Raw genomic sequence first — 57,671 nt, 5'->3', positions numbered from 1 at the left:
CGACGAGCCGGTCGAAGTGCTCGAGCGACTCAATCTCGATGACGCGCGGTTCCTTGTGCAGTGCCGCTGACGCTCCCATGCAGCCAGCATAACTGCGGGGTAAGGCCAGCCCGCCACCGCTGCCGGGCCGGCTTCGCACCCTGGGTTGCCTGCCGCCGCCCAAGTGGCCTCATGAGCGGTGCGGGCTCCCCCGGGTGCTACCTGTTGCTGGCTTCGGCCTGGCGCAGGTCCGTGTTCGGCGGCTGGTTGCCCTCGGTCGCGGAGGTGATCGCGATATTCCCCTCCGAGGCTGCCTCGGCCAGCACGTCCGGCTCCAGCGCGGTGGCCAACGGCTTTTCCACCACGAACATGCACAGCACGGTGGCGACAACGGCCATCGGCACCATGAACAGGAAGAGCGGCATCAGGGCTTCGTTGTAGGACTCGACGATGACATCGTGCACCTCTGCGGGCAGGCCTGCGACCATGTCCGGCGTCAGCGAGTTGCCGCCTCCGGTGGCCGCTACGGCGGCGGCCGGCAGGCGGTCGTTGAGGAGGTCGACCAGGCGGTGGGCGAACAGGCTTCCCACGACGGCCGAGCCGAGCGTGGCGCCGATCTGGCGGAAGAAGTTGTTGGCCGCCGTCGCCGTGCCCACCTGCCGCAGCGGGAAGGAGTTCTGCACGATCAGCACCAGGATCTGCATGTTCAGGCCCAGGCCAAGGCCCAGCAGGCCCAGGTAAACGCAGAGCACCCAGACGGCCGTGTCCGCGCGCACAAAGTACATCAGCAGCAGGGCTACCGCCATGACCGCCGAACCGGCCACCGGCATCCACTTGTAACGGCCGGTCTTGGAGACCAGGATTCCGGAGATCATGGACGACGCGAGCAGCGCGGCCATCATGGGAATCATCAGCATCCCGGCGGCCGTGGCCGATACTCCGGTAGCCATCTGGAAGTAGGTGGGCATGTAGCCGAGGGCGCCGAACATGGCCACCGAGATCAGCAGGCCCGCAATGGTGGTCATGATGAAGTTGCGGTCGCGGAACATGGACATGGGGATGATGGGTTCGGCGGTCTTTCGCTCCACCAGCACGAACCCGACGGCGGCCAGCACGGTGCCCGCTATGAGGGCGATAAGCACCGGATCGGACCAGGCGAAGGTGCTGCCGCCCCAACTGCTCACCAGGACAAGGCCGGTGGTCGCGGCCGCCATCAGCAGCATGCCCCAGAGATCGAGCTTCGGCCGCACCTTGACCGGCCGGGACTTCAGGAAGAACAGCGCGCCAATCAAGGCCAAGACGCCCACCGGAATGTTGAACCAGAAGGCCCAGCGCCAGCCCGGTCCCTCGGTAAACCAGCCGCCCAGCAGCGGTCCGACCACGGAGGAGAACGCAAAGACTCCGCCCATGGCGCCCATGTACTTGCCGCGTTCCCGGGCGGGAACCACATCGGCAATGATGGCCTGCGACAGGATCATCAGTCCGCCGCCGCCCAGCCCCTGCACCACACGGGACGCAATGAGCCAGCCCATGTCCGGCGCCAGGGCGCCGATGACCGAGCCGATCAAGAACATGATGATCGCGGCGACCAGCAGGTATTTACGGCCGATCTGGTCGCCCAGCTTGCCGTAGATGGGCATCATGACCGTGGCGGCCAGGATGTAGGCGGTGATCACCCAGAGCATCAGGTTGGCGCCGTTGAGCTCGCCCACGATGGTGGGCAGTGCGGTCGCCAGGATGGTCTGGTTCAGGGCGGCCAGCAACATGGCCATCATCAGCGCAACGAACACCAGCAGCAGGTTGCCATGGCTGTGGCCATGCTGCCCCGGCCGGGACGTCGCGGATACCGGTGGGCGCTGTAGCGCCTGTCGGCTTTCGTTCTTCATTCGGATTCCTTCAGGACTGCACGCAGCAAGGCCAGGCTGTGTTCGAGGGCCTCGGTCTGCGATTCCAGGGTGGGTTGGGACATGGTTTTTTGCATGGCAAAGCGGAGTGCTGCGCCTGCCGTCATGACCAGCATGCGGGCGGCGTCTTCGGCGGTGTACTGCCCGACGACAGGATGTGCGGCCAGGATTTGTTCAGCGTCCGCGAGCCGGTCGGAGCCGGCGAGCAGTTCGGAGACCGCTGCGGTGACCAGTTGCTCCACCTTGACGACGTACTGGACGCGGCGGTGCAGCAGGTGCGGGTATTTGCGCAGGATCCGGTGGCGGGTGGCGTCGTCTCCGCCTTGGATGGAACGGGTGACCGCCAGCATCAACTTGCCGACTTCATCCAGCAGATTGGCGTGGACGTCGAATCCCGCCAGCATGGCATCGTCAAGCACCGGCTCGCGCAGGCCCAGCACCGCGTCTTCCTTGCACGTGAAGTAGTTGAAGAAGGTGCGCGGGGAAACTCCGGCGGCGAGCGCCACCGCATCAACCGTGACGGCCTCGATTCCGTCTTCCAGCGCCGCTTCCGCCGCGGCGTCATGCAGGGCGGCCCAGCACTCGGCTCGCTTGCGCTCACGCAGGGAATTTAGTTGACTCACCGAACCAGTGTGCCAGCGCCGCCACTCTTTGCACAAGTGCAAACATTCATTCCTGCAAGAATTTGAGGAACGTCACACAGGCAGGCTGAACCAGAGGGAGGACTGGTGTCGAACGACGAGCAGCGCCGAGCCATGACCGAGCGAGAAAGGTCGGGGCGTCCGGGTCCGTGTGGCGACGGCGCCGGCACGATAGGTCCATCGGCCGCCAAGCGGGTGGGCAACCATCCACCCCGCGCGCTCTTAGCGCAGCACCACGGTGCGGTTTCCGTGCAGGATGACCCGGCCTTCGCAATGCCACTTGACCGCGTTGGTCAGGGCCTTGCACTCGGTGTCGCGGCCGGCGGCGACCAGGTCCTCCGGCCCGAAGGTGTGGTCGACTTCCACCGTCTGCTGGGCGATGATCGGGCCTTCATCGAGCTCGGCGTTGACGTAGTGAGCGGTGGCCCCTACGGTTTTCACTCCCTTTTCGTAGGCCTGGTGATAGGGCTTGGCCCCCTTGAAGCTGGGCAGGAAGGAGTGATGGATGTTGATGGTGCGGCCGGTCAGCTCCCGGCTCAGATGGTCACTGAGCACCTGCATGTAGCGGGCCAGCACTACCAGCTCCACGTTGTGGGCATCGATCAGTTGCAGCAGCTCGGCTTCGGCGGCCGGTTTCGTCTCCGGCGTGACCGGCACGTGGTAGTACGGAACCTCATGCCATTCCACCAACCCCTTGTGGTCCAGATGGTTGGACACGACCGCGACGATCTCCACCGGCAGCTCCCCCATCCGGGAGCGGAAGAGCAGGTCGTTCAGGCAGTGCCCGAACTTGGACACCATCACCAGCACCCGCCGCCTGCGGCCCTTGGGTTCCAGCTGCCACGCCATCCCGTACTGCTCCGCCAACGGCGCAAACGCCTCGCGCAGCCGCTCCGTGGAGTTGGTTCCGCCGTTCTCCCCGGCGAAGTCGGTGCGCATGAAAAAATGCCCGTCCCGCCGGTCGTCGAACTGCTTGAGCTCCTGGATGCTCTGGCGGTGCTCCACCAGGAAACCGGAGACCGCGTGGACAATCCCCAACCGCTCCGGGCAGTCGAGGGTCAGGATGTGCTCGTGGTGGATCGGCATGTTGCTACCCCGTTTTCGGTCTGGCTTTTCGTGTGGCAGTCTTGCCGGGACTGCCGTCCGGCTGGAGGTTCAGCGCTGGCAAGTCAGCGCTGGCGGTTCAGCGCTGGCAAGTCAGCGTTGGCTGTTCAGCATTCGACGACGTTGACGGCCAGTCCGCCGCGCGACGTCTCCTTGTACTTGGACATCATGTCCGCACCGGTATCCCGCATGGTCTTGATGGCCATATCCAGGGACACCCGGTGGTCGCCGTCGCCGGCCAGCGCCAGCCGGGCGGCGTTGATCGCCTTGACGCTGGCAATGGCGTTGCGTTCGATGCACGGAATCTGCACCAGGCCGCCCACCGGATCACAGGTCAGCCCCAAATTGTGCTCGATTCCGACCTCGGCGGCGTTTTCCACCTGCTCCGGTGTCCCGCCGAGCACCGCGCACAAGGCACCGGCCGCCATCGAACAGGCTGATCCGACCTCGCCCTGGCAACCGACCTCCGCCCCGGAGATCGAGGCGTTGGTCTTGAACAGGATGCCGATGGCTGCCGCGGTGAGCAGAAAATCCACCACCGCATCGTCGTCCGCGCCGGGCACGAACCTCGTGTAGTAGTGCAGCACGGCGGGCAGGATTCCGGCCGCGCCGTTGGTGGGCGCTGTGACAATCCGCCCGCCGGAGGCGTTTTCCTCGTTAACGGCCAACGCGTACAGGTTTACCCACTCCATCGCCCACAGCGGATCGGCGTTGGGCGTGCCTTCCGCTGCCAGCGCCGCCTCGGCGGCGCGCAGCCTGCGCCGCAGTCCCGGGGCACGACGGCGGACCAACAGTGAACCGGGCAGGGTCTCCTCTGTGCGGGTACAGCCGTTTTCCACACACTCCTGCATCACCTCCCAGATCCGCAACAGGTTGGCCCGCAGTTCGGCTTCGCTGCGCCACGTGAGCTCGTTGGCCAGCATTACGCCGGCTATCGATGTCCCGGCCTCCCGGCAGCGGGAGAGCAGTTCGGCGGCGGTGGAAAACGGGTACGGGAGCCGCCCCCCGTCCGCGGGAGAGCTCGCCGCACCGTCGCCGCGCTCCCCCGCGACGGCGTCGCGTGCGGCGGCATCGCTCCCGTGCGCAGCCTCTTCCGCCGCGCCCTCGGCCTCTTCGGCAGTGACCACGAACCCGCCGCCCACCGAGTAATAGGAGGATGCACGCAACGGTGAGCCACCGGCGTCGTACGCGGTGAAGGTCATCCCGTTGGGGTGCGCCGGCAGCGAGCGGCGGCGGTGCAGCACCACGTCGGCCGCCCGGTTGAACCCCACCAAATGCGTGCCCGCCAGGCGCAGCTTCCGCCCGGCCACTGCCTCCTCCACCTGCGCGTCCGCGGCATCCGGATCAACGGTCTCCGGGTCCTCGCCCTGCAGGCCCAGGATCACGGCCTTGTCCGATCCGTGGCCGGCCCCGGTGGCACCGAGCGAGCCGAACAGCTCCGACTTCACCCGGGCCACCGCCTCCAGCAGCCCGTCGGCCGCCAGCGACTCGGCAAACTGCCGGGCGGCCCGCATGGGCCCCACCGTGTGCGACGACGACGGTCCGATGCCGATCGAGAACAGGTCCAGCGCGCTCAGTGCCATCTCAATCGGCCTCGGGCGAGGCGAACTCCGTCATGGCATCCAGCAGCCAGCGGGCGGTGTAGTCGGCGAACGAGGCCCGCGGCATGATCCGGTAGACCTGGCCGCCGTCCTGCTCCGCGGTCTGCCACAGCAGCACCGGCACCGGGCCCAGCTGCGTGGTGATCGCCGTGCCGGGACGGAACACCCGCGGGTGCAGGTCCGCGTGGCAGCCCTTCTCCAGCACCAGCCGGGCCGAGGGTCCGGAGAGTTCCAGCGTGGTGCGGTTGGCGGACAGATCGACGACGGCGCCCGGTTCACCCCCGAGGGCGGCGGTCAGGTCCGCCGTGACATCCGTACCCTCGGGCCCGACCAGCAGGAACTCGTCCGGCCCCAGCCACAGGACGGCGGTCGAGTCCGCGCCGCCGGAAACCTGGCCGTGGGCGGTCGGCAGCGGCAGCCCAGCGGCGGCCTCCAGCGCCTTGGCGCCGGCCGATCCCGGCTCGGCCCGCAGGCCGACCATGTTCAGGAACGGGATTTCGCGCAGGCTGACGCCGCGTTCGCCGGCCACGGCGCCCTGGCCGATTGCCTCGGTCAAGTGCGCCAGCGGGCTGCGGCGCAGTGCTGCAATGTTGGTCATGACCTGTTCAGCCATCACGACGGCTCCCTTCGGGGTCGTAGAGTACGGGTTCTGCGATGACGACGTCCACCAGCTGCCCGTTGACGGGTGCCTGCAGCGTTTCGCCGATGCGGTTGCGGCCGTTCCTGATCAGGGCCAGGCCGAAACTGCGGCCCAGCGCGGCGCTGTGGTAGCTGGAGGTCACGTGCCCCTCCATCGGCACCGGTGCCTCGGCCGGCGCGATCCGGGTTCCGTGGTTGACCAGCTGCGCGCCCTCGGGCAGGCGGAACGACTTGTCCACCGGCAGGACCCCGACCAACTGCTTGCGGTCCTCGCGCAGGTTATCGGCGCGGGTGTAGGAACGCTTGCCCACGAAGTCCTTGGCCTTGGACACCACCCATTCCATCCCGGCGTCCTGCGGGGTGACCGTGCCGTCCGTGTCCTGGCCGACGATGATGAAACCCTTCTCGGCGCGCAGCACGTGCATGGTCTCGGTGCCGTACGGGGTGATGTTGAACTCCGCACCGGCCTCGGCCACGTCCTCCCATACCTTCAGTCCGTACCAGGAGGACACGTTGATCTCGAACGCCAGTTCGCCGGAGAACGAAATCCGGCAGACACGGGCCGGGATGCCGGAGGCCAACGTAGTTTCCTTGAACGCCATGAAGGGGAACGCGTCGTTGTCCAGGTCCAGCTCGGGCGCCAGCTTGGCGATGACCGCGCGGGACTTCGGGCCCACGACGGCGACGGTGGTGTACTGCTCCGTGACCGAGTTGCAGACGACGTCCAGCTCCGGCCATTCGGTCTGCAGCCACTCCTCCAGCCAGTCCAGAACCTTGGCCGCACCGCCGGTCGTGGTCGTCATGAAGTAGCGGTCTTCGTCCAGGCGCAGCGTCACGCCGTCGTCGAAGATCATGCCGTCCGGGGTGCACATCAGCCCGTAGCGGGCCAGGCCGGGCTTCAGTTTCTTGAACGCGTTGGTGTACATCCGGTTCAGGAATTCACCGGCGTCCTTGCCGCGGATCTCGATCTTGCCGAGCGTGGTGGCGTCCATGAAGCCGACGGATTCGCGGACGGCGGCGCATTCGCGCAGCACTGCGGCGTCCATGTCCTCGCCCGGCTGCGGGAAGTACCAGGGCCGCTTCCACTGTCCGACGTCCTCGAACAGCGCACCGTGGGCTACGTGCCATGAGTGGATCGAGGTGAGCCGCGCCGGGTCGAAGAGCTCCCCGCGCTGCCGGCCGGCCAGTGCGGCGAACGCCACCGGAGTGTAGGGCGCGCGGTAGGCGGTGGTGCCGATGCTTCCGACGTCGGGATTGTTCAGCGCCGCGGCGATGACGCCGATGGCGTTGACCCCGGAGGTCTTGCCCTGGTCGTTGGCGGTGCTGATTGAGGTGTAGCGCTTCACATGCTCCACGCTGCGCATGCCGGCCCCGGTCGAACGCAGCACGTCGGCGACCGTCTGGTCGCGCTGGAAGTCCACGAAGTGGTTCTTCCACCCGGCGGCCGCGCCGTCGGGGGCGGGAACCAGCCACAGCGGCCGGATCGGGGAGACGGTCTCGGCGACGGCCGCGGGAATCTCCGGGTCCACGCTGAAGCCGGCGCGGGTGGCCGCAGCGGCGCCGGCGGCGGCACCCTCCTGCAGGCTGCCGGCCAGATCCAGGGTCCCGTTGCAGGCTCCGGCGGTCTGCTGGTCCTTGACCAAGGGGCCGGGCACGAAGGCCGCCAGCTCGTCGTTCCAGGCCAGGCGGCGCTCGCGCTGGCTGTGCAGGTGCACCACCGGGTTCCAGCCGCCGGAGACCGCCAGCAGGTCCGCCTCGATGGTTTCCGGTTCCCCGGTCAGCTGACCTTCGGCATCCAGACCGCTGACGACGACGGCGCTGATCCTTCCGCCGTCGCCCTGGCCTGCGGTGTCCACCACGGCACTGCCGGTGATCAGGCGGGTGCCGGCGGCGCGGACCGTCTCGGCGGCGGCGCCGCCGATTTCGGTACGCGCCTCCACCACGGCCGCGACCTCGATGCCCGCCGCGGACAGGTCTGCGACCAGTTTGTAGGCCGAGTCGTTGTTGGTGGCGACGACCACCTGATTGCCGGCGGCCACCGCGTACCGGTTGAGGTAGCTGCGGACTGCGGAGGCCAGCATGATGCCGGGGCGGTCGTTGTTCGCGAAGACGATCGGACGTTCGTGCGCGCCGGTGGCGAGCACCACCTGCTTGGCCCGGACGTGCCAGATGCGTTCGCGGGAGACACCGGCTCCCAGCTCGCCGGCCAAGTGGTCGGTGCGGCGCTGGACGGCCACGATGAAGTTGCTGTCGTAACTGCCGAACGCCGTGGTGCGGGGCAGGTAGGTCAGCTCGTCGGCGGCGGACAACTCGGCGACGGTCCGGTCGACCCACTCCTGCGCGGGGCGCCCGTCGATCATCTCGCCACGGCCCGACAGCAGGGAGCCGCCGGCCTCCGGCTGCTCGTCCATCAGGATCACGCGCGCACCGCTCTTGGCTGCTTCGCGGGCTGCGGCGAGACCGGCCGGGCCGGCGCCGACCACCAGCACGTCGGTATGCACGTATTTGCGGTCGTAGACGGCCTCGTCGGTCCGGGGGTCCAACTGGCCCAGGCCGCTCAGCAGCCTGGCGTCCATGCCGTCCGTCAATTCCAAGGCGGTCGCCGGCAGCATCGACTCGTCGACGTGCCCGGCGTAACGGGCACTGACCTTGACCAGGGCGTTGGGCTCTTCCACGCCGGCTGACATGATGCCGCGCGGACGGCCGAGGTAGAGCGAGTCGCCCGCCGTGACCTTCCCGGCCGCAAGCAGCGCGGAGGCCAGGGTGTCCCCGGCGTAGCCGGTGTAGGTGTGGCCGTCGAGCATGAAGTTCAGCGGCTTGGTCCGGTCGATCCGGGCAGCGGCGCCGGCGGGTGCGGCAAGCCGCTGCGACTGGTCGGCGAGGTTGCTGGGGGCGGTCATTTCGCTCCTCCTTCGGCTGGCTGGGCCTTGGCACCCGCGAGGCTGCCGAGGTCGATCGGTGGTTTTTCGCCGGGCTTGTACACGGCCTTGAATTCATAGCTGACGGTGTCGCGCACCGCGTTGAACCAGCGCCTGCAGCCGGTGCTGTGCACCCAGCGTTCGGCGAAGAGGCCTTTGGGGTTGGCGCGGTAGAAGAGGAACTTGGCCCATTCCGCGTCGCTCAGCTGGTTCGGATCCGCCGGGTAGGCCACGTGGGCCTGGCCGCCGTAGTGGTATTCGGTCTCGTCGCGCGGCCCGCACCAGGGGCATTCGATCAGAAGCATCTCGGTCGTCCTTCCTAGTGGGCCACGGCGGCGGCGCCGTGTTCGTCGATGAGGTGTCCGGTTTCGAACCGGTCCAGGGCAAACGGGGCGTTCAGCGGGTGCGGCTCGTCCGTGGCGATGGTGTGGGCGAAGGTGTAGCCGGCGCCGGGCGTTCCCTTGAAACCGCCGGTTCCCCAGCCGCAGTTCACGTAGAGCTGGTCGATCGGTGTCTTGGACACGATCGGCGAGGCGTCCATGGTGGTGTCAACGATGCCGCCCCAGGTCCGCAGCACGTGGGCGCGGGCGAAGATCGGGAAGAGCTCGACGGCGGCGGCCATCTGTTCCTCGATGACGTGGAAGGCGCCGCGCTGGCCGTAGCCGTTGTAGGTGTCGATGCCCGCGCCCATGACCAGTTCGCCCTTGTGTGCCTGGGAGACGTAGACGTGGACATGGTTGGACATGACCACCGTGGGGTGGACCGGCTCGTGCAGCTCGGAGACCAGCGCCTGCAGCGGGTGCGACTGGATGGGCAGCTCGAAGCCGGCCAGTTCGGCCAGCACCGAGCTGTGTCCTGCACCGGCCAGGCCGACCTTGCCCGCGTTGATCCGGCCGCGGCTGGTTTCGACGCCGACAACCCGGTCGCCGTCCTTGATGAATCCGGTGACCTCGCAGTTCTGGATGATGTCCACGCCCATCTCGTCGCACTTGCGGGCGAAGGCCCAGGCCACGTGGTCGTGCTTGGCGATGCCGGCGCGGGGCTGGTAGGTCGCCCCCATCACCGGGTAGCGGATGTCGTCCCCGGTGTTGATGATGGGGCACAGTTCCTTGATCTGGTCAGGGGTGATCCACTCGGCGTCGACGCCGTTGAGCTGGTTGGCGTTTACCCGGCGGATGCTCTCGCGCACGTCCTGCAGGGTGTGCGCCAGGTTCATCACGCCGCGCTGGGAGAAGAGGAAATCGTATTCGAGTTCCTCCGGCAGCTGCTCCCAGAGTTTGAGCGAGTGCTCGTAGATTCCCGCGCTCTCGTCCCAGAGGTAGTTCGAGCGGATGATCGTGGTGTTGCGGGCCATGTTTCCTCCGGCCAGCCAGCCGCGCTCCAGCACCGCGATGTTGGTCATGCCGTGGTTCTTGACCAGATAGTAGGCGGTGGCCAGGCCGTGGCCGCCGCCGCCGACGATCACGGCGTCGTAAGAGGATTTCGGCTCCAGATTCCGCCAGAGGAAGTCCGGGTGCTCGGGCAGCAGATCGGCCATTTATTCGGCTCCGTTCGGCTCGGCGTTCAGATTGGGGTAGAGCGGGAACTTCTCCGCCAGCAGGGCCACGCGGCCGCGCAGCTCGGTGAGCAGCTCCGCGTCTGGTGCACGGGTCAGTGCGGCGGCAATGATGTCTGCCACCTCGGTGAATTCGGCGGCGCCAAAGCCGCGGGTGGCCAAGGCAGGGGTTCCGATCCGCAGGCCGGAGGAGACCATCGGCGGGCGCGGATCGAACGGCACGGCGTTTCGGTTGACGGTGATGCCGATGGAGTGCAGCCGGTCCTCGGCCTGCTGGCCGTCCAGTTCCGAGTTGCGCAGGTCCACCAAGACCAGGTGCACGTCGGTACCGCCGCTGACCAGGCTGATGCCGGCGGCCGCAACGTCGTCGGCCAGCAGCCGCTGGGCCAGCGTTTGCGAGCCCTCGAGGGTGCGTTGCTGGCGGTCCGCGAACTCCTCGGAGGCGGCAAACTTGAAGGCCACCGCCTTGGCAGCCACCACGTGTTCCAGCGGGCCGCCCTGCTGGCCGGGGAACACCGCGGAATTGATCTTCTTGGCCAGCTCCTGCTTGGACAGGATCACGCCACCGCGCGGACCGCCCAGCGTCTTGTGCGTGGTGGTGGTGACGACGTCGGCGTACGGCACCGGGTTCGGGTGCAGCCCGGCGGCCACCAGGCCGGCGAAGTGCGCCATGTCCACCATCAGGTCGGCGCCGACCTTGTCCGCGATGCGGCGGAACTCCGCAAAGTCCAGCTGGCGGGTGTAGGCGGACCAGCCGGCCACGATCAGCTTGGGCTTGTGCTCGACGGCGAGGCGTTCCACCTCTGCCATGTCGATCCTGTGGTCGGACTCGGAGACCCCGTAGGGCACGACGTTGTAGAGCTTGCCGGAGAAGTTGATCTTCATGCCGTGGGTCAGGTGCCCGCCGTGCGCCAGGTTCAGGCCCAGGATGGTGTCGCCCGGGGACAGCAGTGCGAACATGGCCGCGGCATTGGCCTGCGCACCCGAGTGCGGCTGGACGTTGGCGGCTTCCGCGCCGAACAGTGCCTTGACCCGGTCGATGGCCAGCTGCTCGATCACGTCCACGTGTTCGCAGCCGCCGTAGTAGCGCCGGCCGGGGTAGCCCTCGGCGTACTTGTTCGTCAGCACCGAGCCCTGGGCCTCCATCACCGCGGTGGGGGCGAAATTCTCCGACGCGATCATTTCCAGCGTGGACTGCTGGCGCTCCAGCTCCCGGGCAATGGCGCCGGCGACCTCGGGATCCGCTGCGGACAATCCGGTTGTCAGGGTGTTCACCATCCGACTTCTCCTTTTAATAACCTGCTCAATCAAACTAATATTTGACTGATATATCAGAACTGATTGCAATAGTATGATGGGGATCACAAGACGTCAAGAGGGCCCTTCCAACAGCGCATTTCGAGCGGGCGGGATCCCGAAACAGGCCACGGACGAGTCAGGAGCATCATGAGCATCACCGCGGAACCCGATGCCGGAACCGAGCCGCTGTCGCTGGCCGAGCAGGCCTACCGTGCGGTGCGGGACAAGCTGATCATGTTGGATATCCGCCCCGGCGCCCCGATCAATGACGGACAGCTGGCGGCAGAACTGGGCTTCGGGCGCACCCCGGTGCGCGAGGCCCTGAAGAAGCTGGAGATCGACCACCTGGTCATCTCCTATCCGCGCCGCGGCACCTTCGCGACCATCGTGGACATCACCGAACTGGCCGCCGTCTCGGAGCTGCGCCGGGTGCTGGAACCGCTGGCCGCCCGGAAGGCCGCGGAGTCTGCCGGCGAGGCCATGCGAGGCGAGCTTTCGCAGCTGGCCCGGGACATCGGGAAGCTCGAAGACCGCCTCCCGGACAAGCACGACCTGATGCGTTACGACCTCAGCGTGCACCGGGCCATCTACCGCGCCGCCGGCAATCCCTACCTTGAGGACACGCTGATCCGGCTGGACAACCTGGCCACCCGGATCTGGTGCCTGGTGCTGGATAAGGTGCCGTCCGTTGCCGGCCACATCACCGAGCACGTGGAACTACTGGACTCAATTGTCGACGGCGATGCCGACCACGCTGCCCGCCTCGCCCTCGAGCACATCGCAGGCTTCGAACAGGCAATCCGCGCGGTACTGTAGCCCGCTCCGCCGGCCAGGCGCTATTGCCCGCCGGGAGACGGATTCTTGGCGAGGTGGACCGCCAGGTTGAGTCCCGGCATCTTGGCACTGCCACGAGGGTCCCCGCCGATGAGATCGAAAATCTTGCGCAGCCGCTTATGCAGCGTTTGGCGTTCCACAAAGAGGACCCGCGCCGTTTCGGCGGAATTGCATCCGCTCATGAGCCAGGCTTCGAGGGTGTCCAGCAGCCGCGTACCCCGCCTGCGGTCATAGTCCAGCAGCTCACCGAGCAGTTCCTGGGTGATGCGCCCGACAACCGGCCCGGAGAGCTCCCGGGCCGCCAGCCGCTCCAGGACAAAATCCTCGCAGTCACGGATGTTGCTTTCCAGGTCATCAGGGGGCCCCACCGCCTGGGTCAGCCTGGCCTCGACCAAGGACGAGTGGGCATCCAACGGCGTGGCCACCGTCGGCCCGACCGCGCCCGCCACCGCCAGGCCACGGAAGTCCGCGCGCAACCCCTCCAGGATCTCCCGTCGCTCCCGGCGCGTGCCGCTGATACTGAGCTGGACCAAGGCGCACAGGCTCTCGCCGTCCAGATAGGTCCGGGCGTCGGGACACCGCTTTGTGAGGATCCTTCCCGCCACTCCGCGTACGCTGCTCAGACCGATTTGACGGAACACCATGACAAAGGCCGGCTGCACGGTCGACAGGCCTGCCGCGGCGCACAATTCCTGGATCTGGGAGGCGCCTGCGCCGCCGACGACGGCCCGCATCAGGGCCGTGTGGGCAATTTGCTGCGCAGTCGGCCGGTGCTGCTGGGACACGGCGAGGGCCAGAATGCCGCCGATCCGCTCCCCCACCGTCTTCAGCAACTCCGGGGGGACATCCCGCCGGCTTTGAAGCCGCAGCCGGGCAGATAGCAGGCTGCCAACGAAGATGTCCGACTCCACGTCCACAGATGTGGAATCGGGAGGGAAGCCGCCGGCGAACTCCAGGACGGTGCCATTGGGGTCCAGCAGTGCCGCCTCGATCCGCAGCGCCTGCGAGACAATCCCGACCAACGGGCCCAGCGCCGGACCGGAAGAAGCCAGGTGCTCCGCCAGGCGCTGCGAGATGGAATCGGCGGTTTGCAGGGCCGTAACATGCTCAGAAACGACTTGCCGGTTGACCTCCTCCGCAATTTCCACGAACGGAACTACGCGCCGCAGTTCGATCAGCGGCAACCCGGCCTCCTCCGCCGCCTGCACGAGCTCGTCGGACAGCGAGCGGCCGGAGCCCGCGGTCTGGATGGCCAAGGCCGTCACATGCCGGGCCGCCAGGCTGCGGACATATTCGTGCTGCGCGGCCGGCCTGAGGTTCAACAGGGCGTCCCCACCACTGAGAAGCAACTCCTGGCCCCGCAGCAGCGGCGCTATCTCCAGCACTTCGCTCGAATGCACCCACCTGACTTTGCCGGCCGGGATCTGGCTTCTGCCGGCCCGAACCACCGGACTGGCCCGCTGCATCAGTTCAAGCTCCAGCACATCCGACAACATCACGACCATGGATTTTTTCCTTCAAACGCCCGAAAACGATGCCGAAGCGACAGTGTGTCACCTCTTGGGAACCTAAGTGGTTACGGTCTGAATATACGCTGTGAGCTGCATCACCCATAGTCTGGGTGGAGTCCTGCTCCCGCCTCGCGTTGCAATCGTCAGGAGACCCGCATGAGCCAGAGATCCGCCACTAAATCCGAACAGGCCACCCAGCACGTAGAAGACATTCTCCAGCCGGTTCCCGAATCGGCCCGCACCACCAAGCTTTCCGGCCAGTTCTGGATCTGGGCAGGCGCCAACGTCGCCCCGATTAACTGGATCCTGGGCGCCCTTGGCATTCACCTCGGATTGAGCCTTGCCGATACCCTAACCGTACTCATCGCCGGCAATGTCATCGGCATGCTTGGCTTTGGGTTCTTTGTAATCCTCGGGCAGCGCACAGGAGCCACCGGCATGTTGCTGGCCCGCGGAGCGTTCGGCCGCAGGGGCGCCTACCTGCCCGCAGCCATCCAGGCTGTGATCGCCATCGGCTGGTCCGCCGTCAACACGTGGGTCATTCTGGACCTGATCATGGCGCTGTTCGGAATGATCGGCTGGGTCGATCCCGCGGCCTCCAACTTGGGCTGGCGCATTGGCACGGCCGCCGTCATCATGTCGATCCAGGTGGCCATTTGCTACCGCGGCTACCGTGCCATTTCCCGCTTCGAGCGGATCACCATGCCGCCCACCGTCCTGGTCCTCATTGCCATGTCAATCGTGGCATGGACGCAGCTGGATATCGACTGGAGCTACCAGGGACCCGTGGGCGAGGTTCTCACCGGCATGCCGCGAATCGCTGCCATGTCCTCGATCATGACCGCCATCGGCATCGGCTGGGGCATCGGCTGGTTCACCTACGCTCCCGACTACTCCCGCTTCGTGAGCAAAAAGATCCGGCCCGCAAAGCTCTATGTGGTCAGCGTCCTCGGACAGTTCCTCCCGGTGGTCTGGCTCGGCGTCCTTGGCGCCAGCCTGGCGACAAAGAACGGCACGGCCGATCCTGGCCAGCTGATCGTGGAAAGCTACGGAGCATTCGCCATTCCGGTGATCCTGCTGGTCATCCACGGACCCATCGCAACCAACATCATCAACATGTACACGTTCGGCGTCGCCACGCAGGCCCTGGACATCCAAATCTCCCGCAAGAAGCTGTCCATCGTCGTCGGCGGCTTGGCAATGGCGGCGGTAATCGGTTTCATGTTCGCGACTGACTTTGCCCACATGCTGCACAACTGGATCATCGCGATCGCAGCGTGGGTCGCCACCTGGGGCGGGATCATGGCTGTTCATTACTTCGTCTTTGAACGCCACCATAAGAACTTCAGCTACCTCTTCCGCTCGCCGTCCGACACCCAGCTCAAAGCCTTCAACCCGGCGGCCTTCATCGCCTTTTTCGCCGGTATCTTCATGACCTGGATGTGCATGTACGGCTCGGTTCCGGTCCTGCAGGGACCCCTCGGAAGCGCCGTCGGGGGCATTGACTTCTCGTGGCTGGGCGGAAGCGTTACGTCTGCGACCGTGTACTTCCTGCTCGGGTATCCCCGGTTCCGTTCGCGGATCGCCGCCGGAATCCCACTCGGATTGAAGCAGGATAGCTCCGACCAGGAGTACCTGGATAACCACGGCGACTGCGAAACAGCATTAGTCGAAACAGATAACTCCGACGACACCGGCGCGCAGCTTGTACCGGATAACAGAATTCCCGCGCCCACGGCCTAGCCCTGCCGGGCCACACATCATCACGGCGCGGCGGCACGCATCCCAAGACCACCTGTCCCGTACCAGAAACACCACGAAGGAGATTCAATGACCATCACCCCCAGCACCACCAGCACCGTCGCAGACCTGGAGCGTCTGAAGGTTCTGCACATCGGCGAAAAGCAGCAGCTGACCTTCTCCGACGCCGAGTTCGAACGCCGGCTGACCGGCCTGCGCCAGATCATGGCCGCCAAGGAACTGGACGCCGTGATCCTGACCAGCTACCACGGCATCAAGTACTACTCGGACTTCCTCTACACCACCTTCGGCCGCAATTACGCCCTGGTCGTCACCGCCGACGACTCGGTCACCGTCACCGCGAACATCGACGCCGGCATGCCGTGGCGCACCAGCTACGGCGAGAACATCGTCTACACGGACTGGAAGCGCGACAACTTCTACTTCGCCCTGCAGGAAGCACTGCGCCAGCGCGGCGTCACCGCACGCCGCCTCGGCGTCGAAGACGACGCCCTGCCGCTGATGACCCGCCAGCGCATCCAGGCCGCGTTCGAGGGCGCCGAACTGCTCGACGTCTCGCAGGACGCAATGCGCCAGCGGATGATCAAGTCGGCCGAAGAGATCGAGGTCATCAAGCACGGCGCCCGCATCGGTGACCTCGGCGGCGAGGCTATCAAGGCCGCGATCCGCGAAGGCATCAGCGAATACGAAGTCGCGCTGATCGGCACCGAGGCCATGGTGCATGAAATCGCCCGCACCTTCCCGCACCGCGAGGTACGCGACACCTGGGTCTGGTTCCAGTCCGGCATCAACACCGACGGCGCCCACAACTGGGCCACCACCCGCAAACTGCAGCGCGGAGACATCCTGTCCCTGAACTGCTTCCCCATGACCTCCGGTTACTACACTGCACTGGAACGGACCATGTTCCTGGGCGAGCCGGACGAACGCTCGCTCGAACTGTGGAACATCAACGTCGAAGTCCACCGCCGCGGCCTGGAACTGATCAAACCCGGCGCCGTCTGCAAGGACATCGCCGCCGAGCTGAACGAAATCTACATCGGCCACGGACTGCTCCCGAACCGCACCTTCGGATACGGCCACTCCTTCGGTGTCCTCTCCCACTACTACGGACGCGAAGCAGGCCTGGAACTGCGCGAAGACATCGAGACCGTGCTGGAACCGGGCATGGTCGTCTCCATGGAACCCATGATCACCGTCGCCGACGGCGAACCCGGCGCCGGCGGCTACCGCGAACACGACATCCTCGTGATCGGCGAAAACGGCGCCGAGAACATCACCAAATTCGGCTTCGGCCCCGAACACAACATCATCGACGCCTGATGCCTCGAGGCTGCGTGCGGCAGGACCGTTGGGTCCCGCCGCACGCAGCCACGAGCACTTGCTGAACCAAACGCTTCCTCCTGATTCCAGCGCCGGCACACTCGATCATTCTTTAATGGACACCGACCGGCGGTTGAACCCAATAAACGCCCTCCCTAAACAGTCCGGTTGCGCCAAGGCGATCTGCGCCCCGATGCAGGGGCCACCCCAAGCACCAGTTGGCGCCAAGAATCTCCCCTTGACTGTGACTTCGTTCACTGTATGCTTTGCTGCAACTGTGTTGCCGCTACTGCAACATCATGTTGCGTCACCCTGCTCCTCACCCGATAGACACCATCGCAGCCGACCACGTATTGGTCGCCCACCGAAAGGGACGCTGGCATGTCCGTTCACGAGCAAGAACAACAACCCATTGGCACCACTCCTGCCGGGGCCGGGGATGACACCGCAGTCACTCCCGACCAAGCCGAGGAAAAGACCACGGCCGGGCACAAAGCAGTGCCGTCCACAGTAGAACTCCCGCGATTCCGTGGCCGACTAATCCCGCCGCTTGATCGGGCGATCATCAAAATCCTGCCGCCCGTCCTGATCATCGCCCTCATTGTCGCCGTCACCACGAATCCCAGCGGCGCCGCGGATGTGATCGGCCAACTGCGCACGTTCGTTACCTCGGGCTTCACCTGGCTCTTTGTCCTCTATTCGATCATTGCTGTGGTCGTTTGTGTTTGGCTGACGGTCAGCAGGGTGGGCAGGATCCGCCTGGGCGGCCCCAAGGCCAAGCCTGAACACAGCAAATTCGCGTGGTACTCCATGCTGTTCGCCTGCGGGCAGGGCATCGGTTTGATCTTCTGGTCCGTCGCCGAACCGATCATGCTCCGCGATGAAACCCCTGTTATTCCTGCCGCCGCCGGCGAGGGCGGGATGGTGTGGACGTACTTCCACTGGGGGCTGACCGCCTGGGCCATGTACTGCGTCGTAGCGGTTTGCCTGGCATACTCGCACCATAATCTGGGCAAGACCCTCACCTTCCGGGAAGCCACGGTGGATATTCTGCCCAAGCGCGCCCAGCGTGGCGCGGGGGTCGTCGTAGAGCTCCTGGCCATCATGGCCACGGTCCTCGGGCTGGCCACCTCCTTCGGATTCGCCGCCCTGCAGTTCACCTCCGGCCTCTCCTCGTTTACCGGCCTGCCGTCCGGGCCCGCACTCTGGATAGGCGTCATCATTGCCCTGGGCGGTCTGACGGCGGTGTCCGCCTTCCTGGGCGTCAACAAGGGCATGAAGCGCATCAGCGAAGCGAACTCAATCCTGAGCATCGTCCTCATGGCAGCCGTCTTTATCTTCGGGCCGGCGGCCTTCATTATCTCCAACATGTCGCAGACCTTCGGCTCGTTCTTCTACAACTTCATCCCGATGAGCTTCTGGACGGATGCGCCAACCTCAGCCGCCCCCCTGGAATCCTGGCAGGACAGCTGGAACGGGTGGTGGACCGTCTTCATCTGGTGCTGGGTCATCGCCTTCTCACCGTTCGTCGCCGGATTCATCGCACGGATTTCCCGCGGCCGGACCATCCGCGAGTTTGTCATCGGAGTAACCGTCGTCCCCTCCCTGATCGTCATGGTCTGGGTGGGAATCCTCGGCTCGACCGCCATCCACTACGACAACATCTCGGACCGCTCCATTTCATCTGATGTCGCCGCGGACACGTCCAGCGGCCTGTTCTCCATGCTCACCATGATTCCGGTTGTCGGCGGGCTGCTCCTCGTCGTCGCCACGATCCTCGTCGCCACTTACTACGTCACCAGCCTCGATTCCGGCGCCTACGCCCTGGCGGAGTTCGTGTCGGCGCCGAAAAAGTCCGGCCCCTGGTTCCGTGTGGTCCTCGTAGCGAGCATCGCCGCCGTCGCGCTGATCCTGCTGTCCATCGGCGGCACCTCGGTCGTGGACACAGTGCAAACCGGCACCATCATCGGCGGCTTCCCCTTCGCGTTCGTCATACTCCTCATGATCGCCAACCTCATCCGGCGGCTGAGGATACGGAACAAGGAAGTGAAACGCCTCGAGAAGGAAATCAACGACCCCAACCACCGCGTCGAAGACGACTTCGTTGACGCGGACGGACTGCCCACCCGGCAGATCGACTAGCCCCACCACCAATGGCTCGGCGGGGCCGCCGCCCCGCCGAGCCCGCACCCTTCAGGAGAAGCAGAATGGATCCAGACCTGCCCACGCCGGCACGCCCATCCAGTATCCACATGTCCGAAACCGACGCCCACACCTTTAATGAATGGCTGAACGCCGGCTCCGGCGGAGTCGTACTGGTCCCGGTCGGAGCCCTGGAGCAGCACGGGCCGCATCTGCCCTTGGGGACAGACGCCTTGTTATCGACCAGCATCGCCGCGGCTGTTGCGGAGGCTGCCGGAGCGCTGGTCGCACAGCCCATCACCTACGGCTACAAGTCCCAGCAAAAATCTGGCGGAGGCAATCATCTTGCCGGCACCACGAGCCTCGATGCTGCAACGATGATCGGCCTCACGAGAAGCCTGACGGTTTCGCTCTTCCGGCAGGGCGTGAGGAACATCGTCTTCGTCAACGGCCACTTCGAGAACTACCAGTTCCTCTACGAAGGCATAGACCTCGCGCTCGGCGATTTGGGCATCGGCCAGGGCGACGACCGCAGCGTGCTGCTGCTGTCCTATTGGGACTACGTTTCCCAGGAGACGTTGCAGACCGTCTATCCCAACGGCTTCCCCGGATGGGAGATCGAACACGGCGGAGTGTTGGAGACATCGCTCATGCTGCACTTGGAGCCCAGCTTGGTGAACCTGGAACGAAGCGTCGACCACCCACCCGCAGACCTGCCCAGGTTCGACCGCCTGCCCGTCGTTGCCTCGCGGACGCCTGCCACCGGATGCCTCTCCTCCCCCACTGGCTCTGACGCCGTCAAAGGCAAGATCCTGTTCGACCAAGTCGTAGACGCCCTTGCCATGGACATCGTTCAGGAACTTCAGCTCAAACGATGACCCGGTCACGACACGGCAACTCTTGACGTGGCGCACATCGCAAGACATACTCAACGCAACCGAGTTGCAGCGAATGCAACAGTTCCGCACCTTCTTTAGCTGGCATTTATCCCCTCCGGCATCGCCGAGGACGGGCCGGTACCTCCAGGCCACTTGGCCCACACACCCAGAAGGAGTCATCATGTCCCTCGAAGCATCGACCACGAATTCGGTTTCCGAGCTCGAACGCCTGAAGGTTCTGCACATCGGCGAAAAGCAGCAGCTGACCTTCTCCGACGCCGAGTTCGAACGCCGGCTGACCGGCCTGCGCCAGATCATGGCCGCCAAGGAACTGGACGCCGTGATCCTGACCAGCTACCACGGCATCAAGTACTACTCGGACTTCCTCTACACCACCTTCGGCCGCAATTACGCCCTGGTCGTCACCGCCGACGACTCGGTCACCGTCACCGCGAACATCGACGCCGGCATGCCGTGGCGCACCAGCTACGGCGAGAACATCGTCTACACGGACTGGAAGCGCGACAACTTCTACTTCGCCCTGCAGGAAGCACTGCGCCAGCGCGGCGTCACCGCACGCCGCCTCGGCGTCGAAGACGACGCCCTGCCGCTGATGACCCGCCAGCGCATCCAGGCCGCGTTCGAGGGCGCCGAACTGCTCGACGTCTCGCAGGACGCAATGCGCCAGCGGATGATCAAGTCGGCCGAAGAGATCGAGGTCATCAAGCACGGCGCCCGCATCGGTGACCTCGGCGGCGAGGCTATCAAGGCCGCGATCCGCGAAGGCATCAGCGAATACGAAGTCGCGCTGATCGGCACCGAGGCCATGGTGCATGAAATCGCCCGCACCTTCCCGCACCGCGAGGTACGCGACACCTGGGTCTGGTTCCAGTCCGGCATCAACACCGACGGCGCCCACAACTGGGCCACCACCCGCAAACTGCAGCGCGGAGACATCCTGTCCCTGAACTGCTTCCCCATGACCTCCGGTTACTACACTGCACTGGAACGGACCATGTTCCTGGGCGAGCCGGACGAACGCTCGCTCGAACTGTGGAACATCAACGTCGAAGTCCACCGCCGCGGCCTGGAACTGATCAAACCCGGCGCCGTCTGCAAGGACATCGCCGCCGAGCTGAACGAAATCTACATCGGCCACGGACTGCTCCCGAACCGCACCTTCGGATACGGCCACTCCTTCGGTGTCCTCTCCCACTACTACGGACGCGAAGCAGGCCTGGAACTGCGCGAAGACATCGAGACCGTGCTGGAACCGGGCATGGTCGTCTCCATGGAACCCATGATCACCGTCGCCGACGGCGAACCCGGCGCCGGCGGCTACCGCGAACACGACATCCTCGTGATCGGCGAAAACGGCGCCGAGAACATCACCAAATTCGGCTTCGGCCCCGAACACAACATCATCGACGCCTGACCCGTCTCGGGCTGGTGAAATGCTGTGCGGCGCAACTGGAACCGGTTGCGCCGTACTGCCTTTTAACTGGCAAGAATGGAACGCACTATGAATAAAACTGCAGATGCCACCAACAAGAAGGGCACTGCCGGTTCCTCCGATGCACGCGGGACCTCCGTCATCCTGAATGCGATCGAGGTGATGCGCTGCTTTAGTGTCGAAACGCCGCTGCTGGGCGTCACCGAAATTGCCTCTCGCGTGGGACTGCACAAGAGCACGGTTTCCCGCATCCTGGCCACACTGGAGCAGGAGGATCTTGTCGAGCGGGATCCGTCGACGCGCCGGTTCAAACTCGGCCTCGGCCTGATCGCCGTGACCGGCCCCCTGCTCGCCGATCTCGATGTGCGCCGGGCAGCGTATCCGGTGCTGCAGGAACTCACGGACCGCATCGGCGAGACCAGCGCGCTGATGGTCTGGAACGGCAGCGAGTCGGTCTGCGTCGAACAAATTGCGAGCCCACAGCAGGTCAAACACACGACCCCTCTGGGTACCAGGTACAACACAGCTCTCAGCTCGTCCGTCCAGGTCTTCCTGGCGCAAGTCAGCTCGGACACGGTCCGTAGCCTGATCGCCCAAGGGGACGTGATCCTCCCCGACAGCGGGGTCGGCGCCCTGGATGCCTACACCGTCCGGCTCCAAGAGGTCGCAGCCAATGGCCTGGCCACCAACTACGGCGAGACGTCACCGGAGGAAGTCGGCGTTGCTGCTCCTGTCTTCGATCACCGCGGAAACGTTGCCGGCTGCGTCATGCTTGCGGCTCCCCGATTCCGGATTTCCGAAGACGTGTTGGGCACAATATCCGAAGCCTGCCGCCAAGCTGCTCGCCAGGTTTCGGTCCGGATGGGGAGCCACCCCGCAGCAGCACTGCCTGCCGACGAGGAGACCTAACTTGCTGGAACGACGCGGCGAGTTCGCCTTCGCCTACAACCTCCACGAAGGCAGCGCCCCGGTGAAGATGCAGTGGCTGTTTCAGGATCAGTCCCGCCTGCCCGTGGCGGTTCAGACGTGGGAGTTGCCGCCGGGCGGGACCGAAGGCATGCATTCCCATCCCAGTGGCGTCCGCGCGCTCGAAGAACTCTACGTGGTGATGGAAGGAACGGCCCGGATGACCGTGGACGGCCGGGTCCACCATCTGCACCCGGGCGACGCCGTGCTCGCCCCGGTGGGGTCTGAGCACGATCTGGCGAACACCGGCGGCGGACCCCTGCGGGTGTTCGTGGTCTGGGGAGAGCCCGGCTCGGCCGACTACTCATCCTTCGGCTCACACCGTGCCGCCCGGGCCGCCCGCTCCCCCGAGGCAACGTCGGACTGACGGCGCTCCGGGTCATTCCCTCCGCGGCGGCCCCACGTCCGCGCAGGCAATGAGATTATGGTCCTATGGCCGATCCTGAAGAGTTCGACGACGAGGCGTCGCCGGAGAACCTGAACCGCGGCGTGCAGTCTGTGGACCGCGCCATCACCGTGCTCGAGATCCTGGCGCGCCGTGGCGCTGCCGGTGTCAGCGACATCGCCGAGGAAATGGGCGTCCACAAGTCCACCGCCTCGCGGCTGCTGGCATCGCTGGACCAGCGCGGCATGGTGCAGCAGAACAGCGAGCGCGGCAAATATCAGCTGGGCTTTGGGATCCTGCGGCTCGCGAACTCGATCCCGGGGAACCTGAGCCTGGTGCGCGAGGCCCGGCCGGTGCTGGAACGACTGGCAGAACAGTACAAGGAAACCGTGAACCTGGCAGTCCTGCGTTCCAATTTCGCCGTCAACGTGGACCAGGCCAGAGGTCCGTCCACCTTGGCGACCTACGACTGGATCGGCAGCCTGACGCCCCTGCACGCCACATCCAGCGGGAAAGTATTGTTGGCGGGGCTCACGTCCGAAGACCGGCTAAAGATCGTCAAGGAAACCCGGTTGCCGGCGCAGACCGCGAACACCATCACCTCCCGGCAGAAACTGGAAAAGGAGCTGCTCCAGGTCTCCGCCCAGGGCTACGCCGTCGTCGAGGAAGAATTCGAGATCGGCCTGAATTCCATTGCTGTTCCGGTCTGGGACCACCTGGGAACCGTTATCGGGTCGGTCAGCATCTCCGGCCCGGCCTTCCGGTTCAAGCCCGAGCAGATCGACGGGCTGGTCGAGGACATCAAGCAGGCCGGGCAGGACATCAGCGCCCGGATGGGCCACTCACGGGAAATCTGACCGCCCCGCCGTCGCCGGCCGCTGTCAGCTGACGACGGCTTCCGCGGGTTCCACCGACAAGCGGTCCGTGACCCACGCGTGGAAGGCGCTGATGTGGTGCTCGCTGGGCACCAGCACGCCGCCGTTTGCGTAGATCTTTGACCCCATCGCCGGCTGGCAGCGTTCGCACGCATCGAAGTCCTGCTGGTTCACCCGGTGAAAGAGTTCCACAGAGGCCGTGAGGTCCTTTCCGGCTTCCACCACGCTGGGCATGTACAGCCAGTCGCATTCCACCACGGTCCGGTCCACGGCCAGCGGGAACATCCGGTGGATGATCACATGGTCCGGCACTAGGTTGACGAAGACCGTGGGTTTGATCGTGACGGCGTAATACCGCCGGTCCTGGTCGTCGGCGATGCCCGGAATCCGTTCCAGGCCTTCCGACCCGTCCACCGTGAAGCCCTTGACGTCCTCGCCGAATTCGGCGCCGTGGCCCACGAAGTACTGTGCGGCCAGTCCGTCGGCGAACTCCGGCAGCACCTCCGTCAACTCCGGATGGATGGTTGCGCAGTGATAGCACTCCATGAAGTTCTCAATGATGAGCTTCCAGTTGGCCTTCACGTCGTAGGTGATCCGCCGGCCCAGGCTGAGGTTGGCGATGTCGTAGCCGTCGATTGCGCCGGCGTCGCCCAACCGCTCTTCGATCGCCCCGACCACATCCTGGTCGAACGACGGCGGTTCATCCGCGAGGCACAACCACACGTAGCCCAGGTATTCGCGAACCGGGACGTCCACCAACCCGTACTTCTGCCGGTCGATGTCCGGCATCTTGGTCAAGTTGGGCGCAGCGATGAGCTTGCCGTCGAAGTCGTACGTCCAGGCATGGTACGGGCACTGGAAAGAACGTCCCGCCTCCCCCTTTTCGTCCACGCAGAGTTTGACGCCGCGGTGTCGGCAGATGTTGTAATACGCCCGAACCGCACCCTTGCGGTTGCGGGTGACAATGACCGATTCGCGGCCGATCTGCACGGTTTGGTAGGCGCCGGGCTTGCCCAGATCGGCCGACCGGACCGCGCAGAACCACATCTCTTCGAAGATGTGTTCCTGCTCAGCACGGAAGACGTCGTCGTCGACGTAAGTCCGGCCGGGCAAGGTGGCGATCAAGCTATCCGAAACCATCTCGGCGGTCATGCGAACTCCTTTGGGCAGAACTGGCAGGGAGGGAATTGGTGATGCGGATCAGGAGGCGGTGGCGAACTCGCCCGACCGTGCGTCCACGGAGCGCTCGGCTTCCCGGTTGAGGAACTTGCGCCACCTGGTGAACTGGCGGATCTGGTTGACGCCCAGCACGGCGACGGGGTCGGTTCCGGCGTAGTAGACGGCCAGGAAACTGTTGTCTTCGACGCAGCCGTGCTCAATCTCCACCCGGTCGTGTCCGTGCACATGGCCGGCAAACTGAATTCGCGAGCCGTATTGGTCGGACCAGAAATAGGGCGGATTCACCGGCGCCGCTGCCGCTGCGTCATTCAACAGCGCTGCCACCGCCACGGCAGGTTGCTCAAGGGCTCCGGTCCAGTGCTCAACACGTTCGTGCGCCCCTGCCCGCGGGTTCCACCAGGCCGCGCAGTCGCCGACGGCCACCACCGAGGGGAGATTGGTACGGCCCATCGAGTCGCAGAGCACGCCGTTGCCCAAGCGGATTCCGGAGCCGAGCAGCCAGTCGGTGTTCGGCTGCCCACCAACGCCCACCAACACGATGTCCGAGGGAAGCTCCCGTCCGTCGTCGAGCACCACGTGGCTGACGTTTCCGCCGCTGGTCCGGAAGGACCGGATGGATTTGCCGCACAGCATCTCCACCCCGCCGGCCGAATGCAGTCCGGCGACGGCCGCCCCCATCCCTGCGCCCAGGGCTCCGGACAACGGTGCAGCGGACCGCTCCACGACGGTTACGTCGAGGCCCGCGGCACGGGCCGTCGAAGCTGTTTCGGCGCCGATGAAACCCGCCCCGATCACCACCATTTTCCGACCGGGCAGCAGGTGCCCGCGCAGCGCCCGGGCGTCGTCCAGCGTGCGGAGGGTGAACACGTTCGCACAGCCATCGACTTCGGGCAGCACCCTGGCGGAGGATCCGGTGGCCACGACAAATCCGTCCGCGGAGAGAGTCCGTCCGTCGCTGAGGGATACGGTCATCGACTCAGGGTCGAGGCCTACGGCCTTCACACCGAGGATCCATTCGGCGTCCAACTCGTCGTCCCCGGCGACCAGCGCCAAGTCCGCCTCCGAAATCCGGCCGGCCAGGAAGTCCTTGGACAGCGGCGGGCGGTCATAGGGCGGATGGATTTCCTCCCCAACGACGATCAGGCGGCCGGCAAAACCTTGGGCGCGTGCTGCCCGGGCGGCAGAGAGCCCTGACAGCGAAGCTCCAATGATGACGAGGGTCTGCATGGGTAGGGCCTCTCACGGCAGGAGGATCGACGGCGGTTTCAACAAGCAGCACAGTGCGCAACTCGGTGCGCTATGTGAAACAGAGTGAAGAAAGATTCCCCGCGTGTCAAGGGTTCACGACGTCAAGTGGATGAAGATTTTCCCACGACCCTTGACAACAGATCGTGACCCGGCACACTGTTGCCTATCGTGGACAACGTTGTTCATGACGGAACTTGCCACGCTGTGGCGTTGCGAAAGAAGCCGCTCCATGCACAAAGCCTGCCCGTTGAGCCAACTAGCACCCGGCGACGCCATCCGGCTGGATACCTCGCCTCCCATCGCGGTCTTCCACACGGAAGAGGGCGAACTCTTTGCCATCGACGACACCTGCACCCACCAGGACGCCTCGCTTGCGGACGGCTGGGTGGAGGGCTGCGAAGTCGAGTGCCCGCTGCACGCGTCGAAGTTTGATCTGCGCACCGGCGTAGTGGACGCGCCGCCGGCCAAACTCCCGGTCCGCGTCCACGGCGTCTCCGTCGTGGACGGCATCATCATGGTCCAGGAATCAGAAGAGGTCCCGAATCTCCCGCCCGGCCTGCGGGTCGACGGGCACGTGTAGCCGGGCCTTCGTCATCCAACAAAGGAACTTACATGTCAGTGAACAAAGATCTTGCAGTTGATGATGGGCCACCCGACAACGAGGTCCGGCAGGTGCTTGGCCCGGAGCCCTCGGGCGGACCGCTTGCCGCGCCGCCGGGGCGAGAGGACACCGAGGACGACGCCCGGATCCTGGCCGAGCTTCGTGCGAGCGAGAACGAGCAGGCGGTCGCGGGCAGGCACCGGACGAGCGGTGGCTTGGACAAGACGGTTTTCGCCGTGGCAGGCGTCCTCGCCGTCGCGTTCGTAGCCTGGGGCTTCCTGGCCACCGAGCACCTCGGCACCACCTCGGTCACCGTCCTGAACTGGGTGATGGAGAATACCGGTTGGCTGTTCATTCTGCTGGCCTCGCTCTTCGTGGTTTTTGTGCTGTGGCTGGCGATCGGCCGGTTCGGCAACATCCCGCTGTCCAAGGACGGCGAAAAGCCGGAGTTCCGCACCATCTCCTGGATCTCCATGATGTTCGCCGCCGGCATGGGCATCGGCCTGATGTTCTACGGCGTGGCGGAGCCGATGTACCACTACATCGCCCCGCCTCCCGGAACCGTCGACGGGCAGACGCCAGAGGCCATCCAGACGGCGATGGCCACCTCGCTGTTCCACTGGACACTGCATCCGTGGGCGATGTACGCCGTCGTCGGCATTGCCATGGCCTACGGCACCTACCGGCTGGGCCGCAAACAGCTGATCTCGGCAATCTTCACCTCCTTGTTCGGCAGCAAGACGGTGGAGGGACCGGCCGGAAAGTTCATCAACATCCTGGCCATCTTCGCCACCCTCTTCGGCACCGCCGCGTCGCTCGGCCTCGGCGCCCTGCAAATCGGCAGCGGCCTGGCCTTCAACGGCTGGGTTGGCGAGCTGGCAACGGGCGTGCTCGTGGTCATCATCGCCGTGCTCACGGCATGCTTCATCGCCTCGGCCGTCTCCGGAATCCGCCGCGGCATCCAGTGGCTGGCCAACATCAACATGGTGCTGGCCGTAATCCTGGCGCTGATCGTGTTCATTGCCGGGCCCACGCTGTTCATCCTGAACCTGGTGCCGGCCGCCGTCGGGGATTACGCCCGCGACCTGGCCGAGATGGCCTCCCGCACCGAAGCGGTGGGCGACGAGGCGCTGCGCAGCTGGATGTCCGGCTGGACGGTGTTCTACTGGGCCTGGTGGGTGTCCTGGACACCGTTCGTCGGCATGTTCATTGCCCGGATCAGCCGCGGCCGCACCATCCGCCAGTTCGTCACCGGCGTGCTGCTGGTGCCAAGCATTGTGAGCGTCGCCTGGTTCGCGATCTTCGGCGGCGCCAGCTTCGGCGTGCAGGCCGCAGCGGATGCCACACCGGATACCGGCGACGGGCTGGTGGACATGGTGGACGGCGAACCGACCATCTCCTTCGACGGCGCCCTCTTCGATCTGCTGCAAAACCTGCCGTTGCCGAACATCCTGGCCGGCGCGGTGGCGATCCTGGCGATGGTGCTGGTGGGAATTTTCTTCGTCACGGGCGCCGATTCGGCCTCGCTGGTGATGGCTTCCCTCAGTTCCAACGGGGCCGAAGAGCCCTCCCGCGGCGTCGTGATCTTCTGGGGTGCGCTGACCGGCGGGGTGGCTGCGGTGATGTTGCTCGCCGGCGGAGACCAGCCGGCCGAAGCCTTGAACGGACTCAAGAACATCACCATCGTGGTGGCGTTGCCGTTCGTCCTGGTGATGCTGTTGATGTGCATTGCGCTGGCCAAGGACTTGCGCCGTGATCCCTTGGCGCTGCGCCGACGGCTGGCCGACTCTGTGGTGGAGCGCGCCATCCGTTCCGGGGTGGGCCAGCACGGCGGCAGCAGGTTCGATCTGGTCACCAAGCATGAATGCGACGACACGTGTCCCGAAGGGAAGTGCCCGGCAGCTTCTCCGCCCGCCTAGGCCGCCCTGCGGCGGGCGGACCGGTGCAACCGGGGCGCCCGCCGCACCGCACAAACGCCTGACCCTTCATCCCTTGCCCCGCCCTGCTACCTCAAGGAGCATTACCGCATGAGCACTACCCCGCGCATCGTCATCATCGGAGCAGGGATCGTCGGCGCCAATCTGGCGGATGAACTGGCCACCCACGGCTGGACGAACGTGACCGTCCTGGAGCAGGGCCCGCTGCATCTGGCCGGCGGGTCGAGTTCGCACGCCCCCGGCCTGGTGTTCCAGACCAATCCGTCCAAGACCATGACCGAATTCGCCGGCTACACCGTGGGCAAAATGCGCTCGCTCACGGCCGACGGCGTCTCCTGCTTCAACCAGGTGGGCGGGCTGGAGGTGGCCACCACGCCCGCGCGGTTCGATGACCTTAAGCGCAAGGCCGGCTTCGCCGCGTCCTGGGGCGTCGAGGCCCGGCTGATCGATCCGGATGAGTGCGAGAAGCACCATCCGCTGCTGCCGGCCGGGAGCGTGCTGGGCGGCCTGCACATCCCCTCCGACGGGTTGGCCCTCGCGGCCCGCGCCGTCCGGCTGTTGATCGCCCGCGCCTCCGCCGCCGGCGTCGAGTTCCGCGGTTCCACCACCGTGACAGGCATTGAGCACGACGGCGGACGGGTCACCGCGGTGGCGACCGACGCCGGGAGGGTGCCCGCCGACATCGTGGTCTGCTGTGCCGGGTTCTGGGGGCCGACGATCGGCGCCATGGCCGGCATGACGGTGCCGCTGCTCCCGCTGGCTCACCAGTATGTCAAGACCTCGGCGTTGCCCGCGCTGGCCGGTCGGAACGAGCTGCCCAACGGCGCCCGGCTGCCGATCCTGCGCCATCAGGACGCGGACCTGTACTTCCGCGAGCACGGCGACCGGCTGGGCATCGGTTCCTACGCGCACCGGCCCATGCCGGTGAACCTGGACGAACTCTCCGCCGTCCCGCCGGCGGACGTGTCCGAAGACCGCATGCCGTCGCGGCTGGATTTCACGCCGGAGGACTTCGAACCGTCCTGGCGGGAGAGCCAGCGGCTGCTGCCGGCACTCCACGGCGCGCAGATCGCCGACGGCTTCAACGGCGTCTTTTCCTTCACCCCCGACGGCGGTCCGCTGATCGGCGAGTCCCCGGACGTCGCCGGCTTCTACCTGGCCGAAGCCGTCTGGGTCACCCATTCGGCGGGCGTGGCCAAGGCAGTGGCAGAGCTGCTGGTGGACGGACGGTCGCGGACGGACCTGCATGAATGCGATGTGCGCCGGTTCGAAGATGTGCAGCTGGCGCCGGAGTACATCAGCCAGACGTCGCAGCAGAACTTCGTGGAGATCTATGACGTGCTGCATCCGCTGCAGCCGCGCGAATCCCCGCGGAACCTGCGCACCAGCCCGTTCTTCGGCCGCCAGCAGGAGCTCGGCGCGGTCTTCCTGGAATCCGGCGGCTGGGAGCGGCCGCACTGGTACGAGGCCAACGCGGCGCTGCTGGCGGCGCTGCCGCAGGACTGGCGGGAACCGGAGCGCGACGCCTGGGCGGCCCGCTACCACTCCCCCATCGCCGCGGCCGAAGCCTGGAAGACGCGCACCGCCGTCGCCATGTATGACATGACCCCGCTCAAGCGGGTGGAGGTGTCCGGGCCGGGCGCCCTGACCTTGCTGCAGCGGCTGGGCACCGGGCAGCTCAACAAGAAACCCGGGGCGGTGACCTACTGCCTGTTGCTGGATTCCGGCGGCGGCATCCGCAGCGACATCACGGTGGCCCGGCTGGCGCCGGAGCGGTTCCAGGCAGGCATCAACAACAACGCCGACTACGAGTACCTGCGCGGCGAGGCAGCGGCACAGTCGCACACCGACCCGGCCCAGTGGGTGCGGGTCGAGGACATCACCGCCGGCACCTGCTGCATCGGGCTCTGGGGGCCGTTGGCCCGCGACGTGATGGCCAAGGTCAGCAGCGACGACTTCAGCAACGACTCGCTCAAGTACTTCCGCACGGCCCAGGTGCGCATTGCCGGCCTGACCGTCACCGCGATGCGGCTCTCCTATGTAGGCGAGCTGGGCTGGGAACTGTACACCACGGCCGACCAAGGGCTCAGGCTCTGGGACGCGCTGTTCGAGGCCGGGCAGGAGCACGGGATCATCGCCGCCGGCCGGGCCGCGTTCAACAGCCTGCGGCTGGAAAAGGGGTACCGGCTCTGGGGCACCGACATGACCACCGAGCACACGCCGGAGGAGGCGGGCCTCGGGTTCGCGGTCAAGTCGGACAAGGGCGGATTCGTCGGCGATGCCGCGCTGGCCGCCGCGGGCGCTCCGGCCCGCCGGCTGCGCTGCCTGACCATCGACGACGGCCGGTCGGTAGTGCTGGGCAAGGAGCCGGTGTACGTGGACGACGTCCCGTCCGGTTACGTCACCAGCGCGGCCTTCGGCTACACGGTGGGCCGGCCGATCGCGTACGCCTGGCTTCCCGCCCAAACCGCGGAGGGAGACGGCGTCGAGATCGAGTACTTCGGCCGCCGCATTCCGGCCACCGTCGCCGCCGAACCGCTGGTCGATCCCGGCATGGAACGCCTGCGCGGCTGACTGTCTGCGCTGACGGGGAGCCTGGCCGCGGCTAGGGCCGCAGCAGCACCTTGATGGCGCGCCGTTCGTCCATGGCCCGGTAAGCTTCAGCGGCGTCGGCGAGGGGCATGACCGCGTCGAAGACCCTGCCGGGATTGATCTTCCCGGCCAGGACGTCCTCGAGGAGTTCCGGAAGGTATTCGCGGGTGGGCGCGGCGCCGCCGGCGACGGCAATGTTCTTGGAGAACAGCACCCCGATGGGCAGTTCGGCGCCGCCGGCGGGGACGCCCACGAAGCCGACGGATCCGCCGGGCCTGGTGCAGCGCAGCGCCTGGTCCATCGACTCCGCCGTGCCCACGCATTCGAGCACCGAATCGGCCAGCACGCCGCCGAGCAGCTCTTTGACCCTTTCGGCGGCGGCCTTGCCGCGTTCCGCCACGACGTCGGTCGCGCCGAATTCGCGCGCCAGTGCCGCCCGGTCGTCGTGGCGGGACATCGCGATGATCCGCTCGGCGCCCAGCCGCTTGGCTGCCAGCACCCCGCACAGTCCGACGGCGCCGTCACCCACGACGACGACGGTGCGCCCCGGACCCACCTTGGCGCTGATGGCCGCGTGGTGTCCCGTGCCCATCACGTCGGAGAGCGTGAGCAGGCTCTTGGCCAGTTCCTCCCCGGGATCGGTCACGCCCGGCACCGCCACCAAGGTAGCGTCGGCGTGGGGCACGCGCACGGCTTCGCCCTGGCCGCCGTCGACCGGCAGGCCGTGCTCGTCGCGGCCTCCCCAACTGGCCCGGTGTTCGCAGGAGGTTTGCACGCCGTTGCGGCAGGGCGGGCACTCGCCGCAGCTGATCGCCCACGGGGCCACCACGAAGTCGCCGGCCGACAGCGTCCGCACCGCGTCGCCCGTTGCCTCGACGACGCCGATGAGTTCGTGGCCGATGGGATGCGGTTTGCCCGGCTCGCGGATGCCGCGGTAGGGCCACAGGTCGGAACCGCAGACGCAGGTGGCCCTCACGCGCACGATCGCGTCGGTGGGGGCAAGGATTTCCGGGTCGGGGCGTTCCTCGACCCGGATGTCGCCCGGTCCGTGGATAATGGCAGCGCGCATGTAACCTCCTGTGCAGTGGGTGTCTTTCCAGCCTAGCCGGGTCCCGGTGGCCTCCGGGACCAGGCGAAGCCAGCCGCTTCTGCCTGCGACCGGCCGGAAACGGCGAAGCCCGCCACCTTGCGCAGGTGGCGGGCTTCGGTGCTGTTGGCGAGGGGCCTAGAGGTTGGAGGCTTCCTCGCGGTCCGGGTAGACCTCGCGCAGCAGGTGCGCGGTCTCGGAAGGCGTCTTGCCGACCTTCACGCCCGCGGCCTCAAGGGCTTCCTTCTTGGCCTGGGCCGTGCCCGAGGAGCCGGAGACGATGGCGCCGGCGTGGCCCATGGTCTTGCCCTCCGGCGCGGTGAAGCCGGCCACGTAGCCGACAACCGGCTTGGTGACGTTGGCCTTGATGTACTCGGCGGCACGCTCCTCGGCGTCGCCACCGATTTCGCCGATCATCACGATCGCCTTGGTATCCGGATCGGCCTCGAACGCAGCCAGGGCGTCGATGTGGGTGGTGCCGATGACCGGGTCGCCGCCGATGCCGATGGCGGTGGAGAAGCCAAGGTCGCGCAGCTCGTACATCATCTGGTAGGTCAGCGTGCCGGACTTGGAGACCAGGCCCACCCCGCCCTTGCCGGTGATGTTCGCCGGGGTGATGCCCACCAGCGACTCGCCCGGCGTGATGATGCCCGGGCAGTTCGGGCCGATGATGCGGGTGATCTGGTTGCCGTCGGCGTCCTTCTTGGACTGCGCCAGCGCCCAGAACTCGGCCGAGTCCTGAACCGGCACGCCCTCGGTGATCACCACGACCAAACCGATTTCGGCCTCGATCGCCTCGACCACGGCGTCCTTGGTGAAGGCCGGCGGGACGAAGACGATGGAGACGTCGGCACCGGTCTCGGCGACGGCTTCCTTGACGGTGCCGAACACCGGAAGGGTCTTCTCGCCGTGGGTGACCGTGGTGCCGGCCTTGCGCGCGTTCACGCCGCCAACAATGTTGGTGCCGGCGTGCAGCATGCGTGCCGTGTGCTTGGAGCCTTCGCCGCCGGTGATGCCCTGGACGATGACCTTCGAGTCCTTGTTGATGAAGATAGACATGTTTTAGTTCCTCGGTCCTTAGGCGTTGGCCAGTTCGGCGGCCTTGTCGGCGCCCTGGTCCATGGTCAGGGCCAGGGTGACCAGCGGGTGGTTGGCGTTGAGCAGGATCTGCCGGCCTTCGTCCACGTTGTTGCCGTCCAGGCGGACAACCAGCGGCTTGGTGGCCTTCTCGCCCAGGATTTCCAGGGCCTTGACGATGCCGTTTGCCACGGCGTCGCACGCGGTGATGCCGCCGAAGACGTTCACGAACACGCTCTTGACCTGCTGGTCATTGAGGATGACGTCCAGGCCGGCGGCCATGACCTCGGCCGAGGCACCGCCGCCGATGTCCAGGAAGTTGGCGGGCTTGACGTTGCCGTGCTTCTCGCCGGCGTAGGCGACGACGTCCAGGGTGGACATGACCAGGCCTGCGCCGTTGCCGATGATGCCGACCTGGCCGTCGAGCTTGACGTAGTTCAGGTCCAGTTCCTTGGCCTTGGACTCGAGTGGATCTGCGGCTTCCTTGTCCTCGAGCTCCTCGTGGCCGGGCTGCCGGAAGGAGGCGTTCTCGTCCAGCGAGACCTTGCCGTCCAGGGCGACGATGTCGCCGGCGCCGGTCTTGACCAGCGGGTTGACCTCAACCAGGGTGGCGTCTTCCTTGATGAATACGTCCCAGAGCTTGATGATGACCTCGGCCACCTTCGTGCGAAGGTCCTCGGCGAAGCCGGCCTCTGCGACGATCTCGTCGGCCTTGGCCTGGTCGATGCCTACGGCCGGGTCGATGGCAACCTTGGCCAAGGCGTCCGGGCGCTCCACGGCCAGCTGCTCGATCTCCATGCCGCCCTCCACCGAGCACATGGCCAGGTAGTTGCGGTTCGAGCGGTCCAGCAGCACGGAGAAGTAGTACTCCTCGGCGATGTCGGCGCCCTGGGCGATCATGACCTTCTTGACGGTGTGGCCCTTGATGTCCATGCCGAGGATGTTGGAAGCGTGTTCAAACGCCTCGTCCGGGGTCTTGGCGACCTTGACGCCACCGGCCTTGCCGCGGCCTCCGACCTTCACCTGAGCCTTGACGACAACTACGCCGCCAATTTTCTCAGCAGCTGCCTTGGCTTCTTCTGGGGTGTACGCAACGATTCCAGCCAGCACGGGTACTCCGTGTGCCTCGAAGAGATCGCGCGCCTGGTATTCATACAGGTCCACGGGTTGTGTCCTTCTACGTCGAAGTCGTTTCTGACTCGGAGCGGCATCCGCGGTTGGCCGTGGCGGTGACCACGGACGGGGTGCGGATGCCTGCAGTGCTCCATGGGGAACTCTAGCCCCTTTGGCCTCGGGCGCCGGTCCCAGAGTACCGCTTTAGTGGCCAAGGGCACACTTCTACAACTTGTAGAATCGTCACGGCTTGGGGTAACGGGGCGGCACGGCTAACCCTTGCCGCTGCCTTCCTGAGGGGCGACGGCGGTGTCCCCACCCTGGGCGGCATCGTCGGCCTGTGCGGCGCCGCCACCCTGCGCTATAGCGGCGGACGGTGCACTGCCCCTGATCACGGTCTGGTTCAGCAGCGGAATGCGCAAGCCTTCTGCGGCCAAGGCTTCCTTCAGGCGGGCCCGCATCTTGCGCGCGATCGCCCACTGTTCCAACGGTTTGGTGCGGATGGCCAGCCGGATCACCACGGATTCGCCGGTCAGCGCCTCCACACCCCAGACCTCCGGGTCGTCCAAAATCAGCCTGCGGTTGTCCTCGTCCATGCGCAGTTCCATGGCGGTCTTGAGAATCAACTCGGAGACCTTCTCCACATCGGCGTCGTACGGTACCGGGATGTCCAGCACGGCCCGCGCCCAGCCCTGCGAGGAGTTGCCCACCCGCAGGATCTCCCCGTTGCGAACGTGCCACAGCGTGCCGTCCACGGCGCGCACCTGGGTGACCCGCAGGCCGACAGACTCCACCGTGCCGGATGCCTCGCCCAAGTCGACCACGTCGCCGATGCCGTACTGGTCTTCGGCCACCATGAACAGGCCCGACAGGTAGTCCTTGACCAGGGTCTGGGCGCCAAAACCAATGGCGACGCCGGCAATGCCGGCACTGGCCAGTACCGGGCCGAGGTTGAAGTCCAGCTCCGTGAGCACCATCAGCGCGGTGATGCTGGCCAGCACGATGGTGGTGATCGAACGCAGCACCGATCCGATCGTCTTCGAGCGCTGGGCCCGGCGTACCGCGGCGATCGGCGAGTCCTGAATCAGCCAGTAGCGCGGGTCTTTTGTGTTCTTGGGCGCCGCAGGGTCGAATTTGTCCAGCTTGGCGGTCTCGCCATCGGCGATCTTTCCGGTGACGCGTTTGATCACCATCCGCAGCACCATGTTCAACAGGAATCCACCCAGCAGGATCAGCGAAACGCGCAGCGGCTTGTCAAGCCAAAAATCGGGGGTTGCCAGCCGTTCCAAAGTCCTAATGTCCACGTGGTCCATGGATAAGAACGGTAAGCGCCCCGTCATGCCGCTGCCAAATGCGCGGTCGCAAACGTGGCGCATCTCCCAGCGGAGGTCAGCCCATCTTGGTCAGCGGCGCATAGCGCAGCAACAGCCGCTTCTCGCCGGCGTCGAATTTCACCTTGGCCACCGTCTTGTCGCCGGCACCCTCGAGCCCCAAAACCGTCCCGTTGCCGAAGCTTGCGTGGTTGACCTTGTCGCCGATGGACAGCGCGATGACTTCCTTCTGCGGCTGCACGCGTCCGGCCCGCGTCTTGGCGCTGGTGATCGAGGGCGCCGATCCGCGCATGTTGCTGATGTCCTGGCCGCCGGAGGCCCCGGCGCCCCAGTGCGATCCGCCGTAGCGGCTGGACCCGAAGCTGCCCGCGGACGCGAACGTCGGGCGGGCCGTGCCTTCGCGCTTCCAGTCGATAAGTTCGGCCGGGACCTCTTCGATGAACTGACTGGCCGGATTGAACTGGCTCTGGCCCCACATGCTGCGGGACTCGGACCGGGTCAGGTACAGCCGCTGGCGAGCGCGCGTCAGGCCCACGTAGGCCAACCGCCGCTCTTCGGCCAGCTCCGCCGGGTCGGTCATGGAGCGCTGGTGCGGGAAGATTCCGTGTTCCATGCCGGTGAGGAACACCACCGGGAACTCCAGCCCCTTGGCGGTGTGCAGGGTCATCAGCGTCACCACGCCCTGGTCCTTGGCCAACTGCGCCGCCTTAGCGTCCGGGGCGTCCGGAATCTGGTCCGCGTCGGCCACCAGCGCCACCTGCTCCAGGAACTCGGACAGCGACCCTTCCGGGTTGTCCCGTTCGTATTCGCGCACCACGGCCACGAGCTCGGCCAGGTTCTCCACCCGGGATTCATCCTGCGGGTCGCTGCTCTGGCGCAGCATGGCCAGGTAGCCGGTCTGCTCCAGCACGGCCTCCAGCGCGGCGGCCGCACCGGATCCGGCGGCGACTTCGGCCAGGTCGTCGATCAGCTTCACGAAGCCGGCGACCGCGTTCACCGACCGGGTGGCCATGCCGGGTGCCTCCTCGGCACGGCGCAGCGCCTCCATGAACGAGATCCGGTCCCGTTCCGCCAGCGCGGCGACGGCGTACTCGGCGCGATCGCCGATCCCGCGTTTAGGTTCGTTGAGGATGCGGCGCAGGTTGACGACGTCGTCCGGGTTCGCCAAGACCCGCAGGTAGGCCAGCGCGTCCTTGATTTCCTTGCGCTCGTAGAAGCGGGTGCCGCCGACCACCTTGTAGGGCAGTCCCACCCGGACCAGCAAGTCCTCGATGGAGCGGGACTGGGCGTTGGTGCGGTAGAAAATGGCGATGTCGCCGGGGCGGATCCCTTCGGAGTCCTGCAGCCGGTCGATCTCGCCGGTGATGAAGCGGGCCTCGTCGTGCTCGTTTTCGCCCACGTAGCCGATGATCTTCTCGCCGTCGCCCTCGGCGGTCCAGAGCCGCTTGGCCGGGCGGTCCGGGTTCCGGGAGATCACCGAGTTGGCTGCGGTCAGGATGGTTTGGGTCGACCGGTAGTTCTGTTCCAGCAGGATGGTGCGCGCGCTCGCGTAGTCCTTCTCGAAATCGACGATGTTGCGCACGTCCGCCCCGCGGAAGGCGTAGATGGACTGGTCCGAGTCGCCCACCACGGTCAGTTCGCCGGCCGGCACCGACCCGTCCTCAGACTCCTTGGTCAGCTCGCGCACCAGCCGGTACTGGGCATGGTTGGTGTCCTGGTATTCGTCCACCAGCACATGGCGGAAACGGCGGCGGTAGGAGTCGGCAATCGCCGGGAACGCCTGGAAGATGAAGACAACCTGCGCGATCAGGTCGTCGAAGTCCATGGCGTTGGCCTGGCGCATCCGCTGGGTGTAACCGGTGTAGACCGAGGCCACCGCCTGCTCGAACGGATCCGAATAATTGGCGCTGGAGGCGTAGGACTCGTCGTCGATCAGCTCATTCTTCAGCGCCGAGATCTTGTGCTGAATGGACTTGGGCGGGAAGCACTTCGGGTCCAGGTCCAGCCCCTTGGCCACCTGGCTGACCATCCGCAGCGTGTCGGCCGAATCGTAGATGGAGAAGTTCGAGTTCAGCCCCACGTGCTTGGCTTCGCGGCGCAGGATCTTCACGCAGGACGAGTGGAACGTGGAGATCCACATCCGCTTGGCCGGGTCCCCCACCAGCGACTCGATCCGCTCCCGCATCTCCGCCGCGGCTTTGTTGGTGAAGGTGATGGCGAGGATTTCCCCCGGCCGCGCGCGGCGGGTGGCCAGCAGGTACGCGATGCGGTGGCTGAGCACCCGGGTCTTGCCGGATCCGGCACCGGCGACGATCAGCAGCGGTGAGCCGGCATGCTTGACCGCCTCTTCCTGCTGCGGGTTCAGCCCCGAGAGCAGCTCTTCGGCGCCGGGCAGATGCGGAGCGGGCGGAGAGGCAACATGCGGGTCGAAGTCCGGGTCGGTGAGGAAATCCATGGTTCCCTAAGTCTATTAGCCGCCACCGACACTGCGGGACGCCGGCGGCGACTTCCGCCAACGGCCGACGCAAGACCGCCAGCGGCATAATGGTTGCATGTCCAAAACCCCAGCACAGCGCGCGAAGAAACACGGTGCGACGGCGGCCCCGGCCCCGGGCGGCGCCGCGATGAAGCCTGCCGTTCCCGGCAGCTCCCGGTCTCCCCAGCGCGCTGCCGGCAACGCGAACCTGATCGTGATCGCCGGAGCCGCGGTCTCGGCCTTGCTGTTCGGCTACTCGTTCCTGCTGGTGATGCCGCAGTTCTCCCAGCTGACCGGAGGTCTGGCCATGCCGGACACGCTCATCGGCGGATATTCCACCGAGTACGTCCAGCAGGTGCGCACCGCGTTCGGCGAAGACGGCGCCGGGCAATACAACTACTGGCACAAGACCGCAGACACCATCTTCCCGTTGCTGTTCGGCTTCACCTGGCTGATCCTGCTGGGGCAGCAAATCCGTCGCCGCAGCTGGCGCTGGCTCGCTTGGGCCGTCGTCGTGCTTTATGTGGCAGCGGACCTGGGCGAAAACAACGCCATCGACGCCGTGCTGGCCACGGACCCGGTGGGCGACGCGTCGCTGGCGAGCTTCCTCACTGTCGCCAAGTCCATCCTGTTCGGGCTGAGCCTGGTCGCCGCCGTCGTCGCGGTCTTCACGCGTAAACCCAAACCGGCCGGCGGCTCGGCCGCCGCGCCAGCCGGCAGCGCCACTTAAGCTAAGCTTTTGGCGTTGCCCCCGTAGCTCAGGGGATAGAGCACCGCTCTCCTAAAGCGGGTGTCGGCAGTTCGAATCTGCCCGGGGGCACAAGTAAAACGCCTAGTCAGACGGCAGTTCTCAGGAACCGGGCTTAGTCCGCAAATAGTACGCAAGAATTTTGTTTCTGTCCCCGGTGAGCCGATCCGCCACGTCATCCAGATCGCTGTCGAACAGGTCCGAGTAAAAATCCAGAGTCGTGGACTGCTTGTCGTGGCCGAGCATCCGTTGCAAGGCCAGGACCGACGCGCCACTTACTTACAGCCAGCGATGCGGTCGTGTGCCGCAATTCATGGGGAGTCAGGCCCGGAACCCCCAAGGCCTTAGCTGCGAGGTCGAACCATTTTCGCCGCATGTTCCGCACACGGAGGTACCCGCCCCGAGGCGCGGGGAACAACAGATCGGATGGAGCCTTGCCTTCATCTAGATCCGGTAAGGCCTCCACGAGAAAAAGGGGTATCGGCACTGACCGGTGCGCTGATGGTCCTTCGGAGTGGACACGACACCTTTCCCGTTCACTTCAGTAAAAGACCGAACCAAGTCGCGGTGTTGCTTCGTAAACAGGCGAAATTGACTGAATTGGTCGCAGAGATGGAGTGGGCGCCAGATCACATTAGCTATCTCATGGCGGAGACACTCGCGCCAGTTGCGGCAACCACGCGCCAAGCCGTCCATGCGTTCTACAGACGTGAACAAAGTGAGAAACGGGAAGACCCCACGAGAAATTGTGGACGGTGCGTCTTTCCGTGATGGGGGGACGGTGAGCCGGGATTTCCGGCTACCGAATGCGGTAGGCCAACGAGTATCTAGACAGAGGTAGGTATCCAACCTTCGAGCCGATTACTCGTACCCTGATGCTTCGTGAACGATCACTCTTGGTGAGTTTGTAGGTTTTGGCTGTAGCGCCTTCTATGGCCTTGCCTGACTTGTACCACTGATATTTGAAAGTCGTTCCGGACGTCCAGCTTCCGGGGTTCGCTTTCAAGGTGTAGCCGACCTTCTTGGTGCCGCTCACCACGGGCGTCCTCGCAACCAAAGTGCCCTTGGAAACAGCTTTAGTGGGAGCCGAGTAGTTGGAAGCATTCGTGTATCCGGTCGCAGAGCCCGTTACCCGAACTTTTATGGTCTTACCGGCGTCTGCGGCAGTGAGCTTGTATGTTTTCCCAGTCCCGCCCTTTATAGCTGCGCCAGATCGGTACCACTGGTAACTGAACCTCGGGTACTCCGGAGACCAATTCCCTGTCGCAGCAGTCAGGGTAGCGCCCACCTTGGCAGTGCCCGCAATTGTCGGTGTCGGAACGGTCGTGAAATTTAGCCAGGGCGGGGAAACTGAGTCAGACATACGCGTGGTGTAGACGTAACCACGGGCATATCCGCTGACGCTGACACTGATCTTGCGCCCGGCGTCGGCCGGCGTCAGAGTGTAACTCGTCGCACTGGACATCATCTCAACGATGGGTTCACCGTCCCGGTACCACGTGTAGTCAAACCTCGCAGTGGGTGACCACGGCTTGATCAGGACGCGCAGGCTACTGCCCACGGCGGCCGAGCCGTAGAGAACGGGGGAAGGCGTCTCGACGAAGCTTGTCTCAACTTCCTTACTGAGAACCACGTCCTCTAGACGGGTCACTTCATAGGCCTTGGGGGCAATCGTAGTAGCTGCCTCCCAGCTGCCACCGTTCAGATACCACTTAAAGCCGTAGGTACCCGGCTCGCGGTGGACAACACGGGCGAGGGTGCCTTCGTCGTGGGTTATGTGGCCGTAGTAGTCCTCGAATGACAGCCTGCATCCATCCTGACTTCTCACCACAAACGTGTATCGGCCGGCTGCGTCTGTGAAGATATGGCGGTAATGCGAATAAAGGGGGCAGTTCAACTCCGCGAGGATGTTCGCAATCGGCTTGCCCGAGGTATCCACGACGCGCCCCTCAACTACGGCGTCGTTAGCCTGTGCTGGGGCGGCACCCACGGCAGCACCACCCGCCACTAAGGCCGCTCCTATCACCGCGGACAACACTCGTCGAACCAAGTTCCAGCTTTTCAATTGTTCCCCCAACTGATCGCACCGCGCACGCGGGCTTCAGATGAAAGGATACATTCTCTATCCCTGAATATGCAGCGCGTCACTCCGGACGCGCCAAAGGGTGTCGGTAGTAGCGAAACACTTTACTGTGTCGACCGCGGAGTAACGTCAAAAGCGACTAAAGAGGCCCGGCGTCATTCACCTTTTATCTCGGTGGCGCCGCACCGTATTCGCTGAGGCCGAGTGCCCGTAATGCTCAAGTCGTTCGATTGCATTCCTGCCGGGCCCGTCGGCGAAATGCCGGGCGGCCTTGAAGTCCGCATGCCGGGCGACCGACAGCGGCGTTGAAAGGGCAGCCGACCGCCGCCTGTGCAACCCCCCACGGAAGCACAGACGGTAGCCGGCTGTAGTGCCTTCCACCGAAGCGGCCAGGAATTCCTGTCAGCCGGGACCGCTGGTTCCGGTTCTTCCCGTTCGCCGGAGCCAGCAGCATCTTCCCGCCGCTTTGTTGGCCGACGGCCGCGCCGTTCCCCTGAAGCACGCAAGCCACTCAAGGGACCGTTCATTCCCCAGAGTGTGCGCACCCCAGGCACTGCCGTCACATATATCTAAATCGATTGGATTTAATAAAGCAACTCTTGGGACCGGTTATGGCGCGAGTGCGCGCCTACTACGCTGGCGTCGCGGGGTGAAGCCGGGTGCCTGCGTCCCGGCTAGTTGCCCAGGAGCAGCCCGCTGGCCTTGGGTGAGAGGGCGTCGTCCAGCACCAGGCAGGCCCCGCCGACGGCCCCCACCTCGAATCCCAGCGAGGAGGACACCACGTCGACCCCGTGGATCGCCCGCGAGACGAACCGCTTGTTGATCTCCTCGCGCAGGATCGGCAGCGCCAGTTCGTCCAAGCCGTCCCACAGCGGGCCGCCAAAGATGACGCGGTCCACGTCCAGGATATTGACCACCTGCGCGACGGTTCCGCCCAGCAACCGGGCCGCCCGGGCGATGATGGCCGCGGCCGCCGGCTCGCCCTCGCCGGCCATGCGGCAGATCGTGACGATCCGTTCCGTGGCCTGGTGCCGGTCCCCCAGCTCGGCCTCGGCCGGGAACAGCCCGGCCTCCACGGCCTGTTGGAACAGCGTGCCGAAGTTCAGCGCCATGCCCACGCAGGTGCGTTTTCCGCAGTCACACGGCGGGACCTCCGCCTCCACCGGGAAATGGCCGATCTCGCCGATGTTGCTGGAGGCGCCGCGCAGCACCTGGCCTTCGAGCACCACGCCGGCGCCCAGGCCCGTGCCCAGGTAAACGAACACGAAGTTCTCGGGCTCCCGCCGTCCGCTGGCCCACAGTTCCGCCACCGCCGCGGTTGTCGTGTCCTTGTCCATCAAAACCGGCAGGCCCGTCAGGTCACGCAGGGGTTCGCGCAAGGGCACCGACGTCCACTCGCGCATCATCGGCGGATCCACCACCATCCCTTCGGCCGCGTCGATCGGCCCGGGTGCGGCCAGCCCGATGCCCAGAATGCGGTTGCGTTTGATGCCGGAGGCGGTGATGAGCGCCTCCGTTGCGGCGGCCATCGCAGCGGCTATGCCGTCCGGTTGGCCGGCCGTGGGAACGTCATGCCGGGCACGTGCCACCACCTCGCCGTCGAGGTTCAGCATGACCAGGGTCATGACCACCGGGTCGAGGTGGATGCCGATGGCCAGCCGGCTGGAAACCTCCAACTGCAGCACGGTGCGCGGCTTGCCGGGCCCGCTGACGGTCTTGCGGTCTTCGCGCACCAGGCCTTCGTCCACCAGCCGGCGCACCACATTGGAGATCGTTTGCGGGGACAGTCCGGTGCTCTCCACCAGTTCCACCCGGGCGATTCCCTCGCGGGCACGGCGGATGGCGTTAAGGATCACGGCCTGGTTATAGCCGCCGAGGCGGCCAAGGTTGGTTCCGCGCTGCATCGCACCCGCTTTCCACTCATTCGACGTGTGGGACCCAGAGCAACTCTAGCCATTGAGCGGGCGCACCACACTGGCGGCGCGGCCGCCTTCCTCGTGCAATCCGGACCGCCGCACTCAGGCCAAACCTGCCACCCGGGTATCGCTGAGGAACTGGGTCCGGTACAGCTCGGCGTAGCGGCCCTCCAGGGCCAGCAGCTGGGCGTGCGTGCCCTGCTCCACAATCCGGCCGCCCTCAATCACCAGGATTCGGTCAGCGGAGCGCACGGTGGATAGCCGGTGGGCAATAACGACGGCGGTGCGCCCCTCGAGTGCCTCGGTGAGCGCCGCCTGCACGGCCGCTTCGTTGGTGGAGTCCAGCGCGGCTGTCGCCTCGTCCAGGATGACCACCCGGGGATGGCCCAGCAGCAAGCGGGCGATGGTCATCCGCTGCCGTTCGCCGCCGGAGAGCCGGTAGCCGCGCTCCCCCACCATGGTGTCCAGGCCATCCGGCAGGGACCGAATCAGGTCCTCCAGCCGGGCACGGCGGAGCACGTCCCAGATCTCGTCATCGCTCGCCTCCGGCCGGGCCAGCAGCAGGTTGGACCGGATGGTTTCGTGGAACAGGTGCCCGTCCTGGGTCACCATGCCGATTGTTCCGCGCAGCGCCTCGAAGCTCAGGTCGCGGACATCGGTGCCCGAAAGCTCAACGGAACCGGAGTCCACGTCGTACAGCCGGGCCAGCAACTGGGCCATGGTGGACTTTCCGGCGCCCGAGGACCCCACCAGCGCCACCGTCTGGCCCGGTTCCACCCGGAAGCTGATTCCGTGCAGCACCTCCTCGCCGCCGCGGGCGTCGAGGGTCGCTACCTCCTCCAGCGAGGCCAGCGACACCTTCTCGGCGGACGGGTAGGCGAACCGCACGTCCTTGAACTCGACGGAGACCGGGCCCGGCGGCACGGCACCGGCGTCGTCCTTCTCCGTAATCAGGGGCTTCAGGTCCAGCACTTCGAAGACGCGCTCGAAGCTGACCAGCGCACTGGAGATCTCCACCCGGGCGTTCGCCAGGGCCGTCAGCGGCGCATACAGGCGGGTGAGCAGGAGCGCCAGCGTCACCACGTCGCCCGGATCCAGTTGGCCGATGATCGCGTAGAAGCCGCCGAGCCCGTAGACCAGGGCCAGGGCCAGCGCGGAAACCAGGGTGAGCGCCGTGACGAACACCCACTGCATGACCGCGGTCCTGATGCCGATGTCGCGCACCCGCTGGGCCCGGAGCTTGAACTCGCGGGATTCGTCGGCGGGCCGGCCGAACAGCTTGACCAGCGTGGCTCCGGGCGCGGAGAACCGTTCGGTCATCTGCGTGCTCATGGCGGCGTTGTGGTTGGCGGTCTCGCGGCGCAGTTCCGCGAGCCTGCTGCCCATCCGGCGGGCCGGCAGCAGGAACACCGGCAGCAACAACAGCGCCAGCAGGGTGACCTGCCAGGAGGTGTTCAGCATGACGATCAGCGTCAGGATCAGCGCCACGAGGTTGCTCACCACACCGGAGAGCGTTCCCGCGAAGGCCCGCTGCGCACCGATCACGTCGTTGTTCAGCCGGCTGACCAGCGCGCCCGTGCGGGTGCGCATGAAGAACGCGATCGGCATCTTCTGGACGTGGTCGAACACCGCGGTGCGCAGGTCCAGGATGATGTCCTCGCCCAGCCCGGAGGAGATCCACCGGGTCACCATGCTGAGTCCGGCGTCGGCGATGGCCACCAGGGCGATGACAACGGCCAGCCAGGCGACTACCTCGACGCCGGTCCTGGCCACGATCGCGTCCACCACCTGGCCGGCGAGCACCGGCGTGGCAACGGCCAACGTGGCGGTCACCACGGAGAGCAGCACAAAGACAACGATCTTGCCCTTGTAGGGCGCGGCGAACGCAAAGGTCCGGCGGACAGTCTCCCGCGAGAAGGACTTCTGGTCCTTCGAGTGCGAAAGCCGGTACAGCGAACTCCAGGCTGCCCCTTCCATGGACATGATGGCTCCTAACGGCTGATGGTGCTACTGCAACCCTAGAACCATTCCGAGCGCCCTGGTGTTCCTGCCGGCGGCCATGCGGCCGGAAGCTGTCCTGGATGGCTGGCGTCAGCTGAGCTGCTTCTCCTCGTGCGGGACGAAGCGGACCGTCATCGCCTTGAACCCGGGGGTGTTGGACTCCCGGGCCACGAGGTCCCGGTGGACCAGCGCGTTGGCCTCCGGGAAGTAGGCGGCCGCACAGCCGCGCGCCGTCGGGTAGGACACCAGGCGGAACTCGTCCGCCCGACGTTCGTTGCCCTTGAACGTACTGATCACGTCCACCACGTCGCGGTCGGCGAACCCCAGTTCGGCCAGGTCGTCCGGATGCACCAGGATGACCCGCCGCCCGTTGGAGATACCCCGGTAGCGGTCATCCAAGCCGTAGAACGTGGTGTTGTACTGGTCGTGGCTGCGCATGGTCTGCAGGATCAGGTGCCCCTCGGGCGCCTCGAGGTACTCCAGCGGGCTGACCGTGAACCTTGCCTTGCCGATGTCGGTGGCGAAGGACCGGGTGTCGCGCGGCGGGTTGGGCAGCACGAAGCCGCTCTTGTTCCGGATCCGCGTGTTGAAGTCCTCGAATCCGGGCAGCACCCGCGAAATGTGGTCGCGGATCACGTCGTAGTCCTCGGCCATCGCCCGCCAGTCCACCGGGTGGTCGTCCCCGAAGGTGGCCTGGGCCATCCGGGCGATGATCACCGGTTCGGCCAGCAGGTGCTCGCTGACCGGTTCCAGCCGGCCCTGCGTGGACCGGACGACGGACATGGAGTCTTCCACGGAGAGGAACTGCGCGCCCTTGGGGTGCTTGTCGTCCCGGTCGGTGCGGCCCAGCGTCGGCAGGATCAGCGAGGTCTTGCCGTGCACCACGTGCGAGCGGTTCGGCTTGGTCGACACGTGCACCGTCAGGCCGGCCTTCTTCATGCCTTCTTCCAGCGCCTCGGTTTCCGAGTTCGCCAGGGCGAAGTTGCCGCCCATGGAGACGAAGACATCCACCTTGCCGTCGGCGAAGGCGTCGAGCGCCTCGGTGGAATCGACGCCGTGCTCCCGGGGCGAGGTGATGCCGAATTCCTTGTCCAGCGCGGCCAGCAGCCATTCCTTCGGCTTTTCCCAGATGCCCATGGTGCGGTCGCCCTGGACGTTGGAGTGGCCGCGGACCGGGCAGGCGCCCGCGCCGGGCTTGCCGAAGTTGCCCTGGAGCAGCAGCAGGTTGATGATCTCGCGCAGGGTGTCCACCGAATGCGGCTGCTGGGTCAGGCCCAGCGCCCAGCAGATGATGGTCGCCTTGGACTTGGCCAGCAGCCCTGCCACCTTGGCGATGTCCAGCCGGGACAACCCGGTCGCCTTCTCGGTTTCGGCCCAGTCGATGTGCCGGCGGGCTTCGACGTATTCCTCGAATCCTTCGGTATTCGCCTGGATGAACGCCTTGTCGACGACGGTGCCCGGGGCACGGTCTTCTTCTTCCAGCAGCAGGTGTCCCAGCGCCTGGAATAGGGCGAGGTCGCCGCCGACCTTGATCTGCAGGAACTCGTCGGCCAGCGCGGTTCCGCCGCGCAGCAGCCCGTCCACCGACTGCGGGTCCTTGAACGCCATGAGTCCGGTTTCGGGCAGCGGATTCACGGCCACGATGGTGCCGCCGTTGTCCTTGCACTCCTTGAGCGCCGAGAGCATGCGCGGGTGGTTGGTCCCGGGGTTCTGTCCCACCACGAAGATCAGCTCCGAGTGGTGGATGTCCTCCAGCGACACGGTGCCCTTGCCGATGCCGATGGTCGGGTTCAGTGCGCTGCCGGAGGACTCGTGGCACATGTTGGAGCAGTCCGGCAGGTTGTTGGTGCCCAGCGAGCGCGCGAAGAGCTGGTACATGAACGCGGTCTCGTTAGCGGTGCGGCCCGAGGTGTAGAACACGCAGCGGTCCGGGGTCGTGGCGTTGATGCGTTCGCCGATCAGGCTGAACGCGTCCGCCCAAGAGATCGGCGAGTAGTGCGTCTCGCCCTCGCGGATGATGACCGGTTCGGTGATGCGGCCCTGCTGGCCCAGCCAGTACTCGGTCTTCGTGGAGAGCTCTTCGATGGAGTGGCGCGCCCAGAACTCGGGGGTGACGGTGCGCTTGGTGTTCTCCTCCGCCACGGCCTTTGCGCCGTTTTCGCAGAACTCGGCCGGCTTTCGCGGCCCGGTGATGGATTCGGGCCACGCGCAGCCCGGGCAGTCGAAGCCGCCACGATGGTTGATCCTGAGCAGCGACCGGGCGGTGCGGACGACGCCGGCCTGCTCAATGCCGCGCTCCAGCGCAACCTTCACAGCCGAAAGACCGGCGGCGGCCTTCTTCGGTTCCTTGACCTTCAGGGTGCTTTCATCAATGTCATTCACGGGTCCGGGACGAGTCATGCCCCTAATGTATCCCGGCTCACACCGGTTCTCCGACACGCTCGGCGAGTCTTACACGAAATGTCCGACGGCGGCGCCAACCCGCCCGGGGTGCGCATACACGTTAATGCTGCGTCCGCGGCTGAAACCGGCCAGCGTCAGCCCCACCTTTTCCGCCAGTTCGACGGCGAGCGAGGACGGCGCGCTCACGGCCGACAGGACGGGGATACCCGCGAGATAGGCCTTCTGGACGAGTTCGAACGACGCCCGCCCGGAGACCTGCAGCACCGTGTTCCGCAGCGGCAGCCGGCCCTCGCGCAGCGCCCACCCCACCACCTTGTCCACCGCGTTGTGGCGGCCCACGTCTTCCCGCAGGCAGAGCAGGTCGCCCTCCACGCTGAACAGGCCGGCTGCGTGGACGCCGCCGGTGCGCTCGAACACCTGCTGCTGTTCGCGCAGCCGGTCCGGCAACTGCAGCAGGATGTCCAGCGGCACTTCGCCGCCCGGGCCGGCGCCGTCCGCGCCCGGGGAGGCTCCGCCGTCGTCATTCTGCAGCGGGAAACGGGAGCGCTTGGTCACGGCGTCAATCGAGGCGGTGCCGCAGATGCCGCACGCGCTGCTGGTGACCACCTGCCGGTCCAGCCGCGGATCCGGCAGCGCCACCCCGGGCGCCAGCTGGGCCTCCACCACGTTGAAAGTCTGCCGGCCGTCCTCGTCCTCGCCGGCGCAGAAGCGCATCGAGACGAGGTGTTCGGGCGACCAGATGATGCCCTCGGAGACCAGGAAGCCGGCCACCAGGTCGAAGTCGTCGCCCGGGGTGCGCATGGTGATGGAGAACGCGCGGCCGGCCAGCCGGATTTCCAGCGGCTCTTCCACCGCCATCACGTCCTCGCGGCGGCGCGCCGGCGCGTCGAGACTGAGTTTGAGCACCTTGCGGCGCTGCGTCAAGCGGCCCATGAAGTTCTCCTCTACTGCCTTGTAACAAGCGTAAGGCACCTCACGCGGGCGGGCGCGGCATCAGGACCGGCGGTGCGGGGCGTGAGGACGAGTCGATTACCAGGGCAGGTCGAGGGCCGGCAGCTGCTCGCCGGGCTCCGCGCCGGCGGCCGGCACCACCATCACCCCGTCCGCGGCTGCCAGTCCCCGCATCATGGCCGAACCGATGCGGTCCGCGGGGACGGCACCCCCATCCGGTGACAGGCCGTAGGGCACCAGCCGGTCCTGGTCGTGCAGCGGTGGCATCGCAGTTCCGGCGGGCACGGTGCGCAGCGGGGCCAGCGGCCGGCCGGTCATGCCCGCCAGCAGCGGAGCCGCCAGGGTCAGCAGCGCCATCATGGCGGCCAGCGGATTGCCCGGCAGGCCCACTAGCAGCCGCCCGTCGGCCAGCCGGGCCAGCAGTGCCGGATGCCCCGGGCGCATCCGGATGGACGGGACGAGGATCGTCGCGCCGTCCGCGCCCAGCACCCGGCGCAGGTGGTCGGCGGAGGAGTGGCCGGTTCCGCCGGTGGTGACCACGACGTCGCCGCCGCACCCGGCGATGGCTTCCTCGGTGACCGCGAAGTCGTCGGGCAGCCGCCGGCTGTCCGTGACCCGGCCACCGAGCCGGGCGATGATGGCCGGCAGCGTGGGGCCGAACGTGTCACGGACCCGGCCCGGTGCGGGAATGCCGGAGGTGACGACTTCGTCGCCCGTGAGCAGCAGGGCTACCTGCGGCAAGGGCGCGACGGGGAGCCTATCGTGGCCGCACACCGCCGCGACGGCCAGGTGCGCAGGGGTCAGCACGGTGCCGGCGGTGACCACGACGGCGCCGGCGGCGGTCTCCTCGCCGGCCGGACGGATGTGCCGCCCGGGCGCCAGTTCCCGTCCGTCCGTGCCCGCGCACAGCTCCAGCCGGTCCGTCGCCGCGGTCCCGCATTCGCTGCGCAGCACACTGTCCGTGCCGTCGGGGATCAGCCCTCCGGTGACGACCGGGGCGGCCAGCCCGGGCCGCAAGGCGCTGCCGCTCGGGACCAACTGCCAGGGCCCGGTGCCGGCAATGGCCCAGCCGTCCATGGCGGAGGACGCGTAGTGCGGGACCGGCACCAAAGCCGCCACGTCGCGGGCCAGCGTGCGTCCGGCGCAGGCGGCCAGCTCTACGTCTGCGGCGTGCGGCCGCCACGCTTGCCGGCCGGCTGTATAGGCGGCGCTCCGGGCATCGTCCCAGCGAAGGCCGGAGCCGCTCACTCCTGCACTGCGCCGTGCCGGCGCGCCACTTCGTCGGCCACGCGGGAGGCCGCGCGCATGGCCACCTCGGGTGTTGCCTGTCCGGTGGCTGCGGCAAGGCCGGCGGCGTAGCCCACCACGAAGGTGGTCAGGGGCGCAGCCGGGCGGACCACGCTGTGCGCCGCGACGCCGGCCAGCCCCAGCACGGCGTCGATGTCAACGGGCGTGTCTTCGATTTCCAGCGCCTGGAGCAGTTCGCTGACATAGGGGGAGAGCTTTTCGGCCGCTCCGGACACAATGGCCTCCGATCCGCCCGGTGCGGGCAAATACAACGTTTGTTTCAGGCTACGGCGCGGGCCGGGCAATGCCAAAGCGGCCCGCGTCGTCCCAGGTGTCGACGTCGGAGGTGTGGTCCCCTGATAGACCCTCGAGCCTGATCTCGGCGGCCGGCAGGCCGCCGAGCAGCCGCCTGACCGGCTGGCCGGCCAGCCCGGCGGCTCCCCCGGCGTTCCGCACCGCTGCCTCCAACGCTGCGCTGTCCGCGCAGCAGGCCAACGGCTGCTGCTTGCCGTGGGCGTCTACCGGGATCCAAAGCCTGGCCTCCGGCCGAAAGACGGCGTGGCGCAGCAGCAGTTCCGGCAGCCCGGCCAGCATCGGCATGTCGCAGGCAAAGAGCAGCGTGTACGGCGCCCGCCCGGAGGCACCGCCGTCTGCCTCCCGCACCCGCCGGGAGGCACCGCTGTAGTCCTCCCGCACCAGCCCGGAGGCACCGCCGTCGTCCAGCGCGCGCAGGGAGGCACCGCCGTCGTCCTCCCGCACCAGCCCGGAGGCACCGCCGTCGTCCAGCGCGCGCCCGGAGCCAACGCCGTCGTCCTCGCGCGTTCCCAGGAAGGCACCGCCGTCGTCGTCCTGTATCAGCCCCTGGATTCCCGCCGCAATGCCCGCTGCCGGGCCGGAGAACGGCGGGTCTTCCCGGGTGAGCGTCAGCCGGAGCGGCTGCGGGGCGAGCGTGCGGCGAAAAGCTTCCATCTCCTCCGACAGGTCATCGGGGCCGACGACGGAGATCCGCTGGGCCCCGCGGACAGCCTCCAGCGTGCGGCGCAACAAGGTAGCTCCATCGAGCTGCAACAGCGCCTTGGGGCTGCCGCCCAAGCGCGAGGAGCGGCCGCCGGCCAGCACGACGGCGTCGAAAACCGGAGCCGTCACGCGGCGGTATGGGTGTCGAGGAACTGGCTCCAGGCCGGGGCCGGACGGTCCAGGTCGCGGATCCGCCAGCGGGCGCCGCTGGGCGGTTGGGGTGTTAAGCGCAGGCTCCAGCCCATTTGGGCCAGCGTGCGGTCGCCCTTGGCGTTGTTGCAGCGCAGGCAGCAGGCCACCAGGTTCTCCCAACTGTCTTCTCCCCCGCGCGACCGGGGCTTGACGTGGTCCACGGTGGTGGCCGTCTTGCCGCAATAGGCGCAGAGGTGGTTGTCGCGGCGCAGGACACCGCGGCGCGTCACCGCGGTGTTCTTGTTGTACGGCATCTTAATGTAGCGGTTGAGCAGGATGACGGAGGGACGGCCCAGGATGTCGTTGGGGCCGACGACGGGGTCTCCGTCTTCGGCAATCACGCTGGCTTTGCCGGTGAGCACAAGAAGCAGCGCCCGGCGGAAGGTGACAACCGCCAGGGGTTCGTAACCAGCATTCAGAACGAGTGTGCGCATGCACATTCCTCTAGGTCTGGCCAACCCGACCGGTGCTTCAGATCCCGGTCCGGGACTGGATTTTCTGCACTGACAGTCAAAGAGTATGACGGCGGGTGCGTTCTGCGCTAACTTTTTCGCCACCTGTGGGCCGTCGGGATGATGCCGCCGGCGGTCAGCGGCGCCAGAACTCCCGGTCTTGCGGTGCCAAGGCGGCCGGCCGCGGCGCCTACCCGCGGCAACAACGCCGCCGGCCCCGGTGCACGCTCTGGGCGTGTGCCGGGGCCGGGGGTCGGTCCTGGGGACCGGGAAGGCTGTTGCCTAGGTGACGCGGATGGCTACGTAGCCGGATCCGACGTCTGCACTGGCCAGTGCGGTGGTGTAGCCGGTCCAGCCGCCGTGAATGGCCTGGCCGTTGCCCACGTAGATGGCGATGTGCGCAACGCCGGCGCCGCCGTCGGAGTAGTACAGCAGATCGCCCGGCTGCGGGGTGGAAACCTGGGTGCCGTAGCTAAAGAACTGCGCGGGGGCGAGGTCGCCCACCGAGAAACCGGCGGCGCGCAGGGCCTTCTCCACCATGGCGGTGCAGTCCTGCGAGATGCCGATCTGGCCGTAGGCGGAGGACACCAGGGTGGAGGCTACTCCGCTGGCGGAAGCTTCGGCCTTGGCCGGCTCTGCCTTGGCCGCGGGGGCGGCGGCTGCGGCCTTGACCTCGACCGCGGGAGCGGCGGCCTGGACGGCGCCCTGGGCTGCGCCTGCGGCCTCCTCGACGACCGGGGCCACTTCCTCGGCCACGGCTTCGACAACAGGCTCAGGCTCCGGGGCCGGAGTGGACTTGATGGCGGGACGCGAGAAGGTCAGCTCGACGGCACTCGAAGCCTGGACGGTGTCCACCTGCACGCGGCTGGGAACGGACACGGTGGATGCGGTGCGTTCGATGGAGGTTGACTGCGCGGGAACCGCGGCGGTCAGGGCCAGTCCGGACGCGGCAGCGATGACGGCTGCCGAGCGACCCATGGATCCGGCATTGGACGAGACGGCTTTGGAAATCGTCTCCAGCGGGTTGGTGCGGACGGAAACGGCGCGGTGGCGCCCCGTAGCGGTGTCATTGAACACGTTAAAGGCCTCTCCCAATGCCTGCGAGGTGAGCTGTCGGATTCGGATGGGAGTGCATCCGGCCGCAGCCCTCTCCGGCAAAGCCTGAGAGCGCTAGCGACTTAACCCCAAGGGTTCCTGTACGAAACCCGGAATTGGTTCCCCCGCCTCTGCCCGCGAAGTTTTTTGCGAACGGACTCCGGACGGTGGCAGAGCTCGGCAATCCACCCGGAGGTCCCAGCCGTTTGGCAACTGGCACGCGTTAGAGCGTATACGATCAATCACGCATTGTCACATTCTGATCACGGCGCGGTGATGTTTTGATTACGGGAGGTCCCGGCACCCTGCTTTCCCGGGCGGTTCGGGGATGGTGCTGGTACGAAGGGTGCCACTTGGGCTCTCGCGGCTCCGGGCGGTTCGGGGACGGCACTTGTGCGAAGCGCGCTGGGGTCTCGCGAGCGCTCCGCTCAGTCTTCCGCGTGGCGCCGATTAACGGCCGCAGCGCGCCCCGAAGGACGCGCCGCGAGAAGACCGTGGAAGGAAAGTATCAGCCTGCCGGACGGATGAAGACCGGGCCGGAGCCGATGTAGGCGTTGCCCAGGACGGTGTTGTAGCCGGCCCAGCCGCCGTGGATGGCCTGGCCGTTGCCGACGTAGATGGCCACGTGCGCCACACCGGCACCGCCGTTGGCGTAGTAAATGATGTCGCCCGGCTGCGGCGTGGACACCTGGGTGCCGTAGGCAAAGAACTGTGCGGGGGCAAGGTCGCCCACCGCGAAGCCTGCCGCGCGCAGGGCGTTTTCGACCAAGGCGGTGCAGTCCTGGCCGACACCGATCTGGCCGTAGGCGGCCGCGACGATAGCGCCGGCGGCGCCGCTGGCGGCAGCCTCGCCGGCCTTTTTGACGGCCTTGGGTTCGTTCGATCCGGCGTCGTTGCCGGTCGTGGGCTCGATTTCGTTGGAGACGGCCTGGACAACTGCCTCCGGCGCGGGGGTGGAGGTGATCCCGGCACGTTCGAAGGTCAGCTTCACGGCTGCGGAAGCCTGCACGGCTTCCACCTGCACGCGGGCCGGGGCGTCGACCCCTCGGTCAGCGGTGACAGCCTGGGCCGGGATGGTACCGGTCAAAACCAGGCCGGTAGCGGCGGCGATCACGGCACCCTGACGTCCCATGGTTCCCGCATTCGCGGACACAGCCTTGGAAATCGTCTCAAGCGGGCTCGTGCGGACGGGGGTCGCACGATGGCGGCCCGCAGTAATGCTCTTGGACACGGTCTGTACCTCTCCCAAATGCCTGCGAAGTGAGCTGTCGGGTTCGGATGGGAGTTCATCCGGCCGGGCCGGCTTGCGGGCTGGTGGCCCGGGCCTGATCGGCTTTACCCCAAGGACACCGTGCGATGTCCGGGAAGTGGTTCCCCCGCCTCTGCCATGCGAATCGGTGCGAACGAACTTCGGGCGACGGCAGAGTTCGGCATTCCGCCCGAAGGTGCCAGGCTGTTGGCGACTGGCACGGGTGAAACCTTATAACAGTTTGGGGACTGTGTCACGTTCCGGTTACGGCGTGTTGGTCACAGCCACCCGGTGGGGTCCACCAGCTTGTCGTTGACCATAACTTCGAAGTGAAGGTGGCAGCCGGTTGAAGCTCCAGTCGTGCCGCTTTGGCCCACCATCTCCCCGCGCTGCACGGTGGCGCCGACCGACGTGTCGATGGTGCTCAGGTGGTTGTAGGTGGTCTTCAGGCCGTTGCCGTGGTCCACCACGATCCGGTTGCCGCCGCCGCCGACCTGGAAACCTGCCTCGACGACGGTTCCGCCGGCTGCCGCGTGGACCGGAGTCCCGCAGGCTGCTCCATAGTCCTGGCCGGTGTGCAACTCCCCGGCATAGCCGGTGATGGGACTGACGCGGTAGCCGAACGGCGACGTCATGGTCAACTCGTCCATCGGCTGCGAGAGGGAGCCTTCGCTGCTGACAACCTGCGCGTTGCTGCCGGAAGCGACCATGACCTGCTTCAGCTTCGTGTCCGGGTCGAACTTGCTGGTCAGCCCGGCACGCTCGAACGTCAGGCGCGCTTCGGTGGCGGCGGAGATGCTGCTGGCGGCCGGAGCCTCCTGCGGGGCGTCGGCGGTGGCGCCGGCCGTCGTCGGGAGCATCACGGTCAGGGCCATCCCGGACGCGGCTGCGACGATCGCGGTTTTATGCCCGACGTCGCGTGCGGCTGCTGCTACCGGCGACGGCGCCGGCTGGGCGCGGCGGCGGCCGGGGGTCGCGGCACGTGGGCGTGAGTGTTCGACCGGGGCGGATGAACGGCGCCGTCCCGAGGCTTTGTGTCCTGCCAAAATTCTTTACCTCTCCAAAGCGCCTGCGAAGTTAGCTGTCGGATTCGAGTCAAGAGAAAACTCGGCCGCACCGCACAGAGCGTCTGTGGAACGATTCACCTACGCTCTGCCGCTGCGGCTTCACCCCAAGGCAGCGAACAAACTGCCGCTTGGTGGGTCCTCCGCCCCTGTCTCACGGATACACGCCTCCGCCGACAGGGTTCGGCTTGCGGAGGGTGTGGGATCGATGTCTCGATACCCGGGTCAACTATACGTAAAACACCCCGAAAGTAATAAATCCGTTATCCGCGGTGCGTGTTTTCAAGGGTCAACGTTTCATCGCATTGATACAAAGATGTGCGCGGCAACTTCCGGAGGCAGTTCCAAGGCCCCTTCGATCCCCGGCACGCGCACGGAAATGTACTCGCCGGCAGTCTCCAGCTGAAGGCTTGCACCGGGCTTCAAGCCGCCCTCTTCCAGCTGGAGCAACAGTTCCGGCTCCACCTGGATGGGCTCCGCCAGCCTGACGATGCTGACCTGTTTATCGGCCGTGTAGCTGCCCATGGCCTGCGCGAGATTGAGCACGCCGGAGGTGAACTCTTCGGCCGGCTGGCCCCCGAGCGCTTCCAAGCCGGGGATGGGATTGCCATACGGCGAAACCGTCGGCCTGCCCAGCAGTTCGTAGAGCCGCTGCTCGACCCGTTCGCTCATCACGTGTTCCCAGCGGCAGGCCTCGTCATGAACGTAGGCCCAGTCCAGTCCGATGACGTCGGAGAGTAACCGCTCGGCCAGCCGGTGCTTGCGCATCACTTCGGTCGCTTTGCGCCGGCCCAGTTCGGTCAGCTCCAGATGCCTGTCGCCGGTGACGACCACGAGACCGTCCCGCTCCATCCGCCCGATCGTTTGCGAAACCGTCGGGCCCGAGTGGCGGAGCCGCTCGGCGATCCGGGCGCGCAGCGCAACGATGTTCTCTTCTTCGAGCTCGAGGATAGTGCGCAGGTACATCTCGGTAGTGTCGATGAGATCAGTCAATGGCTTCTTGCTCCTCGGCGCGGTGAAAAGGCTGCTCCAGCAGCATGCATGAGGGTGTTTTCCCCTCCCCAGCCTAGCCTGTTTTCCGTGCCGGACCGGCAGCTACGCCGCGGGCTGACGCGCCATGCGGCCAACGCAACAATGCCGGGTTCAACTAACGGCGGCCCTCGGCGTTGGGGCAGAATGAAACGGGCGTTCAACGGCGAACCGCCATCGAGATCATTGCCCCCACGCCAGGAAAGGTATTCATGAGCGATACCCAGTCCATCAGCATTCCCGCCGATCTGCTCCCGAAGGACGGGCGCTTTGGCGCCGGACCGTCCAAGGTCCGTCCGGAACAGGTCGACGCCCTGGTCGCCGCCGGCCGGAACCTGCTGGGCACGTCGCACCGCCAGGCACCGGTGAAGAACCTCGTGGGCAGCGTCCGCGAGGGGCTCAAGGCGTTCTTCAAGGCGCCGGAGGGTTACGAGGTCATCCTGGGCGTTGGCGGCTCGACGGCATTCTGGGACGTTGCATCCTTCGGACTGGTGGAGCAGAAGGCCCAGCACCTGTCCTTCGGCGAGTTCAGTTCCAAGTTCGCCGCGGCCACCAACAAGGCCCCTTTCCTGGCCGAGTCGAGCATCATCACCTCGGAACCCGGCTCCCGGCCGGAGCCGCGGTCAGAGGCCGGCGTGGATGTTTATGCCTGGGCGCAGAACGAAACTTCCACCGGTGTGGCCGCTCCGGTGCAGCGTGTGGATGGTGCCGACGACGGCGCGTTGGTCCTCATCGACGCCACCTCCGCAGCGGGCGGGCTGGACGTGGATGTCACCCAGAGCGACGTCTACTATTTCGCGCCCCAGAAGAACTTCGCCTCCGACGGCGGCCTGTGGCTGGGCGTCTTCTCCCCCGCAGCGCTGGAACGGGCGGCTCGGATCGGTGCCACCGACCGCTGGATTCCCGACTTCCTCAATCTTGAAACGGCCATCGACAACTCGCTGAAGAACCAGACCTACAACACGCCCGCGCTGGCCACCCTGGTCACGCTCAATGCGCAGATCGAGTGGCTGAACGGCAACGGAGGCTTGGACTTCGCTTCCGGCCGCACCGCCGATTCGGCAGGACGGGTGTACCAGTGGGCGGAGGCTTCCGCGGTGGCGACCCCGTACGTGGCTAACCCGGAGCACCGCTCCAACGTCATTGCCACGGTGGACTTCGACGATTCGGTTGACGCCGCAGCGGTCGCCAAGGTGCTGCGCGCTAACGGAGTCGTGGATGTGGAGCCGTACCGCAAGCTCGGCCGCAACCAGCTGCGCATCGCCACCTTTGTCGCCGTGGAGCCGGAGGACGTCAGCGCACTGCTGGCCTGCATCGACTACGTGGTGGACCGCCTGCAGGGCTGACTCCACCGACGACGCGTCGATTCGCTAAGGTCCGGCTTCCGTTCGCGGCAGCCGGACCTTTTTGGTTGGCAGCAGTTGCGCAGCCTTGGCAGCGTTACGCAGCAGCGATGCGTCAGCAGCGCTTCATTGGGATCTTTACTTTGGTATCTTGCGTCACCAGCGATGCCTCAGCAGCGTTTCATTGGCACCTTACGTTGCCAGCGCTACCTTGGCAGAGTTACGTCAGAGCGTTGCCTTGCGACGTTGCGTCAGCAGCGTTGCGTCTCCAGCGATCCCTCAGCAGCGGTGCGTCACCAGCGTTACACCGCCCGTCCAGCGAGCGTGAAGCTCCACCTCAAACTGTCCGAGGCAGCCGGTAGCGTGAGGATATGGGCGGCGAGGGCGGCGAGCTTCGGTTCCCGGTTCCGGGACAGGGACTGGTGATGGACC

The 57,671-nt window shown here is 66.4% G+C and carries 45 protein-coding genes, 1 tRNA gene and 3 riboswitches (1 of these 49 running past the window's edge); of the genes, 15 read left to right on the top strand and 31 right to left on the bottom strand.

The features are described 5' to 3' along the window. The 10 genes from AC5RV3_RS12405 to glyA form a co-directional block, all read right to left on the bottom strand. A protein-coding gene (locus AC5RV3_RS12405; RefSeq protein ID WP_494122387.1) for an LOG family protein crosses the window boundary here: on the bottom strand, positions 1-79 show its 5' portion. The gene continues 1,130 nt to the left of window position 1, outside the view; 79 of the gene's 1,209 nt are visible here — the first part of the coding sequence; it begins with the start codon at positions 77-79; the stop codon falls past the left edge of the window. Positions 80-197: 118 nt separating this feature from the next. Further along, positions 198-1,865 carry an MDR family MFS transporter gene (locus AC5RV3_RS12400; protein WP_494122386.1) on the bottom strand — a complete coding sequence of 556 codons (1,668 nt, stop codon included), beginning with the start codon at positions 1,863-1,865 and terminating at the stop codon, positions 198-200. Beyond that, on the bottom strand, positions 1,862-2,506 hold the full coding sequence (locus tag AC5RV3_RS12395) for a TetR/AcrR family transcriptional regulator (RefSeq protein ID WP_494122385.1): 645 nt from the start codon (positions 2,504-2,506) through the stop codon (positions 1,862-1,864). The genes AC5RV3_RS12400 and AC5RV3_RS12395 overlap by 4 nt, the downstream gene beginning before the upstream one ends. Positions 2,507-2,746: 240 nt before the next feature. Then, positions 2,747-3,610, bottom strand: a complete 864-nt coding sequence (purU, locus tag AC5RV3_RS12390) for a formyltetrahydrofolate deformylase (protein ID WP_493987659.1) — start codon at positions 3,608-3,610, stop codon at positions 2,747-2,749. A gap of 125 nt (positions 3,611-3,735) precedes the next feature. Next, entirely contained in the window at positions 3,736-5,211 is a 1,476-nt protein-coding gene (locus AC5RV3_RS12385) for an L-serine ammonia-lyase (RefSeq protein ID WP_494122384.1), read from the bottom strand. A 1-nt stretch (position 5,212) separates the two neighbouring features. Further along, the gene (locus AC5RV3_RS12380; RefSeq protein ID WP_494122383.1) at positions 5,213-5,842 is read right to left on the bottom strand and encodes a sarcosine oxidase subunit gamma; all 630 of its coding nucleotides are present in this window, start codon (positions 5,840-5,842) and stop codon (positions 5,213-5,215) included. Beyond that, entirely contained in the window at positions 5,835-8,768 is a 2,934-nt protein-coding gene (locus AC5RV3_RS12375; protein ID WP_494122382.1) for a sarcosine oxidase subunit alpha family protein, read from the bottom strand. Before AC5RV3_RS12375 ends, AC5RV3_RS12380 begins: the two co-directional genes overlap by 8 nt. Then, positions 8,765-9,091, bottom strand: a complete 327-nt coding sequence (locus AC5RV3_RS12370; protein WP_494111564.1) for a sarcosine oxidase subunit delta — start codon at positions 9,089-9,091, stop codon at positions 8,765-8,767. Before AC5RV3_RS12370 ends, AC5RV3_RS12375 begins: the two co-directional genes overlap by 4 nt. Before the next feature lie 14 nt (positions 9,092-9,105). Next, complete coding sequence (locus AC5RV3_RS12365; protein ID WP_494122381.1) at positions 9,106-10,323, bottom strand: sarcosine oxidase subunit beta family protein; 1,218 nt, start codon at positions 10,321-10,323, stop codon at positions 9,106-9,108. Further along, positions 10,324-11,616, bottom strand: a complete 1,293-nt coding sequence (gene glyA / locus AC5RV3_RS12360) for a serine hydroxymethyltransferase (RefSeq protein WP_494122380.1) — start codon at positions 11,614-11,616, stop codon at positions 10,324-10,326. A 171-nt stretch (positions 11,617-11,787) separates the two neighbouring features. On the opposite strand from glyA, the gene AC5RV3_RS12355 reads away from it, so the two are divergent. Beyond that, entirely contained in the window at positions 11,788-12,456 is a 669-nt protein-coding gene (locus AC5RV3_RS12355) for a GntR family transcriptional regulator (RefSeq protein WP_494122379.1), read from the top strand. A gap of 20 nt (positions 12,457-12,476) precedes the next feature. Here the strand turns inward: AC5RV3_RS12355 and AC5RV3_RS12350 are convergent, their stop codons facing one another. Beyond that, complete coding sequence (locus tag AC5RV3_RS12350; RefSeq protein ID WP_494122378.1) at positions 12,477-13,979, bottom strand: PucR family transcriptional regulator; 1,503 nt, start codon at positions 13,977-13,979, stop codon at positions 12,477-12,479. A 162-nt stretch (positions 13,980-14,141) separates the two neighbouring features. Between AC5RV3_RS12350 and AC5RV3_RS12345 the strand changes: the two genes are divergently transcribed. The 8 genes from AC5RV3_RS12345 (at position 14,142) to AC5RV3_RS12310 (ending at position 23,750) form a co-directional block, all read left to right on the top strand. Beyond that, positions 14,142-15,728 carry a purine-cytosine permease family protein gene (locus AC5RV3_RS12345; protein ID WP_494122377.1) on the top strand — a complete coding sequence of 529 codons (1,587 nt, stop codon included), beginning with the start codon at positions 14,142-14,144 and terminating at the stop codon, positions 15,726-15,728. Between the two features lie 87 nt (positions 15,729-15,815). Continuing rightward, positions 15,816-17,069: a M24 family metallopeptidase gene (locus AC5RV3_RS12340; protein WP_494122376.1), complete on the top strand. Its 1,254-nt coding sequence runs from the start codon at positions 15,816-15,818 to the stop codon at positions 17,067-17,069. A gap of 381 nt (positions 17,070-17,450) precedes the next feature. After that, positions 17,451-19,211, top strand: a complete 1,761-nt coding sequence (locus tag AC5RV3_RS12335) for a BCCT family transporter (protein ID WP_494122375.1) — start codon at positions 17,451-17,453, stop codon at positions 19,209-19,211. Positions 19,212-19,321: 110 nt separating this feature from the next. Beyond that, positions 19,322-20,089 carry a creatininase gene (locus AC5RV3_RS12330; protein ID WP_494113861.1) on the top strand — a complete coding sequence of 256 codons (768 nt, stop codon included), beginning with the start codon at positions 19,322-19,324 and terminating at the stop codon, positions 20,087-20,089. A 181-nt stretch (positions 20,090-20,270) separates the two neighbouring features. Beyond that, positions 20,271-21,524 (top strand): M24 family metallopeptidase, encoded by a 1,254-nt coding sequence (locus AC5RV3_RS12325; RefSeq protein ID WP_494122374.1) that lies wholly within the window; start codon positions 20,271-20,273, stop codon positions 21,522-21,524. An 87-nt stretch (positions 21,525-21,611) separates the two neighbouring features. Further along, positions 21,612-22,451 (top strand): IclR family transcriptional regulator, encoded by an 840-nt coding sequence (locus AC5RV3_RS12320; protein ID WP_494122373.1) that lies wholly within the window; start codon positions 21,612-21,614, stop codon positions 22,449-22,451. A 1-nt stretch (position 22,452) separates the two neighbouring features. Further along, positions 22,453-22,875, top strand: a complete 423-nt coding sequence (locus AC5RV3_RS12315) for a cupin domain-containing protein (RefSeq protein WP_494122372.1) — start codon at positions 22,453-22,455, stop codon at positions 22,873-22,875. Positions 22,876-22,940: 65 nt separating this feature from the next. Further along, positions 22,941-23,750 (top strand): IclR family transcriptional regulator, encoded by an 810-nt coding sequence (locus AC5RV3_RS12310; RefSeq protein ID WP_494122371.1) that lies wholly within the window; start codon positions 22,941-22,943, stop codon positions 23,748-23,750. Between the two features lie 24 nt (positions 23,751-23,774). On the opposite strand, the gene AC5RV3_RS12305 is transcribed toward AC5RV3_RS12310, so the two are convergent. After that, on the bottom strand, positions 23,775-24,920 hold the full coding sequence (locus tag AC5RV3_RS12305; protein ID WP_494122370.1) for an aromatic ring-hydroxylating oxygenase subunit alpha: 1,146 nt from the start codon (positions 24,918-24,920) through the stop codon (positions 23,775-23,777). A 48-nt stretch (positions 24,921-24,968) separates the two neighbouring features. After that, the gene (locus AC5RV3_RS12300; protein ID WP_494122369.1) at positions 24,969-26,174 is read right to left on the bottom strand and encodes an NAD(P)/FAD-dependent oxidoreductase; all 1,206 of its coding nucleotides are present in this window, start codon (positions 26,172-26,174) and stop codon (positions 24,969-24,971) included. 250 nt (positions 26,175-26,424) lie between these two features. On the opposite strand from AC5RV3_RS12300, the gene AC5RV3_RS12295 reads away from it, so the two are divergent. The 3 genes from AC5RV3_RS12295 to AC5RV3_RS12285 all read left to right on the top strand — a co-directional run bounded on the left by AC5RV3_RS12295 (position 26,425) and on the right by AC5RV3_RS12285 (position 31,307). Further along, on the top strand, positions 26,425-26,775 hold the full coding sequence (locus AC5RV3_RS12295) for a bifunctional 3-phenylpropionate/cinnamic acid dioxygenase ferredoxin subunit (protein ID WP_494112929.1): 351 nt from the start codon (positions 26,425-26,427) through the stop codon (positions 26,773-26,775). 32 nt (positions 26,776-26,807) lie between these two features. Then, positions 26,808-28,715 (top strand): BCCT family transporter, encoded by a 1,908-nt coding sequence (locus AC5RV3_RS12290; protein WP_494122368.1) that lies wholly within the window; start codon positions 26,808-26,810, stop codon positions 28,713-28,715. A 108-nt stretch (positions 28,716-28,823) separates the two neighbouring features. Further along, the gene (locus tag AC5RV3_RS12285) at positions 28,824-31,307 is read left to right on the top strand and encodes a GcvT family protein (RefSeq protein ID WP_494122367.1); all 2,484 of its coding nucleotides are present in this window, start codon (positions 28,824-28,826) and stop codon (positions 31,305-31,307) included. Between the two features lie 31 nt (positions 31,308-31,338). On the opposite strand, the gene AC5RV3_RS12280 is transcribed toward AC5RV3_RS12285, so the two are convergent. From AC5RV3_RS12280 to pcrA, 5 genes are all read right to left on the bottom strand, one after another. Then, positions 31,339-32,394, bottom strand: a complete 1,056-nt coding sequence (locus tag AC5RV3_RS12280) for a zinc-dependent alcohol dehydrogenase family protein (RefSeq protein ID WP_494122366.1) — start codon at positions 32,392-32,394, stop codon at positions 31,339-31,341. Between the two features lie 156 nt (positions 32,395-32,550). Beyond that, complete coding sequence (sucD, locus tag AC5RV3_RS12275; RefSeq protein ID WP_494112925.1) at positions 32,551-33,471, bottom strand: succinate--CoA ligase subunit alpha; 921 nt, start codon at positions 33,469-33,471, stop codon at positions 32,551-32,553. Between the two features lie 18 nt (positions 33,472-33,489). Continuing rightward, on the bottom strand, positions 33,490-34,653 hold the full coding sequence (gene sucC / locus AC5RV3_RS12270) for an ADP-forming succinate--CoA ligase subunit beta (protein WP_494122365.1): 1,164 nt from the start codon (positions 34,651-34,653) through the stop codon (positions 33,490-33,492). A gap of 221 nt (positions 34,654-34,874) precedes the next feature. Next, positions 34,875-35,915 carry a mechanosensitive ion channel family protein gene (locus tag AC5RV3_RS12265; protein WP_494122364.1) on the bottom strand — a complete coding sequence of 347 codons (1,041 nt, stop codon included), beginning with the start codon at positions 35,913-35,915 and terminating at the stop codon, positions 34,875-34,877. Positions 35,916-35,991: 76 nt separating this feature from the next. Continuing rightward, the gene (gene pcrA / locus AC5RV3_RS12260) at positions 35,992-38,388 is read right to left on the bottom strand and encodes a DNA helicase PcrA (protein WP_494122363.1); all 2,397 of its coding nucleotides are present in this window, start codon (positions 38,386-38,388) and stop codon (positions 35,992-35,994) included. A 97-nt stretch (positions 38,389-38,485) separates the two neighbouring features. On the opposite strand from pcrA, the gene AC5RV3_RS12255 reads away from it, so the two are divergent. Both AC5RV3_RS12255 and AC5RV3_RS12250 read left to right on the top strand, forming a co-directional pair. Then, entirely contained in the window at positions 38,486-39,139 is a 654-nt protein-coding gene (locus AC5RV3_RS12255) for a hypothetical protein (RefSeq protein ID WP_494122362.1), read from the top strand. A 17-nt stretch (positions 39,140-39,156) separates the two neighbouring features. Beyond that, a tRNA-Arg gene (locus AC5RV3_RS12250) sits at positions 39,157-39,229 on the top strand. Between the two features lie 727 nt (positions 39,230-39,956). Here the strand turns inward: AC5RV3_RS12250 and AC5RV3_RS12245 are convergent. The 13 genes from AC5RV3_RS12245 to AC5RV3_RS12185 all read right to left on the bottom strand — a co-directional run bounded on the left by AC5RV3_RS12245 (position 39,957) and on the right by AC5RV3_RS12185 (position 55,860). Next, a complete protein-coding gene (locus tag AC5RV3_RS12245; RefSeq protein WP_494122361.1) occupies positions 39,957-41,195 on the bottom strand; it encodes a hypothetical protein in 1,239 nt (412 codons plus the stop codon). A 719-nt stretch (positions 41,196-41,914) separates the two neighbouring features. Beyond that, the gene (locus tag AC5RV3_RS12240) at positions 41,915-43,144 is read right to left on the bottom strand and encodes an ROK family transcriptional regulator (protein WP_494122360.1); all 1,230 of its coding nucleotides are present in this window, start codon (positions 43,142-43,144) and stop codon (positions 41,915-41,917) included. 114 nt (positions 43,145-43,258) lie between these two features. After that, positions 43,259-45,139: an ABC transporter ATP-binding protein gene (locus AC5RV3_RS12235; RefSeq protein ID WP_494122359.1), complete on the bottom strand. Its 1,881-nt coding sequence runs from the start codon at positions 45,137-45,139 to the stop codon at positions 43,259-43,261. A gap of 108 nt (positions 45,140-45,247) precedes the next feature. Then, entirely contained in the window at positions 45,248-47,557 is a 2,310-nt protein-coding gene (locus AC5RV3_RS12230) for an FdhF/YdeP family oxidoreductase (RefSeq protein ID WP_494122358.1), read from the bottom strand. 51 nt (positions 47,558-47,608) lie between these two features. Further along, positions 47,609-48,493, bottom strand: coding sequence for a formate dehydrogenase accessory sulfurtransferase FdhD (gene fdhD, locus AC5RV3_RS12225; protein ID WP_494122357.1), 885 nt, complete (start codon positions 48,491-48,493; stop codon positions 47,609-47,611). A 96-nt stretch (positions 48,494-48,589) separates the two neighbouring features. Further along, entirely contained in the window at positions 48,590-49,759 is a 1,170-nt protein-coding gene (locus AC5RV3_RS12220) for a molybdopterin molybdotransferase MoeA (protein WP_494122356.1), read from the bottom strand. Further along, complete coding sequence (locus AC5RV3_RS12215) at positions 49,756-50,034, bottom strand: DUF6457 domain-containing protein (protein ID WP_493987628.1); 279 nt, start codon at positions 50,032-50,034, stop codon at positions 49,756-49,758. The genes AC5RV3_RS12220 and AC5RV3_RS12215 overlap by 4 nt, the downstream gene beginning before the upstream one ends. Positions 50,035-50,083: 49 nt before the next feature. Then, positions 50,084-50,944: a molybdenum cofactor guanylyltransferase gene (gene mobA / locus AC5RV3_RS12210; RefSeq protein WP_494122355.1), complete on the bottom strand. Its 861-nt coding sequence runs from the start codon at positions 50,942-50,944 to the stop codon at positions 50,084-50,086. After that, positions 50,941-51,441 (bottom strand): HNH endonuclease, encoded by a 501-nt coding sequence (locus AC5RV3_RS12205; protein ID WP_494122354.1) that lies wholly within the window; start codon positions 51,439-51,441, stop codon positions 50,941-50,943. Before AC5RV3_RS12205 ends, mobA begins: the two co-directional genes overlap by 4 nt. 300 nt (positions 51,442-51,741) lie before the next feature. Further along, positions 51,742-52,536 (bottom strand): NlpC/P60 family protein, encoded by a 795-nt coding sequence (locus AC5RV3_RS12200; protein WP_494122353.1) that lies wholly within the window; start codon positions 52,534-52,536, stop codon positions 51,742-51,744. 4 nt (positions 52,537-52,540) lie between these two features. After that, positions 52,541-52,709, bottom strand: a riboswitch (cyclic di-AMP (ydaO/yuaA leader). Positions 52,710-53,062: 353 nt separating this feature from the next. Then, complete coding sequence (locus tag AC5RV3_RS12195) at positions 53,063-53,686, bottom strand: NlpC/P60 family protein (protein WP_494122352.1); 624 nt, start codon at positions 53,684-53,686, stop codon at positions 53,063-53,065. 103 nt (positions 53,687-53,789) lie between these two features. Then, a riboswitch (cyclic di-AMP (ydaO/yuaA leader) is annotated at positions 53,790-53,964 on the bottom strand. 117 nt (positions 53,965-54,081) lie between these two features. Next, a complete protein-coding gene (locus AC5RV3_RS12190) occupies positions 54,082-54,849 on the bottom strand; it encodes a M23 family metallopeptidase (RefSeq protein WP_494112912.1) in 768 nt (255 codons plus the stop codon). A gap of 5 nt (positions 54,850-54,854) precedes the next feature. Further along, positions 54,855-55,066: riboswitch (cyclic di-AMP (ydaO/yuaA leader) on the bottom strand. Positions 55,067-55,164: 98 nt separating this feature from the next. Continuing rightward, on the bottom strand, positions 55,165-55,860 hold the full coding sequence (locus AC5RV3_RS12185) for an iron-dependent transcriptional repressor DtxR (protein ID WP_494112911.1): 696 nt from the start codon (positions 55,858-55,860) through the stop codon (positions 55,165-55,167). 248 nt (positions 55,861-56,108) lie between these two features. On the opposite strand from AC5RV3_RS12185, the gene serC reads away from it, so the two are divergent. Next, complete coding sequence (gene serC, locus AC5RV3_RS12180) at positions 56,109-57,242, top strand: phosphoserine transaminase (protein WP_494122351.1); 1,134 nt, start codon at positions 56,109-56,111, stop codon at positions 57,240-57,242. The last annotated feature ends 429 nt before the right edge of the window (positions 57,243-57,671 follow it).

It is taken from the genome of Arthrobacter sp. Y3221114, from assembly GCF_059092625.1.
Note: the sequence above shows the minus strand (reverse complement) of the source record. Positions and strands in the feature narration are given on the sequence as shown.

What these genes read in the sequence shown, in the direction of transcription:
- AC5RV3_RS12400 (WP_494122386.1), bottom strand. Translation starts at nt 1,865, where the DNA reads ATGAAGAACGAAAGCCGACAGGCGCTACAGCGCCCACCGGTATCCGCG.
- purU (WP_493987659.1), bottom strand. Translation starts at nt 3,610, where the DNA reads ATGCCGATCCACCACGAGCACATCCTGACCCTCGACTGCCCGGAGCGG.
- AC5RV3_RS12385 (WP_494122384.1), bottom strand. Translation starts at nt 5,211, where the DNA reads ATGGCACTGAGCGCGCTGGACCTGTTCTCGATCGGCATCGGACCGTCG.
- AC5RV3_RS12380 (WP_494122383.1), bottom strand. Translation starts at nt 5,842, where the DNA reads ATGGCTGAACAGGTCATGACCAACATTGCAGCACTGCGCCGCAGCCCG.
- AC5RV3_RS12375 (WP_494122382.1), bottom strand. Translation starts at nt 8,768, where the DNA reads ATGACCGCCCCCAGCAACCTCGCCGACCAGTCGCAGCGGCTTGCCGCA.
- AC5RV3_RS12370 (WP_494111564.1), bottom strand. Translation starts at nt 9,091, where the DNA reads ATGCTTCTGATCGAATGCCCCTGGTGCGGGCCGCGCGACGAGACCGAA.
- AC5RV3_RS12365 (WP_494122381.1), bottom strand. Translation starts at nt 10,323, where the DNA reads ATGGCCGATCTGCTGCCCGAGCACCCGGACTTCCTCTGGCGGAATCTG.
- AC5RV3_RS12355 (WP_494122379.1), top strand. Translation starts at nt 11,788, where the DNA reads ATGAGCATCACCGCGGAACCCGATGCCGGAACCGAGCCGCTGTCGCTG.
- AC5RV3_RS12350 (WP_494122378.1), bottom strand. Translation starts at nt 13,979, where the DNA reads ATGGTCGTGATGTTGTCGGATGTGCTGGAGCTTGAACTGATGCAGCGG.
- AC5RV3_RS12345 (WP_494122377.1), top strand. Translation starts at nt 14,142, where the DNA reads ATGAGCCAGAGATCCGCCACTAAATCCGAACAGGCCACCCAGCACGTA.
- AC5RV3_RS12340 (WP_494122376.1), top strand. Translation starts at nt 15,816, where the DNA reads ATGACCATCACCCCCAGCACCACCAGCACCGTCGCAGACCTGGAGCGT.
- AC5RV3_RS12335 (WP_494122375.1), top strand. Translation starts at nt 17,451, where the DNA reads ATGTCCGTTCACGAGCAAGAACAACAACCCATTGGCACCACTCCTGCC.
- AC5RV3_RS12330 (WP_494113861.1), top strand. Translation starts at nt 19,322, where the DNA reads ATGTCCGAAACCGACGCCCACACCTTTAATGAATGGCTGAACGCCGGC.
- AC5RV3_RS12325 (WP_494122374.1), top strand. Translation starts at nt 20,271, where the DNA reads ATGTCCCTCGAAGCATCGACCACGAATTCGGTTTCCGAGCTCGAACGC.
- AC5RV3_RS12320 (WP_494122373.1), top strand. Translation starts at nt 21,612, where the DNA reads ATGAATAAAACTGCAGATGCCACCAACAAGAAGGGCACTGCCGGTTCC.
- AC5RV3_RS12310 (WP_494122371.1), top strand. Translation starts at nt 22,941, where the DNA reads ATGGCCGATCCTGAAGAGTTCGACGACGAGGCGTCGCCGGAGAACCTG.
- AC5RV3_RS12305 (WP_494122370.1), bottom strand. Translation starts at nt 24,920, where the DNA reads ATGACCGCCGAGATGGTTTCGGATAGCTTGATCGCCACCTTGCCCGGC.
- AC5RV3_RS12300 (WP_494122369.1), bottom strand. Translation starts at nt 26,174, where the DNA reads ATGCAGACCCTCGTCATCATTGGAGCTTCGCTGTCAGGGCTCTCTGCC.
- AC5RV3_RS12295 (WP_494112929.1), top strand. Translation starts at nt 26,425, where the DNA reads ATGCACAAAGCCTGCCCGTTGAGCCAACTAGCACCCGGCGACGCCATC.
- AC5RV3_RS12290 (WP_494122368.1), top strand. Translation starts at nt 26,808, where the DNA reads ATGTCAGTGAACAAAGATCTTGCAGTTGATGATGGGCCACCCGACAAC.
- AC5RV3_RS12285 (WP_494122367.1), top strand. Translation starts at nt 28,824, where the DNA reads ATGAGCACTACCCCGCGCATCGTCATCATCGGAGCAGGGATCGTCGGC.
- AC5RV3_RS12280 (WP_494122366.1), bottom strand. Translation starts at nt 32,394, where the DNA reads ATGCGCGCTGCCATTATCCACGGACCGGGCGACATCCGGGTCGAGGAA.
- sucD (WP_494112925.1), bottom strand. Translation starts at nt 33,471, where the DNA reads ATGTCTATCTTCATCAACAAGGACTCGAAGGTCATCGTCCAGGGCATC.
- AC5RV3_RS12265 (WP_494122364.1), bottom strand. Translation starts at nt 35,915, where the DNA reads ATGGACCACGTGGACATTAGGACTTTGGAACGGCTGGCAACCCCCGAT.
- pcrA (WP_494122363.1), bottom strand. Translation starts at nt 38,388, where the DNA reads ATGGATTTCCTCACCGACCCGGACTTCGACCCGCATGTTGCCTCTCCG.
- AC5RV3_RS12255 (WP_494122362.1), top strand. Translation starts at nt 38,486, where the DNA reads ATGTCCAAAACCCCAGCACAGCGCGCGAAGAAACACGGTGCGACGGCG.
- AC5RV3_RS12240 (WP_494122360.1), bottom strand. Translation starts at nt 43,144, where the DNA reads ATGCAGCGCGGAACCAACCTTGGCCGCCTCGGCGGCTATAACCAGGCC.
- AC5RV3_RS12235 (WP_494122359.1), bottom strand. Translation starts at nt 45,139, where the DNA reads ATGTCCATGGAAGGGGCAGCCTGGAGTTCGCTGTACCGGCTTTCGCAC.
- AC5RV3_RS12230 (WP_494122358.1), bottom strand. Translation starts at nt 47,557, where the DNA reads ATGACTCGTCCCGGACCCGTGAATGACATTGATGAAAGCACCCTGAAG.
- fdhD (WP_494122357.1), bottom strand. Translation starts at nt 48,493, where the DNA reads ATGGGCCGCTTGACGCAGCGCCGCAAGGTGCTCAAACTCAGTCTCGAC.
- AC5RV3_RS12205 (WP_494122354.1), bottom strand. Translation starts at nt 51,441, where the DNA reads ATGCGCACACTCGTTCTGAATGCTGGTTACGAACCCCTGGCGGTTGTC.
- AC5RV3_RS12195 (WP_494122352.1), bottom strand. Translation starts at nt 53,686, where the DNA reads ATGGGACGTCAGGGTGCCGTGATCGCCGCCGCTACCGGCCTGGTTTTG.
- serC (WP_494122351.1), top strand. Translation starts at nt 56,109, where the DNA reads ATGAGCGATACCCAGTCCATCAGCATTCCCGCCGATCTGCTCCCGAAG.